We start from the raw sequence: 57,671 nt of genomic DNA on the forward strand, positions 1-57,671 counted from the left end.
GGAATGAACCGGCGGGGCGCATCCCCCGGCGGGGACGCCTGTGCCTCTACTGCGGCGGGCTTGTCATCCTCCCCGAAGGCCTGGAAGCAGAAAATCATCAACCCGAAAACCAATAAGGGGTAGATGATATAAATCAGTATCCTGATAATTTTAACCATACTTATTCTGTTTTTATGGTTCGAGTATTTAATCAGCCAATCAGCTAATCAAAGCAGCCAATTAACTAATTTCAATATCAGCAGTAGCTTTATTTTATACATACCTGCTAACACGGTTAATAACTGCCGGGCAAATGCAGGCTTCCGGAGATAGAGTATATGAGATCATGAATCACAAATAAGAAGCCTGCCAGCCCAAACTAAATGAACAAGTAATAATAACGTTTTATGTGTAGACAGTTAATTGTCATATACTCCACCATTACCGGAATTCCATTCTGCAAATCCTCCTCTTTACATACCCGTTTATATTCATTCCTGACACGTACCAAGTGAGGGCATCTGTTTACTCAACGCATATAAACCCATACAAAATTAGGCGTTAATATTCTATAAACCGTTACCCGTTTTTGCCCACTTATTAGCCATTTTGTACCATCACATCGGTTTTAGTGGCTGGAAACGCGCAAAGCATAGGGGTGTCGTTACATCTTCGTGCGGGGTTGCAGCCAGCTACCTGCATGAACCGGCCTTTTTTTCTTTTCTATAGGGTAGCGTTGCGTGTCTGTTGCACAACTAATTTTAGATAATTATTAAAACCATACTATTTATGAAACAAGCATTAAAAAAAACCGGAAATTATTATTCAAGCGGAAAAAATTATAAAAAAGATACTCATATTCATCAAGAAAGGCACGAGTGCGTTTATAACACAGATTTTTCAGCCACATACGAGCCTCCTTAAAGCCGGGGGAGAAGATGTACGACAATAATTTCTTGATATTATAAGCCATTGAAGCTAATAAGACATGTTTATTGGCAAGCTTTATACCTTTTGTATATACTTTTTTCATTCCCCGGTAATGAAGCAGAGTCCCTAAAACAGGCTCAACGGTAGATGAACGCAGTTTTATCATTCGCTTGCCTATAGGAGTATGAATACGTTGATACATTCGATCATAGTAAGCTTTGTCTATGGTATCTTCTAAATGTTTGAAGTTTTTTTTACCAAGACACGCTGCTTTAAGCGAACAGTCTTTACAATCTTTGCCGGAAGATTCATAGATTCTGGTCCGGGTATTATCCCGGTGATCGGTGCGTATATACTTAAAGGGGAGCTTTACGCCTTTATAGCATTGGTAATAATTTTCTTTCGGATGAAAAGTGAAATTCGTCCTTTTAGGAAGATAGTTTCCCATGCAGGGTATATACCCTTGAATGTTGAGATCTTCTAAATGTCTGAGAGAACGTCCACTGCTATAGTTTGTATCCGCCAATACCTGGGAAATGGTTATACCCATTGGATATAAATTAGTTCTTGCCTGAGCTAAGATATCAGGTAAACAAAGTGAATCCCGTTTGTCTGCAAGGCTTGCCAAAGCACCGCAAATAACATGGGAACTCGTATCTACACTTATTTGTGCAAGATAGTTGAGATTTAGCGCTTTGTGTGGCTTCCTGGATAACCGTGCTTGCGGATCTGTTGAACTGCATCGCTTTTTATTTTGGCCATGCCTGGGATTTGATGGCTTGATAGAGGAATTATTGAACTGAGGCCCTGATTTATGCTCTTGTTCATTAGCACATAGATCCTGATAATACATAGAGCTTGTGACCTTTAATTGAACTTCTTTATCGACAAGACTTTCCATAGAGGCATTCGCTTTAACAAAAGCACTATCAATTGCTTGAGAACGACCCTCAACCATTCCTGCTTCAAAGCAGAGGTAGAGTATATGAGCGAAAACATCAAGAAATAAGTCTTCACCATAGAGTTGACGTGTACGGCTTAGTGTACTATGCCAAGGCAAAGGTTCATCGACATTGTAGTTTAAGAAGTAAAGCATATCCATACGCATACTGGCATGTTCGATGATTTTTCTGTCAGAGCTTAGGTTTTCTATATAGTAATAGTTCGGGTAACCGCGTCTTGCAAAGCCGTACGCGAGTTCTTACCTTTGAGGAAAAAACCTATGGAAACGAACGATTATGTGCGAGGAGTGGCGTTGAGCGAAGCCGAAGGCTTTGCCTTGATAGAAAGTTTTTATACAAGTAGACGGGGAGCCGAAGCGTGGTATAGAGGCTTGGGCATGTCCAAGCACACATTCTATAAGTGGAAGCACCGCTACGACGCCATTCACGCAGAGGGAGCACCGTCGGAGCCGGCAGCAGAACCGGAGCCCTGCCGCCTGGTCCCTGTCAGGATAGTAGATACGCCCTCCGGCGAAGTTGTCCGGGGTATAGAGGTGCGCTACCCGAACGGGGTGGTACTGGCCCTTCCGGCTGAGCCGGGCATCGGAATGGGCCAGCTGGCCGAACTGCTAAAACTCAAAGTCTGATGTTCAGCCTGGGAGAAACGGATAAGTATTACTTATATTCGAGTGCCTGCGACATGCGCAAAGGCTTTGACACGCTGTCGGGAATCGTCGCCTCTGTTATGCGGCATGACCCGGCCAGCGGCGAAGTTTTTATCTTTCTTAGTCGCAGCCGGCGAACGCTGAAATTGCTACATTGGGAAAGCGGGGGTTACGTTATCTATCACAAGAGGCTGGAGAAAGGACAGTTCAGCCGCCCTCATTATGATGAAAAGACAGGTTGTTACCGCTTAAAGTGGGTTGAACTGGTGATGATGACCGACGGTATCAGCCTGGAAAAAGTAGTGTACAAAAAAAGATACGAAAAACCCGTCGAAACCTTATAAATAAAAGGATTAACGCTTGTATATCCGGTAAAAAATGTGTATCTTTCATACATGGAAAAGATACGGGAACTGGAAGAATTATTAGCCGAATCCAAGCTTGTTATACAGGAGTTGGAGTCGAGGAACATTTCCCTGGAATCCAAACTAAGCAAACTTACCGACGAACTCCTTTATCTTCGCCGGGCCATGTTCGGACGTTCGTCTGAACGCTATGTAAAGGAAGATCCCAACCAGCTGAGCCTGGCCTTCGAGGGTGTTGACAGCCTGCCGGAAGAAGAAAAGGCGCTGGTTGAAGAGTTGCGTCAAACCATTACTTACGAACGTGAGGCCAGAAAGGAAAATTCCTCTAAACCGGTACGCCAGGAACTGCCAGCCGGATTGGAACGTAAAGAAGAAATCATAGAACCCGATCCGATACCCGCAGGAAGTACCTGCATCGGTCAGGAAGTGACAGAGATACTGGAATATACACCGGGAACATTGTATGTGCGCAGGATTATCCGCAAGAAATATGCCTTGGCCGGCCATCAGGGCGTGGTTATAGCGGAACTTCCGTCCCTGCCGCTGCCAAAGAGTAACGCAGGAGCGTCGCTGCTGGCACACCTGCAGGTAAGCAAATACCAGGATCACCTTCCCTATTACCGTCAGATCGACATCTTCAGCCGGCAAGGCATAAAACTGGCCGCTTCTACCGTTAACGGCTGGAATGCCGGTTCAGCCTGCCTGCTGGAACTCTTATACCTCGAACTCAGGAAACAGGTGCTGGCATCGGATTACATCCAGATGGATGAAACCTTCATACCGGTAGTGGACAGGGACAAGCCCGGTGCAACCCGTAAAGGCTACCACTGGATCGTCAAGGCGCCGGAAGAGCGGAAGCTTTTCTTCCATTACGACCACGGCTCGAGAGGGCAGAAAGTGGTGATAGAACTGCTGAAAAACTTTAAGGGAGCCGTCCAAAGCGACGCATACGCCGCCTACGGGATATATGAGAACAAGAAGGATGTCTTGTTGCTGGGCTGCTGGGACCATGCCCGCAGACGATTTGAGCAAGCCCTCAAAAATGACCCCGCCCGGTCATCCTTTGCCATGGATCAAATACAGTTGCTTTACCGGTTGGAGAGGCAGTTCAGGGAAACCTGTCATGTTCCCGATCAAATTGCTGTGGAGCGTAAGGCCAAAGCCTATCCCATCCTCAAGGCTTTCGAGCGCTGGCTGCTGGATGAGTATCCGAAGGTATTGCCGCAGTCCCTCATTGGAAAGGCAATCGCTTATACCTACAATATTTATCCCCGCCTGGTGCGCTATGTCATCGACGGAAGATATCAGATATCCAATATCGGTGCCGAGAATGGCCTTAGAGGCCTGGCCGTAGGCAGGAAAAACTATATGTTCTGCGGCAGCCATCAGGCTGCTTACCATGCCGCTATCATTTACTCCCTGCTGGGTACATGCAGGCTGCATGGCGTGAATCCCGAAGCCTGGCTTACGGATGTCCTGAACCGGTTACCTGATACCAAAACGGAAGACCTGCATCTGTTGCTGCCCGGAGCCTGGCTGCCGACGGGCCAACATTAATATAAATCCCTCAAGGGCGGCGATGTTCGCCGTCTGCCACACGAATAAAGTAGAGCCGGACGGTCATGTGACCGGACGGCTCTGTCTATTTTGTATGGATAAGCCCGAGGCTGCTGGCACCTGGATCTATGGACGCAATTCCCCGAACTATTACTCTATATAGCCAATAAGCATGAGTTTAAAGAAGACTTCCGGATCAATACTGGCTTGTCCTTCCCGCCCATAATAAGGCAGAGCCTTTTTACGGAGAAAGGATAAATCAAGCGTATTCTTTAAACGGCGATAAAAATTATTATCTGGTACCCGATCTGACAATCTGAAGACTAGAAAGAGTTTTTCTTCGTAGTGTTTTTTACCTAGCATAATGATTGAATTTATTCATGTAATATACTAATAATTAACCGTATAATCAATTTTTATTAATACTTATTTCTTTCTTTTTTAGTTGTGCAACAGACACGTTGCGCTACCCTATAGGGTGGTGGTGCCCCGCTGGCGCGGATTAAGGTGCTATATGCTCCATTTTATTGTTATCAGGTACCGTTTACGGATTCCTGACGGTAATCGTCACACCCGTCAGGCATTTTTTACCCGCCGCGCTCCCATTAGTTAAGTAAAAGCCAAAATTGTAGCCGGAGTTCCATGCGTTGTCGACTGGTGTTGTACCCATGTAAATTGCATCGGTCGCCCCCCCGTTGATCCAGTAGCTAAGGTACGTGTTCGGTGTCATGTAATAATCTCGGGAGCTCGCCGGTAAAGAACTTGATGTCATCACCGTCGCACAACTGGCAAGCGAGGTCACGTTACCAGAGCTCGTGGTAAACGCGGCATTATACTTTGGGCACCAAATACTGATAGACATGTCTCCGGTAGGGGTAAATTTGGCCGTTGTAAGGCAAGGACCTTTTGCAGGCACATCTACTTCCTCACCACGCTTTACAGTCAGTGTAGGATAATTGCTATTAAAATCCGCCGCGGTGTAGCCAGTTGATCCCGTCGTCTGTGTAAAAGTAATCGTATACGGCGATAACCATCTTGCCTCATAAGTGTTAGTGGCGTTTTCGTCAATTGTAACTTCCGGTTCACGTGGGTCACCCGTTACCTTTTGGCCGGTTTGAACGTTGTACCAGCCGTCCCAGAGGTACTTTTCGCTATCGGTGGTGGCGGGCAGGGTGATTACATCTCCATCGTCATAGTAGCCGCTTTTGTCCGGTATAAAAGAGCCGCCGGGCTCCGGATTGCGCGTCAGAGTTAATTTTGGTTTACCGTCACGACATGCGTCAGGTTACCGGCCGTAATTTTGATTTTACCGGTGCGCACTGCTCCGGTATTAGCAGTAACCTGAATCCCTAACGTGGTTTTTGTGTTAGCGGTCACCGGCCCCCCTGTGACAGAAAGCCAGCCGCCGGTAGCAGGCGTTACACCGTCTGCTTCGAAACATGCATATGTCGCCCCGTCGGTATAATCCGTGAAAACTTCAAGGGTACTGTTGCCGGCGCTTCCGGAAAGATTAAATTCTCCGGTGGAGACGCCCAGCATATAGTTATTATTAAAAACAATGTCCGTGATTGCCGATTCATCGTATTCTATAATCTTTACCGTATTGACGGGCGCCGAGTTGAAGGCTGCCTCTGCTGTCGCCTCCCCTGAACCGAGCATGTCTGTTATCTGTACGGTGTACTTGTGGTTGCGCAACAGGTCGAGGTAAGTGGTCGCCCCGGCTGCCGTATTGGCGAAATCGACACGGTAGAAGGTTTCCGTTCCATCCGACCCGTATATACCGCCTATGACCAGGCAGGTATTGGCCGCCGCACCGGTAGCGCTTCCTTTCGCCGCTTCAAAGGTATAGATTTCGTTGATGCAGGAGATATCCGTTGTTGTTATGGAAGTTCCGTTATAGACCAGAGGCCCCGTTTGTTTCTGCGCGGATGCCGGAACCGTAGGTGCGGTCGCAACACCGTTGCCCCAGTTTACTGCGTCCGGAGCGACATATCCCTGATTGTTATAATTATAGAGCCGCACGCTTTTCAATGCGAATTTGGTCTGGGCTGTTGTACCCAGGGTCACATCTATCTTGGAGACCATGCGTATAAGGTTTACCGTTTGGTTGGCTGTCGGCGAGCCGACTGTCAGGGTCGCGATCTCGCCCCACATCGGTATCTTTGTAAAACTGCCCGAAGTGTCCCATTTGCCTGTATTGGTCAACTTTAATTGTTGCATAACCGTTGCCTTGGTATCCCCTTGGTTGATGCTACCCAACGCGGCGCTGACAATCTGGCTACTGTTGGCCAGGATGACCATGTCATAGGTGCCTACCGGAATTTTGGCCGTAAAGGTTTTTTGCGCGCTGTTAGCGCCGTCCGTTATATTATTGATATAGATAGGCTGGTAGGTATAATAGCCCGAACTATTAAACAGCAGCAGGACGATATTATCCACCGCGTTCTCGTCAACTTCGGTCAAAGCCTTGGTCTTGGGCGCGGAAGCTCCCGGCACCCGGATGGAAAAGCTGACCAGTTGCTCATCGCCCTGAACCGCCGTATTCCCTTCCCGCTCATCGATGCAACCGGTTACCTCGAACAGTTGAACGACAAGCAATAATATGTATAATACCTTTATTTTCATATATTGTTATTTTATCTAATATGCTGTTACTGTTTAAAATACTTTATGTCAGACCTTTTTTTGTTTTCTATAGGGCAGCATAGCGCTACCCTGTGTTGTTGTTCCCACACCCTGCCGTTACAGCCCCCCCCGCTGGCGCGGACATCTTGTCCGTGTCTTGTTCAAAGAGCAATTGCATTATGCTGCGCAACGCACAGGCCTGGTGGCCGTTTTTTAGTCTGGTCATATATAACAGGAGTCTTCCCATCAGCCCCATCATCTGGCGACGACTGCTATACTCTTAGCGCACAACCGTAGGGCGTTACCATTGCTTGCAGAGCCCGCTTGCCACCCCCCTCCGGGTATTCCTAATGGGTTCCATACACCCGCCGTTGAGCCCGACCAAGTCCACCAATATGCGTAAAATCGATTGGTCCCCCCCCCAGACCAGAAAGTCGTGTTTCCGTATGGCCAATAAACATCTATACTATTCGTCCCCACTAATCCACTGGCCATGGTACCAGCGGTCTTGCAATCATTGAGGTTTCTTGCGGTGTCATCGATAGTAGTTATAACAACGACACTCTTAGGGCAGTAAATTTTATATGTCGCGTCAGCGGTCGCTGTATAGGTTTGTTCTGCCCCCAGGCATAGACCGTCTGTTGTTATTGTATAGGTGGCCCCACGTCTCAGAACAGAATTCCCAGCTATTCCATTCACCAAACCATTACCGCTACCTGTGCCAGTCCTCTCTATGGTTATGGTCACCGGTGCGTACCATTTAGCCGTGTAGTTGTTTTCACCTTCAGCACCCACGATCACAGTCGGCGTTTTGCTGCCGCCTTCCAGTCGGGTACTACCGTTTTTGTACCAGCCGTCCCATGCATAGAGTCCGTTGTCCGTGGGTTCCGGCAGAGAGACAGGTGACCCATAATCATAGAGATCAGTCAGGTCTGTGAAATCGCCATCGGTGGTTTCCGGATTTTTTGTCAGTGTAAAGCCGTACTGCGCAACGGCCTGAGTAACCGTCACGACATGCGTCAGGTTCCCGGCCGTAATTTTGATCTTACGGGTGCGCACTGCTCCGGTATTAGCAGTAACCTGAATCCCTAACGTGGTTTTTGTGTTAGCGGTCACCGGCCCCCCTGTGACAGAAAGCCAGCCGCCGGTAGCAGGCGTTACACCGTCTGCTTCGAAACATGCATATGTCGCCCCGTCGGTATAATCCGTGAAAACTTCAAGGGTACTGTTGCCGGCGCTTCCGGAAAAATTAAATTCTCCGGAGGAGACAGTCAAACGATATTGTCCGCCGGCGTCGAATTCATCGAGCCCGCCATCGTTCCATGCGGTAATAGTCGCGGTTATATCGGCCGGCCGGGAGTTAAAAGCATTTTCAGGTGTTGACAGTCCGCTATCTTTCACATCAGCGATTGTCACGGTATAGTGATGGTTGCGCAACAGGTCGAGGTAAGTGGTCGCCCCTTCTACCGTATTGGCGAAGTCGACACGGTAGAAGGTTTCCACTCCATCCGACCCGTATATACCGCCTATGACCAGGCAGGTATTGGCCGCCGCACCGGTAGCGCTTCCTTTCGCCGCTTCAAAGGTATAGATTTCATTGATGCAGGATATATCCGTTGTTGTTATGGAAATTCCGTCATAGAGCAGCGGGTTGTCTACCGCAGGCGACGGTTTTTGCGCTGATGCCGGAACCGTAGGCGCGGTCACAATATTGCTTACGCTGCTCCAGTTGTTATCAGTATCCGGGGCGACATAGCCCTGATTGTTATAATTATAGAGCCGCACGCTTTTCAACGCGAATTTGGTTTGGGCTGTTGCACTCAGGGTCACATCTATCTTGGAGACCATGCGTACAAGGGTTACCGATTGGCCGGGAGTAGACTCGCCGACTGTCAGGTTCGCGATTTCGCCCCACATCGGTATCTTCTTATAACCTGCGTCCGCAGGATCACTGTTCCATTTGTCGGCATTGGTCAACTTTAATTGTTGCATAACCGTTGCCTTGGTATCCCCCTGGTTGATGCTACCCAACGCAGCGCTGACAATCTGGCTGCTGTTGGCCAGGACGACCATGTTGTAGGTTCCTACCGGAACTTTGGCTGTAAAGGTTTTTATCGCGCTGTTACCGGGGGTGGTCGTTACATTATTGATATAGATGGGCTGGTAGGTATAATAGCCCGAACTATTAAACAGCAGCAGGACGATATTAGCCACCTCGTTCTCGTCGTCCCCGGTCAAAGCCTTGGTTTTGGGTGCGGCAGCTCCCGGCACCCGGATGGAAAAGCTGACCAGTTGTTCATCGCCCTGACCCGCCGTATTCCCTTCCCGCTCGTCAATGCAACCGGTTAACGCGAACAGGTAAATGACCAGCAAGAGTATATATAAACACTTTGTTTTCATATATTGTTATTTTATATGGTCTTTTCTTATCTTAAAATTCCGGGCTTACGGGTTTGCTGTCCCATCCCGGCAGGGTAACTTCTACCGATACGGACTTAAATTCTATCTGTATCGGGATAAACAGGCCGTCCGTACCCGTTACGGTTATATTGTTATCCGCGATAAAATCTTTCAAGCTGACCGTCGCGACAGTACTGCCGTCGGATTGTTTCTTTATATATAATAGTATGGGTGTATTTTCATTAAAAAGGGGAGTATAAAACTCCGAATAGGCCATATTCTGGCTTTCGATAACGGTATTTGCCGCTGTTTTTTTGTATGAGATACCTGTGCCGTATGTTTGCATGTTAAAGTTATAGTGAGCCGGTATATCCGTCAGCACGATGGTTGGGGGCAAAGCCGCTCCCTGGGCGGATGTATCCGTAAATCCTTTTACATAAACGCCTATGGTGATGTGTGCGCTGCGAAAAGGGATAACGGCTGTTTGCGAACCGCTTTCAGGCACGGTTACATAAAATGGCTGTGGCTGCGAATCCTGTGACGGCGCGGGCGCGTAATACAGCGGGTCGCTGTCGCTTGCCGTGTTTGTTGCCTTGTCGAGGCTTGAATTACTCAGGAAGGCGTCACTGAACAGGTTATTGCCCGGGCTTGCTCCTTCATAAAGGGTGTTAGCTGTCGCATTGGCCCAGCATACAATGCGGTAAGTACCGGGTTCCAGCCTCAGTTCGGTACCCGCAAAAAGGGATAAGGCGTTTTCATCGAGGGTTATCCTTTTTACAAGGCGATCCCCGCTGTCGAAGATAAAAACATCCGTATACCTGACTTTATCAGTAAAAATATCTAAGCCGTTTTCATCTGTATAGCGGAATTCCAGACGTAAATTGCTGTTATCATCTATCTCCGGACAATATTCCGAATCTTCACCGATGCAACTGTTTAATAATGCAAAGGCTAAAAGTATGAACAGGCTTATATAGGGTTTCATAATAGTTATAATCCTTTATTAGTAAAAAGTATTCGAAAAAGCTATAGCATCCCTGCTTAGTGGATATCCGGGGGATAAAGATGCCGTTGCCGGACTCCTATCCACTAAGCGGGGAAAGTTATATGTTATTAAAATTCAGGGGCTAGAGGAACTGCTTCCCAAGCAACTACATTTACAGTTACCGTTACATTTATGGCGTCAACATTCGGAACAGGAGCCAAGTCTTCCGGTTCAATTGCATTTACTGTCAGAGAGACTTTATACACCTTGCCGGCACTGATTTCAGTTAGAAGAGCACCGCCCCCAGCAGGCCTAAATCCTTTGATTGTAATATATTGAGGATCCGCAAAAACGGCGCCGGGAGTAGAATTTAAGGTTGTTGTTATATTCTTTAAACGGATAACGATTATCGGAACGGCTGAACCTCCGTCGAGGGTAGATGCCGCGAACAGGTTATATCCCCAAACGTTGGAGCCAGCCGGCTTGGCAACCTTCGATACAGCATTATAACCAGTGCCTCCATTGTCGTCAAATGTAACTCCACGGTCGGAGATAGGATATATCGCTCCTCCTACAGCAAATTTTGCCGGATCTGTACCATTTTCAATTTTAGAGTAGGTTCCTGTTGTTCCGCCAATCGAACCTACTTTATCGAAATTATCAATGAAGATACCGTCTACGGTGAACCCTGTGATGTCGCCTGTAACAGTAATATCGCTTAATTCAATACGGGCGATGGTCGGGTTAAGTTCTACATCACACGTATAATCAGGAGCCACCGGAGCAGGAACTAAGTTTGCTGTTCCATATAAATTACATGAGGCTGTAGTGACTTGCGATGCTATACCGATAGTCAGAGCTTTCACTGTATTTATAGATCCGCTTGTCGGCATGGTAAGCGTCGCGCCATTTTGATCGACAGCAGGAACATTTCCAAATACATGCGCGGCGGTTACGCTTCCCGGAATACCTGAGATTGTCACTCCGGGAGCTGATGCTTCTGCTATACTGATTTTACCATTCGGTAAGTCCGAAGAAGCATCAGTAGTCAATTGATATCTTTCAATAATAGTTCCACCACTGTTGACGAAGTATAAATAACCGCTGCTCAATGTAGCCTTTGTTCCGTCTGCTACCGCAACGCCTTCCGATTTGGCAATAGCTTCCTTGTCCAGTTTGAAGAATAAACTTTTCTTCTCTCCGTTATCGGTGTTATCTTTCGCATCGTCATTCGAGCAACTGCTGAATCCTAATAAAAGGGCGACAGTTAATGCGCTTAAAAATTTAAATTTTGTTTTCATTTTTTACTTGTTTTTAAAATTAAGAATACTAATAAAGAATATAATTACTATCTGTTTTTATACCGTTCCATTTTCTTGTTATCGGCCCGTTTGGCCGCCACTTCCTCCAGATTGCGGACCGCTTCCTTGCTGCCGGCTGTTTTTGCCCGGTTAAACAGGGCTTCGGCCTGATCGAGTTCCCCGGTCAGCAGGCGTATTACGCCCAGGTTGTTCAGTACGGCCGGATTGTTGCCACCGGGGGCTGAGCCGGCTGCCTTGTCCAACAGGCGCCCGGCGGTATTCAACTCCCCGTTTTCAATCAGGAGCGCCGCCGCATTGACGTTTGCCGTCACATCATCGGGATAGTATTTGGGGATCACTCCGGTCATGATATCCGTATAGTCTTTCGTGCCTTTGCCGTAACTTTGAGCCAGGTTGTAAAGCTCCAGTTGTGACAGGTCTTCCGGTTTCCGGCTAAACAGCGATTTGCTTTCTTCGGCAGTGTAATCCCTGACCGTAAAGTCGATCCGGTATTCCACCCTGCGCAGTTCGGGGAACATCTCCCGGAGCATCCGGCGGTAGGGTGCACCGTTCGCCAGGCGCATCAAAGCCTTTTCGCGTTCGTCCATTACTTCCGTGGTGGCAATAATTTCCAATATCTTGTCCTTGTATTCCATATTGGAGGCCTGTACCTGTACGGCAAGGCTGTCCCAATCTTCGGCTACATGGCTTACCTTGAAAAGACCCTCGTCGAATCCAAATTTAGTTTTCAGGTAATCCTTTAGCGCCAGCGACCGTTCTTTCGATAAACGCTCGTTGGTGGTGTACAATCCGTCGGGGGAAGCATAGCCTTCGATAAACAGGCCGGTGATGCCCGCATCGGGATTGTCCTTTACATCCGAGACGGCTTCGTTGATCTTGGCCAGCTCCGCAGGATTCCGGCGGAAACCGGGGTTAATGACCGACCTGCCTGCCTGGAAGTCCAGGAAAGCTTTGCCCTGACGCTTGCGCGTCTTGACTTCCCTGCCCGGGGTGAGTAAGGATACTCCGGGGCTGACCTGATAGGGCACACGTGCTTCCAATTCCACCTTATCGCTCAAAATCAGCGCATACAGCCGTGATTCCTGCCTGTTGTATCCCGTAACCTGCTGGTAGAGAACCAGGCGGGCGGAATCCATCCAGGCTTCATAAGGGATTTTCAGCTTATATAGAAGTGTCGTATCGGTGAACTGGCGGATATTTACCTGCATCAAAGGACGATGATAGGCGGACCGCTTATCTGCTCTCGCAAGAGCGAAAGAGCGTTCGTCCAGTTTCCGTCGTTCATCCCCGTCGACCCGGATATAGGGAAAGGTTACTTTTTTGCTGTCCGGATCGCTACCGGTACTCAGTTCGGGAATCAGCAGCATCGATTGACCGCCGGAGACGGCCTGGCCCTGTATGTGTACAGAAAGACTTAATAGCAGGCTGTCGCCTTCCTGTTTCAGCCCGGCGCTTTCAACCGACAGCCGGCCTTTATAGAAATCCTTATTCTGTGCCGGCAGGCTGAGCGCCGCCAACAGGAAAAATACAGCCGGTATATGGGAAATATGGAATCGTTTCATTGTTTTATTTGATTATATAGATTAAGGATATACCTGCCTTGGTAGGCCCGAAATAATGCCTGCTACCGCTCTCGAGCAGCTTACCGCAGGTTTTACACTCATACCTGTCATAATCCGTATATGCATACCCCAGGCCGATGGTAGCTTCAATGTTCCAGCGGGGAGAGAGCATCCATTGGTAACCGTAGGAGATGCCCATCCCGAAAATGTCGCCCCGGTAACGGCCTGTTTCAAGGCCCGGGTATAGGTTCAGCGGCAGCTTGATGGCCCCCACATTGTAATTGGCATAAAGCGCATGTACACCGATGAAATGACTGAAGAACGGTTCGCAGAACCAGTAACGGAGTTCCGGCTGCACCAGTATATGTTTCAGCTTCTTGTTCCCACTATAGGTGAAAGGGTTGTAATTAACCGGTATATCCAGCGTATAACGGTTCTTCAGCCTGACTTCCAGCCCCAGGTTGAAGGTGGTGGTAGCATCGTACAACAAATTTGTTTTGACTGCCAGGCGAGGTGACGACAAAGGCGTATTACCTGCCTCGTCCTGTGCCCATGCGGGGAGCAGGACTAATGTCAGCAGAAAAATAAATATGGATTGTTTCATAAAATAGTCTGTATTATTAATTTGACTTCATCGTTGATTATAGCCTGATGTCTGCCGGTTATTGCCACCCTTTCCATCCACTCATTGTAGTTCAGGAAATACGATAAGGATAGTGGATGGCTATCCTCCCCTTATCTTCAACACCTTTTTATGATTTTTAATATATCTAAATCGGTAGCAAAATTAGGTGTTAATATTCTACAAATCTTTACCCATTTTTACCCATTTATTGACCATTTTGTTTTTATATGCATTTTAACATCATTTTCCATCTGCATATGACAGGACAATGTGCCACAAAAACATCTCCTGATAATGAATAGAAATTGAAAGAGTTTCGCAAGTCCTTACCCGATCAGTCTGAAGTATAAAAACAAAAGGTCTCATAAAGAGACCTTTCCGCCAGTTGTCACTGATTTGAGCCATTCTTATCTACCGGTAGCCCAGCCCTCCGTGCTCAACCATCAATACCTGAAACCGGTAAAATGAACGATAACGAATTCCCTCTCGTCATACTTATCGAGGAACTCCAGGAAGTCGTTACAGGCCAACCCTTCATTGCCGGCTACCGTTTCCACAGCTACGGGTTTCCCTTCGACCAGTATCTTTTGCGATGCCTTGTCGTAGCGGGCACGCTGTGTATGCAGCGTCTTACAGTTGGCGATCGGGTAATAGACCTTGCCTGTCGGCCGGTCTTCCAGATATACGATGCGCAGGCTATAGTTTCCCGTAGCCAGCTTCCGGCAGGCGTCTTCCCAAAAGATAACCCCGCTCTTGAGGGCATGGATCTTCATCGGTGGGAGGATACCCTTGATCTTACTGGCAAAATGTGTGTCTTCCCCATACCTGCTATGCCAGGTAGGAAAAGTATCGGGTACGGAAAGAAGGATCTGCTTTTCCATGCCCAGCAGCCTTCTCAGCTTGTTAAGTAGCATTTTGTGCTTCGTTTTTTGTTTATATTATTTGCTTTTTTCTCTCTTTTTTCGCTGTTTGCTAATGAAAGAATCCTGCGGAAAGCTCCCCGCAGGATAAAACCCTTTTTTGCAATAGGGTCGCTAACATCTAAAAACTACAGTAAGAGCGCATTAACTCCTACCTAAGCCTCCACACAGTCTGAAACTCCCGGGTTTGCTGTCTTTCGTTGCCCGTATATATGATTATAAACGGCATATTTACAGGCTGTTATCACCAAGGCCAGTTTTCGAGGGTGGTGGCAACTCTACAGGGGTAGGAGGCTGCTACCCCTTAAGGTGGACGGCGCGTCTGCTTATTATGGGTTATTGTGTATCTTTCGAACGTTTTGTTTTATCTTATTAGTAAGGTGCTACGCGCCAACCAGCTGATATTGTTGTGGTCGTCGTGGCGTGTATAATCATATGCGCAGAGCCAGCGGTACTGTTCGTACCGCTGAAGGTTACAGGTCCGGTGTAGAGGAACATGCCAGTTATCCCCGTTCTCCCGGTGCTAGAAACGCTATAAGTGCTTACCACTCCTGTCCCAGACACTATCGCGGTGATAGTGCCGCTTAAAGCACTCGTGTTGCTGATTATAGCGCTGGACCCTGCCGCAACTATCTGTCCGGTTATGTCTGAAGACTTAGGCGTCTGCCACGTCGGCGCCGCTCCAGCCCCGGTCGAAGTGAGCACCTGCCCGGCCGTGCTACCCGTACCGATCAATTTTCCTTGCGTAATTGTAGTATTAGCTATGTCTGCGTTTACTATCGAAGCGTCAACTATTTTTGATGAGTTCACACTGTTCGCCGCAAGGTCAGCCAGGGCGACCGTCCCGTCCTGTATTTTAGCACTGTTAACTGCGTTGTTGGCCAGGTCAGCATTAGCGACAGCCCCGTCCACAATCTTAACAGAGGTTACAGAATTGTCAGCCAGCTTTGCAGTGGTCACGGCGTTGTTCGCCAGGTCAACTGTAGCCACAGCCCCGTCAGCTATCTTAGCGCTGGTGACAGCATTGTTGGCAATGGTGGTTGCGTTGCTGTTAGCCGGAGCGGTGACGTCCCCGGTGAGGGCGGCACGCTGAACCTGTGTTCCATTGATGGTGTTCGTTGTCGAGTTCGTCAGGTTCTGTGCATCTGCTGCTGGCGCCCATGCGGTGCCGTTAAACTTAAGCACCTGCCCGTTTGTCGCACCCATGGCGTTCAGGTCGGCTGCCACTATAGATGCATTAACGATTTTCGCGCTATTTACGCTGTTATCAGCCAGATCAGCCAGTGCGACCGTTCCATCCTGTATTTTAGCGCTGTTAACGGCATTGTTGGCCAGGTCAGCGTTAGCGACAGCCCCGTCCACAATCTTAACAGAGGTAACAGAATTGTCAGCCAGCTTTGCTGTGGTCACGGCATTGTTCGCCAGGTCAACTGTAGCTACAGCCGCGTCAGCTATCTTAGCACTATTGACAGCGCCGTCCGCCAGCTTGACAGTTGTTACCCCTGCATCGTTCAGGCTGATCGCGTTAGCTGCCGATACAGCGATGGGAGCGGTTCCGGTATAGGTGGTGTTGGTATCGGTTGCCAATACCCAGGCCGTGCCGTTCCATTTAAGCACCTGCCCGTTGGCTGTCCCGGTTATCAGGCCTATATTGTTGCCGGTTACCGTTACAGGGCTGCTGCCTACATACGCAGTACCACCCGCCCCGGCAAAGGTGACCCATTGGGTGCCGTCCCAGTTGTAAGGGCCGGCGGAGAAGCCGCCTGTAGAGGTCAGGTTATAGACAGTCAATCCGGTAAGCAGTGTCTTGACATCGTCGGATTGGTCGGTTCCGCCGAAAAACAGTGCGACTGAGTTCTCAGCCTCCAGTTGGACACGCGGCAGCACCAGCCCGCCGGTGGTGCTGGTTACATTATTGACGTCGGCAGCCTGGCTCTTTAAATCGAGGATGGCTCCTTTTACAGGCTCCGCATTCGAGCCGATGGTCACTTGTGCGTTGCTGCCGGCTGCCACCAGCAGCCAAATCAGCAATAGGTAAAATTTACGTTTCATATCATATATTTATTAATTATTGTATTATTTCGTTTTCTTTGTTTGTTCCCGGTTAAATAATCACCGGGTTTGTGCCATAAGTTGTTGCAAAGGATTATTGTCCGGCTCCGTCCGCAAGCTGGCTGACACGCAGCCACGTTTCACCGCTCCACACATAGACCCCGGCCGGCAGAGTTTTTTTGCCCTGTCCATCGCTGCTGCCTGTATGATAGACCAGCAGGCCCACCAGCGATTCCTTCTTTTTGGCGAAGTCCGTGTCGGTTTCTTCCGCATAGGGACTCAGGCTTTTGGCGCCGGACAGCTCCAGCTTCGGCAGGATAAGCCCGCCCATGGCATTCAGCGGCAGGGACGCCGTCCGCACTTTTTTTATGCTGTCGCTTTTTTCCCTTGCAGGCTCCTGTGCCTGCGGAAGCCGTTCGCCTTTGACGTCCAACAGGCAGGCGCACCGTGCAGGTGCTATACTGAACAGGCAGGCCAGCAGGGCCAGGATGATTGTAGATAGTCTCTTTATATGCCTCATGATTTTCTGTTGTTTGTTGTTTTAATCCTGTATTATTGCGTTAATGGTATTTGTATGGTTAATAATAAAAGGGGTCGGAGACTATTCCCGCAAGCCGCCAACCCCAGAAGTCCGGGGACAGATTGATAAAACCATCCCGGACTCCTGTAGTGTCGCAAAGCTTGTGTAAAATAGTATCACATTGAAAATATGTAGTTTTGCCCGGTCCGTGCCGGGTGGTTGGGAGTCTTATCCATAGAGGGATATGTAACAGGTTTTGTCCTGTGGTAAGACCTGTAAAAGCAGTCTTGATATAACAATAGGATTGCCGGACTTTTCCCAAGCCTATGACAATCCTATCGAAGACAAAACGCTTATCTGCCTTCACAAACTTAACACTAATTAAATAAAACGCTTCCGGCGCCGGTTGGCCGGCAAACTTTGTGCTGAATCCTAATCTGTATTTCGTAAACATTTCATTGCCTTGTTTGTATTTTTGTAAACCCTGTTGACTGTATAGCCCTTATTACCGGTGGATTATGCCTGCTCCACTATCTTCATCAGCTTTTGTCACATCTGCTCCCGCTTTCATGTATAATAATATATAGTGCCGTTTTTTTACCTGATAATTTTACTGTTGCCTGATGAAAAAGCAGCCGGTGACAACGGTAAGACAAAAGACAATAAGACCTTAAAGCGTCTTTCGCAAGGGACCGTAAGGAGATTGAAGACAAATTTGTGATAAAGACAAATCGTTGCCACCTGCTGCGCCCCTCGTTCAGGGAGAATCTAAACAACCCGCCAGTAGCGGTATCCTATAAAACACTATATGTATTTTCATTCCTGTTTATGTTGACAGCGCCTCTCCCGCCACTGTTCACTAATGTCCGTCCCGCCGTCCGTTCCCCTACGGGTTGGTTTTGAATCTCTTGCCGCATCCCTGTTAGAGGATGCAGGGTCAGACGGCCTGGCGGGCATCGGAAAAGAATTAATGCATGTCCTGTTGTTAATGTTCAAGTATAGAAAGTCTGTTTGCCTCAATATATAAATCTGACACTTAGCAAGTGTCGGTACGATATATATTTTACGCTGGTTACGAATACAAAAGTAGGCGGTTATTTTCTAATATTCGTTACCCGTTTTTGCCCGTTTATGTTCCATTTTATACCCTGGTATTTTTTCACATTAACTAATTGTTTATTCACGGTCTAACCATGCCACGCAGAAGCAATTGAATGTGCATTCTGATGCAAAACCGAATCCGGCGCTTAATTCCGGCAGTCAATGTGTCCGTTAAGGTGTAATAATTCCATATTCGGTTGGTTTTGAGCTTGTTTAATCTATGTTTAATTAAGTTATTTGCCTGTAAGCCTGATTTATGATACGGAGCAACATTGTTTATCAATAAATTAAATGATGTCCGGCCTCCTGTTTTTCTCCTGCCTGGAGATTTGCATGTTTAACAATTTGTGTCAGGAATTATCTTTTATATTTATTTATTGCCTGTTAATTCATTTATATACAATACATTAATATCTTATCCATATATTATCCGACACTTGCTAAGTGTCAGATTTATATATTGAGGCAAACAGACTTTCTATACTTGAACATTAACAACAGGACATGCATTAATTCTTTTCCGATGCCCGCCAGGCCGTCTGACCCTGCATCCTCTAACAGGGATGCGGCAAGAGATTCAAAACCAACCCGTAGGGGAACGGACGGCGGGACGGACATTAGTGAACAGTGGCGGGAGAGGCGCTGTCAACATAAACAGGAATGAAAATACATATAGTGTTTTATAGGATACCGCTACTGGCGGGTTGTTTAGATTCTCCCTGAACGAGGGGCGCAGCAGGTGGCAACGATTTGTCTTTATCACAAATTTGTCTTCAATCTCCTTACGGTCCCTTGCGAAAGACGCTTTAAGGTCTTATTGTCTTTTGTCTTACCGTTGTCACCGGCTGCTTTTTCATCAGGCAACAGTAAAATTATCAGGTAAAAAAACGGCACTATATATTATTATACATGAAAGCGGGAGCAGATGTGACAAAAGCTGATGAAGATAGTGGAGCAGGCATAATCCACCGGTAATAAGGGCTATACAGTCAACAGGGTTTACAAAAATACAAACAAGGCAATGAAATGTTTACGAAATACAGATTAGGATTCAGCACAAAGTTTGCCGGCCAACCGGCGCCGGAAGCGTTTTATTTAATTAGTGTTAAGTTTGTGAAGGCAGATAAGCGTTTTGTCTTCGATAGGATTGTCATAGGCTTGGGAAAAGTCCGGCAATCCTATTGTTATATCAAGACTGCTTTTACAGGTCTTACCACAGGACAAAACCTGTTACATATCCCTCTATGGATAAGACTCCCAACCACCCGGCACGGACCGGGCAAAACTACATATTTTCAATGTGATACTATTTTACACAAGCTTTGCGACACTACAGGAGTCCGGGATGGTTTTATCAATCTGTCCCCGGACTTCTGGGGTTGGCGGCTTGCGGGAATAGTCTCCGACCCCTTTTATTATTAACCATACAAATACCATTAACGCAATAATACAGGATTAAAACAACAAACAACAGAAAATCATGAGGCATATAAAGAGACTATCTACAATCATCCTGGCCCTGCTGGCCTGCCTGTTCAGTATAGCACCTGCACGGTGCGCCTGCCTGTTGGACGTCAAAGGCGAACGGCTTCCGCAGGCACAGGAGCCTGCAAGGGAAAAAAGCGACAGCATAAAAAAAGTGCGGACGGCGTCCCTGCCGCTGAATGCCATGGGCGGGCTTATCCTGCCGAAGCTGGAGCTGTCCGGCGCCAAAAGCCTGAGTCCCTATGCGGAAGAAACCGACACGGACTTCGCCAAAAAGAAGGAATCGCTGGTGGGCCTGCTGGTCTATCATACAGGCAGCAGCGATGGACAGGGCAAAAAAACTCTGCCGGCCGGGGTCTATGTGTGGAGCGGTGAAACGTGGCTGCGTGTCAGCCAGCTTGCGGACGGAGCCGGACAATAATCCTTTGCAACAACTTATGGCACAAACCCGGTGATTATTTAACCGGGAACAAACAAAGAAAACGAAATAATACAATAATTAATAAATATATGATATGAAACGTAAATTTTACCTATTGCTGATTTGGCTGCTGGTGGCAGCCGGCAGCAACGCACAAGTGACCATCGGCTCGAATGCGGAGCCTGTAAAAGGAGCCATCCTCGATTTAAAGAGCCAGGCTGCCGACGTCAATAATGTAACCAGCACCACCGGCGGGCTGGTGCTGCCGCGTGTCCAACTGGAGGCTGAGAACTCAGTCGCACTGTTTTTCGGCGGAACCGACCAATCCGACGATGTCAAGACACTGCTTACCGGATTGACTGTCTATAACCTGACCTCTACAGGCGGCTTCTCCGCCGGCCCTTACAACTGGGACGGCACCCAATGGGTCACCTTTGCCGGGGCGGGTGGTACTGCGTATGTAGGCAGCAGCCCTGTAACGGTAACCGGCAACAATATAGGCCTGATAACCGGGACAGCCAACGGGCAGGTGCTTAAATGGAACGGCACGGCCTGGGTATTGGCAACCGATACCAACACCACCTATACCGGAACCGCTCCCATCGCTGTATCGGCAGCTAACGCGATCAGCCTGAACGATGCAGGGGTAACAACTGTCAAGCTGGCGGACGGCGCTGTCAATAGTGCTAAGATAGCTGACGCGGCTGTAGCTACAGTTGACCTGGCGAACAATGCCGTGACCACAGCAAAGCTGGCTGACAATTCTGTTACCTCTGTTAAGATTGTGGACGGGGCTGTCGCTAACGCTGACCTGGCCAACAATGCCGTTAACAGCGCTAAAATACAGGATGGAACGGTCGCACTGGCTGATCTGGCTGATAACAGCGTAAATAGCGCGAAAATCGTTAATGCATCTATAGTGGCAGCCGACCTGAACGCCATGGGTGCGACAAACGGGCAGGTGCTTAAGTTTAACGGCACCGCATGGGCGCCAGCAGCAGATGCACAGAACCTGACGAACTCGACAACGAACACCATCAATGGAACACAGGTTCAGCGTGCCGCCCTCACCGGGGACGTCACCGCTCCGGCTAACAGCAACGCAACCACCATTGCCAACAATGCTGTCACCAGCGCTAAGATAGCTGACGGGGCTGTGGCTACAGTTGACCTGGCGAACAACGCCGTGACCACTGCAAAGCTGGCTGACAATTCTGTAACCTCTGTTAAGATTGTGGACGGGGCTGTCGCTAATGCTGACCTGGCCAACAACGCAGTTAACAGTGCTAAAATACAGGACGGGACGGTCGCCCTGGCTGACCTTGCGGCGAACAGTGTGAACTCATCAAAAATAGTTGACGCTTCGATAGTAAACGCAGACATAGCTAATACTACAATTACGCAAGGAAAATTGATCGGTACGGGTAGCACGGCCGGGCAGGTGCTCACTTCGACCGGGGCTGGAGCGGCGCCGACGTGGCAGACGCCTAAGTCTTCAGACATAACCGGACAGATAGTTGCGGCAGGGTCCAGCGCTATAATCAGCAACACGAGTGCTTTAAGCGGCACTATCACCGCGATAGTGTCTGGGACAGGAGTGGTAAGCACTTATAGCGTTTCTAGCACCGGGAGAACGGGGATAACTGGCATGTTCCTCTACACCGGACCTGTAACCTTCAGCGGTACGAACAGTACCGCTGGCTCTGCGCATATGATTATACACGCCACGACGACCACAACAATATCAGCTGGTTGGCGCGTAGCACCTTACTAATAAGATAAAACAAAACGTTCGAAAGATACACAATAACCCATAATAAGCAGACGCGCCGTCCACCTTAAGGGGTAGCAGCCTCCTACCCCTGTAGAGTTGCCACCACCCTCGAAAACTGGCCTTGGTGATAACAGCCTGTAAATATGCCGTTTATAATCATATATACGGGCAACGAAAGACAGCAAACCCGGGAGTTTCAGACTGTGTGGAGGCTTAGGTAGGAGTTAATGCGCTCTTACTGTAGTTTTTAGATGTTAGCGACCCTATTGCAAAAAAGGGTTTTATCCTGCGGGGAGCTTTCCGCAGGATTCTTTCATTAGCAAACAGCGAAAAAAGAGAGAAAAAAGCAAATAATATAAACAAAAAACGAAGCACAAAATGCTACTTAACAAGCTGAGAAGGCTGCTGGGCATGGAAAAGCAGATCCTTCTTTCCGTACCCGATACTTTTCCTACCTGGCATAGCAGGTATGGGGAAGACACACATTTTGCCAGTAAGATCAAGGGTATCCTCCCACCGATGAAGATCCATGCCCTCAAGAGCGGGGTTATCTTTTGGGAAGACGCCTGCCGGAAGCTGGCTACGGGAAACTATAGCCTGCGCATCGTATATCTGGAAGACCGGCCGACAGGCAAGGTCTATTACCCGATCGCCAACTGTAAGACGCTGCATACACAGCGTGCCCGCTACGACAAGGCATCGCAAAAGATACTGGTCGAAGGGAAACCCGTAGCTGTGGAAACGGTAGCCGGCAATGAAGGGTTGGCCTGTAACGACTTCCTGGAGTTCCTCGATAAGTATGACGAGAGGGAATTCGTTATCGTTCATTTTACCGGTTTCAGGTATTGATGGTTGGCCCCGGACGGTGTATGAGTTACCGGAGCAAAGCCATAGGAAACGGGTAAAACCAACGCCGGAACACGGGTGTCAACTGCTTACTGTCCTACCAGTCCCGTACCGGACAGCTTTATTGGAGTGATAACGTCGCCGCCCTTTAGGGATTTATATTTATTAAGGTTAGCCCGTCGGTTGCCTGGCTCCGGGAAGCAAGAGGTGCAGATCCCCGGTTTTGGTATCGGGTAAACGGTTCAGGACATCCGTAAGCCATGCTTCGGGATTCACGCCATGCAGCCTGCATGTTCCCAGCAGGGAGTAAATGATAGCGGCATGGTAAGCAGCCTGATGGCTGCCGCAGAACATATAGTTTTTCCTGCCTACGGCCAGGCCTCTAAGGCCATTCTCGGCACCGATATTGGATATCTGATATCTTCCGTCGATGACATAGCGCACCAGGCGGGGATAAATATTGTAGGTATAAGCGATTGCCTTTCCAATGAGGGACTGCGGCAATACCTTCGGATACTCATCCAGCAGCCAGCGCTCGAAAGCCTTGAGGATGGGATAGGCTTTGGCCTTACGCTCCACAGCAATTTGATCGGGAACATGACAGGTTTCCCTGAACTGCCTCTCCAACCGGTAAAGCAACTGTATTTGATCCATGGCAAAGGATGACCGGGCGGGGTCATTTTTGAGGGCTTGCTCAAATCGTCTGCGGGCATGGTCCCAGCAGCCCAGCAACAAGACATCCTTCTTGTTCTCATATATCCCGTAGGCGGCGTATGCGTCGCTTTGGACGGCTCCCTTAAAGTTTTTCAGCAGTTCTATCACCACTTTCTGCCCTCTCGAGCCGTGGTCGTAATGGAAGAAAAGCTTCCGCTCTTCCGGCGCCTTGACGATCCAGTGGTAGCCTTTACGGGTTGCACCGGGCTTGTCCCTGTCCACTACCGGTATGAAGGTTTCATCCATCTGGATGTAATCCGATGCCAGCACCTGTTTCCTGAGTTCGAGGTATAAGAGTTCCAGCAGGCAGGCTGAACCGGCATTCCAGCCGTTAACGGTAGAAGCGGCCAGTTTTATGCCTTGCCGGCTGAAGATGTCGATCTGACGGTAATAGGGAAGGTGATCCTGGTATTTGCTTACCTGCAGGTGTGCCAGCAGCGACGCTCCTGCGTTACTCTTTGGCAGCGGCAGGGACGGAAGTTCCGCTATAACCACGCCCTGATGGCCGGCCAAGGCATATTTCTTGCGGATAATCCTGCGCACATACAATGTTCCCGGTGTATATTCCAGTATCTCTGTCACTTCCTGACCGATGCAGGTACTTCCTGCGGGTATCGGATCGGGTTCTATGATTTCTTCTTTACGTTCCAATCCGGCTGGCAGTTCCTGGCGTACCGGTTTAGAGGAATTTTCCTTTCTGGCCTCACGTTCGTAAGTAATGGTTTGACGCAACTCTTCAACCAGCGCCTTTTCTTCTTCCGGCAGGCTGTCAACACCCTCGAAGGCCAGGCTCAGCTGGTTGGGATCTTCCTTTACATAGCGTTCAGACGAACGTCCGAACATGGCCCGGCGAAGATAAAGGAGTTCGTCGGTAAGTTTGCTTAGTTTGGATTCCAGGGAAATGTTCCTCGACTCCAACTCCTGTATAACAAGCTTGGATTCGGCTAATAATTCTTCCAGTTCCCGTATCTTTTCCATGTATGAAAGATACACATTTTTTACCGGATATACAAGCGTTAATCCTTTTATTTATAAGGTTTCGACGGGTTTTTCGTATCTTTTTTTGTACACTACTTTTTCCAGGCTGATACCGTCGGTCATCATCACCAGTTCAACCCACTTTAAGCGGTAACAACCTGTCTTTTCATCATAATGGGGGCGGCTGAACTGTCCTTTCTCCAGCCGCTTGTGATAGATAACGTAACCCCCGCTTTCCCAATGTAGCAATTTCAGCGTTCGCCGGCTGCGGCTAAGAAAGATAAAAACTTCGCCGCTGGCCGGGTCATGCCGCATAACAGAGGCGACGATTCCCGGCAGCGTGTCAAAGCCTTTGCGCATGTCGCAGGCACTCGAATATAAGTAATACTTATCCGTTTCTCCCAGGCTGAACATCAGACTTTAAGTTTTAGCAGTTCGGCCAGCTGGCCCATTCCGATGCCCGGCTCAGCCGGAAGGGCCAGTACCACCCCGTTCGGGTAGCGCACCTCTATACCCCGGACAACTTCGCCGGAGGGCGTATCTACTATCCTGACAGGTACCAGACGGCAGGGCTCCGGTTCTGCTGCCGGCTCCGCCGGTGCTCCCTCTGCATGCAAGGCGTCGTAGCGGTGCTTCCACTTATAGAATGTATGCTTGGACATGCCCAAGCCTCTGTACCACGCTTCTGCTCCACGTCTACTTGTATAAAAACTTTCTATCATGGCAAAGCCTTCGGCTTCGCTCAACATCACACCTCGCTCATATTCGTTCGCTTCCATAGGTTTTTTCCTCAAAGGTAAGGACTCGCGTACGGCTTTGCAAGACGCGGTTACCCGAACTATTACTCTGAGTATAAGTTTTACCTTCTTTTTTCATCATAGAGATAAGGGCTGTTGCACGCCTGTTATTTTGATTATGAAGCGCCTTATCCTGATTGGTTTTAACACTTCGTCTAATGGCTTTGTCATGGTTGTTTAATAGATTCTCAGGTTTACCCAGCTTTGTTCCACTATCTTTCTTGGCTTTTAATGATTGTCTTGTACGCTCGGATATTAATTTTGCTTCATACTCCGCAATGGAGCTGATGATGTGTAGAATCAAACGATTTGCTTGGGGAAAATCGCAAAAGACAATCTCTACATCACTTTCCAATAGCCGACTGGTAAAAGCCACATTCCTTGATAAACGATCAAGTTTAGCGCAAATTAGGATGGAATTACTTTGACGACATAATACAAGTGCAGCCATGAGCTTGGGACGGTCACTACGTTTTCCTGTCTCGGTTTCTATATATTCCTCAAGAATAGAGGCACCTTTTAAGTAGGTCTCTATTATCTCTCGTTGTGCTGCTATACCAAGCCCACTTACTTCTTGTTTCTTTGTACTCTGTCTGAGATATGCAATATAAGTTTTAGTCTCTTCTTCTGCCATTTTACATAAACTAAACGGTCGTCTAACTTGCGTTATAGACTTCCGTAAAATATAACAGGTCAAAGATAAAGACCTTCAAATGAGGTTACAAGATGTAGAAAACCGAATGCTTACGGTGCTGTTTCCGATAATTTTGATGAACGGATCGGGCAAAAGATATTCCATGCGGAAATTGTTATTGATAATGCTGCGGTGGTTGCCGAAACAAAAGCATATCAAAAAATTCCTGTCCTGACCGATTTTATGAATGAAGAAGGTATCGATACGATGGAACAGGAGATCCGGGCCAATTACGATCGTGTCAGGGAAGAGGCTAAGCTGATTGTGGAAAGGGAAATAAAACGGATAAAAGAGGATGATAATTTAAAACATCTGATCAAGGATTAATTTGAATAATATGGATTATACGTTATATACAATAAAAGGACATGGGGTTATTGGATAAACGTGAATAAATCTTATCCCAGCGATAAATATCCGGGCTGAAATAACCGGAGTCCGCTTGCCTGTCTTACCTTTGTGCTTAGACGATCATGAATTAACACCGGCAGGCCCGCCGGCCGGATTTCCGGACTGTGCGCCGGTCTTCAGGGACAAATTACAGAGAGGTTCACAAATAATATATGATACCAATAACGCATTAAATTATGGCCACATTAAAGTTTATCCTGCGCAAGTCCGTCAGCGGAGCGCGCTGCAAGGGCAGCCTGTGCCTTCGCCTGATCCACAGCCGCAAGGTCAAAGTCATCACCAGCCCTTTCCGGCTTTACCCCCACGAATGGGACGAGGTCAGGCAAAGGGTACATCTTCCTGAAGAAGACTCCCCGCGCTACCCTTACCTGTGCAAGGTAACCGAAAGCCTTTGCGCTTACGGCGAACAATTCGAAGAAGCGGCCGGGCGGCTGGAGAAATCGGGGCGTTATACCGTTGATGACATCCTTTGCAGCTACCATAGAGAGTATAACCCGGTCAACCTTTCCGGCTTTGCCGAACTGCAGGCCAGGAACCTGCTGCGTGCCGGCCAGGAACGTACCGCCCGTGCTTACCGCACCGTCAGCCGCGGGCTTATCACCTTCAATAAGGGGCGTGATATCCCCCTGAGCCAGATCAACGCCTGTATGATGAAAGAGTTCGAGTCCTACCTCAAGGAGCGGGGCAAGGCCATGAATACGATCTCTTACTATATGCGCATGCTGCGTGCCATCTACTGGAAGGCGGTCAAGGAAAAACTGATCGATGCCCGGCGTGAGAATCCTTTTGACCATGTTTTCACGGGCTTCCAGAAAACCCGTAAGCGGGCATTGGATCTGGAAAGCCTTCGCGCGCTGAACAGCCTGGACTTTTCGGCTATACTGGAACAGCAGACCCTCCGGAAGGCGGATACCTGTGAGCCTGCGGAAGGATCGTCACCGTTAGATAGCGGCCTTTATACTTCGTGGCGCTACTTTTTCTTTTGCTTCCATGCCCGGGGGATGAGCTTTGTGGATATGGCCTACCTGCGCAAGGAGAATATCCGCCAGGGGGTGATCAGCTACTACCGCAAGAAGACGGGCCAGAAGATCGAGGTGACGGTCACCGCCCCGTTACAGCGCATCATCGACAGCTTCAGCGGCGAGGTACGCTACAGCCCCTACCTTTTCCCAGTCATCCGGGATACGGATAAATCCCCGCGCCTGCAATACGAGAACGGCCTGCGCCTCCAGAATAAACGCCTGAAAAGACTATCGGCTTTAGCCGGCATCGAAGGAAAATTATCGACCCATGTCTCGCGCCACAGCTGGGCGACCACCGGGAAGAAACAGAACCTGCCGCTGTGGGTTATCAGCGAGGGCCTGGGGCATTCCTCCGAGAAGATGACCTATACCTACCTGGCCTCCTTCGACCGCTCGACCCTTGACCGGGCCAACGAGCAGATCGCCCTGGCTTTGGCTGCACCGCCGTCCGTTTGAAACAGGTTTATGTGCCTTTACAAACAAAACTATACTGCATTACACCGGCAATTTATCCGTTATGATATATAACGGAGCATATTTTTATTATTTCTACCGGAATAGAAAAGATTAATTTTTATTTGTAAGCCTGTTTTTAAGGAAAGGAAGAAAATAGCAGCTAATTTTGAACCGGACAACACAAATTCTCTCATTTTGCGTTAATTTAGCCTGTTCATATCAATACCTAATACATACCAAGTGTCGGAACACGTTTATTTAACGCATATAAACAATTACAAAGTTGGGTGTTATTTCTTCTGATTTGCCTCAAATACGATTATCCATTTTTACGCTTTCTTTACCTGTTTCGTACCCCTGCCTGTTATGTTGCCGTATCTCACCCGGCGTCCGGCCCAGGCGCTGCTTGCAGAAGCGGTTGAATGTGGATTCGGATGCAAAACCGAATTCGGAGCTTAATTCTTTCAGGTTATGGTCGCCGGAGCAAAGGGCATGGTATATTTTTTTAGCCCTGTGCTCATTCATCCACTTGTACCCGGATATATTAAATACCTTCCTGAAGCGTTTCTCTATGCCCGAGAGGGACATATTCATGGCAGCAGCCAGTTCGGTAAGGGAGTGGTAATTGTGGTAATTGTCCATGATGTATTGGGAAAAGTCAGAGTCGCTGCTCAGGGCTTCGTAGAAGAACAACCCTAGTTCCTCTTTTGTGTAAGACTCTCCGAGAAGGTACAGCAATTCCTTTATTTTCAGCTCATTGTAATAACCACAACAGAGTCCTTTGCGTATACAGTAGACCAGCATATCCGTATAACCCCTTAGGGTTTCCTTCATTTCCAGCAGATAAGGGGACTCCTTCCGCGTATTCAGGGGAACCTGCGCTGCCGGGCTTCGGTGTACCAGGTTCTCCAGCCTGTAGCTATCGCAGAACTGCAGCTTGCAGTAAGGGCGTATAAACAGGAGCAGGGCTCCGGATTCAGCCCTGTAGCTGAAGTTGTAGCCTACAGGCAGGTAGAGCATCTGCCCGCAGCGCATCCGGCGGTTGTTGTACATCCCGAAGGAATAGGTGATCTCCCCCCTGAGCAGGAAGATAATCTTACTCTGCAGGGCCTGTTGTTCATTGTGGCTGCCGATACTTATTTCTTTGGTTTCAATGGCCGGCCTGGCTCCCTTGGCATAGTTCAGGCAAGTCTGGCAGGCAATGTGTCCGTTAAAGTGTAATGATTCCATATCCGGTTGGTTTTGAGTCTGTTTAATTAAGTTGTTTGTGTGTAAGCGTGATTTACAATTCAGAAAAGTATTGGTTATCAATATATTAAAAGCTGCGCTGCCTCCTGTTCTTATCCCGGTGGAAACTTACATTTTTTAACAATTTGTATGAAAGACCTGCCTTTATCTTTATTTTATATCTGTTAATGTATAAATACAGATAATTGTAATCCTGTTTAAATGCAACCCGTCACTTACCCGATGCCTGAAATATTCCGGTTACATATAGGTATATATCTCCACTGAGTTGTAATCATAAGCTATTTTTTTATTTCACACTGCTATCACACTGAATGTTTACTTTTTACAAAAAAAGTTCAATTTTAGCAGATAACTCATTGATTATGTATACAATATTCACTATCAAAGTTGCTAATTTTGTAAATTATTCGATATGCGTATTTCGTATCAGCTTATCTGATATTTATGGATAATTATATCGCAAATAGAATAGATATATGATTTACAAAGTAGTTTTCATAAAATAGAATCCATTATATTTGCGTTTTAAGAATATATACTTTTGATTATTTGCTTATATCGAATATATAGTTCAGGTTTGGGCAACCGGTATTATTTTAATATCGGTTGCCAAATATCTGATTGTTAACTTATTTGATTGTATAATGGAAGGAGTGACTATGCTCCGTTTCTTTTAAGCAGTGTAGTCGGAAAGGTAGCGTGAAAAATTTACTATTCTTCGCTTAAAGCATCGACGATTTCCCTTTGTTGTTTAAAATATTTTGCCCGGAATATTTCTCCGCTTTGTGTAATCAGTATTGAATATTTCTTAAGGGTGCTTATCCAGAAACTATGCATCCGGTAAATTGATGAATCATGGGTATACAAAAAGTCCAGGTCATATAAACGGACCCGGCTGTATTCGAAAAAGTCCGACTTAAAAAGAGAGTAGCAAAAATTAAAATCAATTTCCGAAATATAAATCTTAATCCGCTTGCCGGTGGGGAATATGCCTGTTGTGGCTATCGTTTCAATCTGGCTGAGCATCGAGTATAATTCGTTTTTCAAATCACGCAATTCCTCACTTGTAATAAGTCCGATATGGACGAAATATTTGATATCATCGACAAACGACTGGAATATATGCCTGTCTAAAATGTACTCGTTATTATCAACCGAATGTAACATATATAATCGTCTCATCATAAGTGAATGTGTCTCCTCTGGCAGTATCAGCTTCGACAGGGAATCAAAGGAAAAATTCGCATCTGCCTGATACATCCATTTAAATATGACGAATTTCGCCAGCGTGTTGTATTTCAGATAAAAAGAAGCGGGGACAATGTTATATGCCAGCTTCATAGATGCGTTCAGGAATGTATCCTCATGCTTAAAGTGGGCTATGGACGTTTCCAGTTGTTTATGGTAAGTATTGATAAAGTTGTCCGAGTATTCCTTATAATTAAGCGAAAATACGACATTATTTTCACTTTCCGGATGGACTATTTTATCCAGGGATATCCCTGTTTTCTGGGCAATTTGCATTGCTTCGTTAAATGTGAAGGGCACTTCTCCCCGGATTCGCCTGTAGACTGCATCCCGGGAATAACCGAGAATCTCCGCAATCTTATCTGACAATTTGTTTTGAGGAATGCGTTCTAATAATTCATTTATTAAACAACTGTTTATAGTCGTATGGTCTATGTGCTTTTTTACCATGGTTAAAAATTATGTATATCCGGTTTTTGACAGTAACTGTATCATTGGTATATAAAAATAAAAACATATAAATAGAATAACATTTAATGACAAAGGGTTGTTTTATTTAACAACGAAAATTCAGTAAACCTCCGAAACACAGGTGGCGATAATCACCTCTGTTTTTTTATCATCTTTATATGTGTAAAGGTAAACTAATAATATTTCATTATTAATTGCAGGAAAGTTTAAAATTAAATCTTATTAAGGTTATTTCGCCTTTTAAATGTAGATAAAATTTTATACCGCAAATATATATCATATTGTTGATTTTTAATACCCATATATATCTTTTTGTTTTTAATATATGCGAATTGCGCAACTTTTGATCCGGATATTTCTTCAGCCCTAATCTGTTTTTGTCTTATTTCTCATCCGGCGACGCAGGGAAATCATCGACACATGTCTCGCGCCACAGCTGGCAACCACCGGCAAGAAACAGAACCAGCCGCTGTGGGTTATCAGCGAGGGCCTGGGCCATTCCTCCGGGAAGCAACTTACCCGCCATTTTATATGGCAGGGCATATTTTATATATTGTAAGCCTATTTTTACTGAAAGGAAGAAAATAGCAGCTAATTTTGCACCGGATAACACGAAACCTCCCGTTGTGCCTTAGTTTTGTCTGTTCATCTTGATATCTGACACTTGGTGAGTGTCGGAACCTGCCTATTTAAGGCATAAAAATAATTACAAAATTAAGCGTTAGTACCCTATAAATCATTACCCGTTTTAACCTGTCTATATCCCATATTTGCCCGTACAGTATTTTAACTATCTACTTTTTATGAAATCTTGAGCGGTTGAATGCGGATTCGGATGTTTAACCGAATCCTGAGCTTAATTCCTGCAAAGCCATGTGTCCGTTAAGGTGTGATAAATCTATATTCAGTTGGTATTGAGCTTGTTTAATCTTTGTTTAATGATGCTATTGCTGAGTCTGGCGGGTTTTCCCCCGGAAAGGCTATTGGTCATCAATAAGTTATATGGACTGTTGCCCTCCTTTTTTCAGGCCGGCGGGCGCCCGCCTGTTTAACGATTCGTGTCAGAAATTATCCCTCGTATTTATTTTTAGTTTCTAATTTGTTAATATACAGACAATTGCAATCCGATCAATATATCATCCGACACTCACCAAGTGTCAGAATAAAGTAACAAGAATAAAATTTTAAAAATCCCGGTTAAATCCTTTGCGCAAAACAAACAGAATAAAATGCACATATCATTGATTCACAGGGTACAGGAACGGCTCAGGCAGTGGCTGGCATTCGTCTTTCGTCACAGGATATTATTGTCCCTGCGGCGTTTTACACACCTGTTATCAGATACATTAATAAACAGCCGGGATGATCTTATCCTGCGGGGAGGCGTTTGCGTTGCAAATTGCTTTATTCATTGCCTTGTAATTGTATCCGCCGTGCTGCCGCTTGTGAAAGCCGCGGCGCGTCGTCTCCCTTGTTTTTACAACAATCCTTTATCTATAAAAAGTATAGGACAAAGAGTAAATAAAGAAAGTCTGATAATATAAAATTTTAAAGAAAAATGAAACAGATTAACATGAAAACCTTAACTACGCTCCTGGCTATCCAGTTCTGCGTCATCCTGCATGCCGGTGACGGTAAGGGAGCCGGTAACAAATCCATCCCCGCGGGGAGCCGGCCTGTAGCTGCCCCGATAAAGCCTACCGTACCTGACAAGCCCATGGTGAGCTCCTTTCCGGGAGGCATCATCCTCTCGCGTGTACAGCTAAAAAGCAGCGACGACCTGTCGCCTTACGCCGATAAACAGTCGGGAGATTACAGTGAACGGAGCCAAAGCCTTGCCGGCCTTTTGGTCTTCCATACCGGGGGTGGGGACAGTTCCCTTCCCAAAGGCCTGTATGTATGGGACGGTGACAAATGGCAGAAAGTAAGCTATGAACTTTAATAATGGACTTTAATAACGATACATATATAATTAATTATCAAATGAAAAAGAAACAGAACATAAGGAATTTACCTGTTTTGCGGATGGCCCTGCTGATACTGCTGTCCGCCTGCGCATTTTGCGCGCGCTCCCAGGTGACCGTCGGCGACGGTACGCCTCCGCGGGATTTTTCGGTACTGGAAGTCTCCACCGTCGATACAAAAGGGGGCCTGCGCCTGCCACAACTGTACACCGCCGAGCGTGACGCCTGGCGCGACTACTTTTTAGGGACAGCCACAGACAACCCGGTTATCACCGGGGGGCCGGGTGTTACCCCCGAAGAAGCGGCGGCCGCTGAGGGTCTTGCCATCTTCAACCTGGATACCAAATGCTATGAATACTGGAACGCCACGCGCTGGGTGAGCCTCTGCGAAGGCAACTCGCAGCTCACCATCTACCCTGATCCCTGTCCGGACGTATTGGCCGACGGTACGGGCTGTGACGATGAATTCCAGGTGACTGACCCCGATTGCGTCAACGGGCCGTTCAACTTCGCGATCATCATCGGCGGGGATTACGCCGCCCTGACCGACGTGGATGAATCAGACGGGCGTTTCCGTATCACCTTCCGGGAGAACAATACCACCCGTCAGCGCACGGTTGTCGTACGGGTGACCAGCAGTTGTACGGGTCTGTCCAAAGACTTCCTGTTCATACAGCAGGGGCAGGCCTGTAACGATACCCTGGGGGAAGCCCCGGCCATTACCGCTACCCCTGCCGGCACCGCGCTTTCCTATTGTGCGGGCGGCGCCGTTTACCTGTCGGTTCCGGCTGATACGCCTAACCTGGACGTCCTGATCTGGACGCTCAACGGCATAGAGATAGCCCGTGGGGTGAACTTCCTGGAAGTGACCCGCGAAGGACGCTACGATATACATATGGGTGCGGTAGGCTGTAACCAGCGGGACGATAATGCAGTGACCGTAACCAGGGACGGTACGGGCGCGCCCCTGGCGCCCAGCCTGGTAGTCCTGGGCAATAACGGCCAGGTCTGCGGGCCGGGAGGTACGACCCAACTGGTAGCCATGAACCCGAACAGCGGGGGAACCGTGCTTTGGTTCAAAGACGGGGTGTTGCAGGACGGCAGCAACGGAACGGACAATATAACCGGTACACAGGTGACCGTAGGCGTGGGCGACTGGTTCGCCGTGGTACAGGATGGTGACTGCCTGTCCCGGAAATCCCCGACAGAGAGCGTCACGGTAGATTCCAGTACGGGAACTTCCCTGACCACGCCTGTGGTCGACAAGGGAGGCGCTTTCTGCGCCGGCAGCACGATACTGCTAAGCGTGACGGCCGGAACCTTCGATGCTTCATACACCTATATATGGTATGAGAACAATACGCAGATCGGCACGGGCCGTTCGCTGTTGTACAATGTACCCGGGGGAGTACCATCGGTAGTCATCCGCTGCCGGGCCACCCTTGCGGGCAGTTGCGCGCAGGAGGCCTTATCCGTGGAGACAATCAGCACGGGGACAATACCGTCAACGCCTAAAATAGAAGGCAATACCGTCCTTTGTTCGGGTACGGCCATACTGAATGTACTGCCCGTCAATCCGGGGACTTACACCTATGCCTGGTATAAGGATAACACACTGATCGGGAACACCCAGACGATTACGGTGACCGAAGGAGGCGATTATTATGCCACGGTGACCGAAGGCTGTACCAGCCCGATGGCGCATGTCAATATACCGGCGGTCAGCTCCGCCAGCCCTGTGGTCACCCTGAACTCATCGTCGACTACACCGGGGCAGGCTAACCTGGGTGATGAGATCACCTATAACGCTGCCATCAACTTCGGCCCGGCTACGGGCTATGAATGGGACATACCGGCTGATATAGCGGAACTGCTGCAGGGAGGAACCGGATATTCCTATGCCCTTGTCCGTTACAAAGCGCAGGGGTCGAATACCCTGACAGCCCGGGTAACAAACGCCTGCGGGATCGGAGTCGGCACTCTCAACGTTACCGTAGGAAACGACTGTGCCGTTGTGACCGCAGTGACGCCTTCGGGCCCGACAGCCAGGACAACGGTTACAGGTGTAGCGGTAACCCTGGGGAATGTATCGGCTTCGTTCAGCGAGGGGTCTCCTGTAGCAAATTACAAATGGTACAGCAACGGGTCAGCCTCCAACACGGGGGGAACGGCTATCGACCCCGTGGCGACACTGACTAATTATACCTTCACCCCTTCAGCCGCGGGAACATACTATTTCTACTGTGAGGCAGACAACAGCGAATGCCCCGGCAGTCCGGTGCCAAGCGGCGTGTATACCGTTACTGTTTTAGATGCCCCAGTGATTACCGGGACAACGCCGGGATCGCGATGCGGCGCCGGCACCGTGAACTTGAGCGCTACCTCGAGCAGTTCCGTTCGCTGGTACGAAACTGCATCTTCGACAACCATCTTAAGCACTAATAACACGTTTACTACTCCGTCATTGAGCGCTAATAAAACATATTATGTTTCCGCGGTCAATGCAGGAGGTGAATCTGCCCGTTCTGCAGTGACGGCAACCGTGATACTAAACGCGATTAACTCTACAACGGGTGGTAGCCGAACCAGTCCGGGAACGGTCAAATTAGGCGCAACAGTATCGGCTGGAAGCACCATTTACTGGCAAACATCACCCACCGGCACTTCGACTTCAAACGCCGGAACCAGCTTTACCACGCCTACGCTCTCCGTGACCACCACATACTACGCTCGCCCATATAATGCAACCTGTAGTTGGGGTACTGCAGTATCAGCAACCGCTAGCATAAACATCTCTGCCACAACTGGCTGGGGGCAATACGCTATGGGATACTGGCAGCAGTACCAAGTGTCTATCCAAGCTGGTAATTACGTGGGCTTCGGGGTTGCACTAACCAATGGGGCCGCGCTCTCAGGTGTTGTATTCACAGCAATTTCATCGGTCGGCTCCCAAACCGTCCCACATTCTGTGGTCACGAGAACTCATGCAGGTAGAACCATACAAATGGCATACGTTTTATTAACACCTGCCGTGATAAACCAATATTACGGAGGTGCGCACACTGGTAACATACGAGTGAATTTTAGCGGTGGGGTGCAGAATGTATGGATTTTTACTCGAGATACTTTTTGATTTAGAAGCCTTTGTGACATAGATATATGCTTAGATTAATGAAGGGTGGATGAATTAAATAACAGTTTTATATAAAACTATAAACAAAATCCTCAACCCTATAGGGCAGCAGATTTCTACCCCTGTGGAGCAGCCGTAGGTACACGAAACCGAATAGGGTGTTTGAAAGACACCCTATTAAAACAAAAAAGGAGTTGAAAAGCGGGAATAAATATAAAATACTGATTAAATGCTAGTTACATGCAATTTCCGTGAACCGGAGCTTTTACAAAACAGGGAAATCTGTTGCCAAAGCAACGGAAAACAGGATTAACAGCTTGTAATAAAATATTTTACCTGCTTAACACCCTGGCAGATCAATCATTATTCTGTAGGGGATTTGTTTTCCCTACAGGATTCTTTCATTAGCAAACAGCGAAAGGAGAGAGAAAAAAAGTAAGAAAATAGAAAGTAATATAACCAAAAAACGAAGCACAAAATGCTACTTAACAAGCTGAGGAGGCTGCTGGGCATGGAAAAGCAGATCCTTCTTTCCGTACTCGATACCTTTCCGACCTGGCATAGCAGGTACGGGGAAGACACACATTTTGCCAGTAAGATCAAGGGTATCCTCCCACCGGGGAAGATCCATGCCCTCAAGAGCGGGGTTATCTTTTGGGAAGACGCCTGCCGGAAGCTGGCTACGGGCGGTTACTGTGCACGCATCGTATATCTGGAAGACAGGCCGACAGGTAAGGTCTATTATCCGATTACAAAATGTAAGACGCTGCATACACAGCGTGCCCGGTACGCCAAGGCATCGCAAAAGATACTGGTCGAAGGGAAACCCGTAGCTGTGGAAACGGTAGCCGGCAATGAAGGGCTGGCCTGTAACGACTTCCTGGAGTTCCTCGACAAGTATGACGAGAGGGAATTCGTTATCGTTCATTTTACCGGTTTCAGGTATTGATGGTTGGCCCCGGACGGTGTATGAGTTACCGGAGCAAAGCCATAGGAAAACAAACAAAACCAATAATAAGGACAAGATGTATGCACTACGATTAAAAAAGGATATAGCGGACGAAGCGTCCGGTCTCGGCCTGGATGCGATACTTGCCCGTGAAGCCGGAAACACAGGCATGGTTTACCTGTACCGCCTGGGCGGCGTTTTGATGTGCTTCCTTTCCCTGCAAACAGCATGCGATACTTAGATTGGGTCTTGGTTAAATCCTATACCATATATCGCCAATGCTCCATTTGCAAACGTAAGAACAATATAAAAATAATATTTCTGTAGATAGCGCATATAAAAAATATCCGCTATTGAAGTTCATATATATATATCACAAACAATCTTTTTACAGCCATTATATCGAACATACAGTTTCGTCGCAATATATTCAGTGAAATATTCAGAATAAAAACTTTGAGCAGATATACTTTCATCAAGTTCATATAAATGTAAGTCTGTGCCAGTAATTCTCTCATTTAAAAAGACTTTCTTATCTTCTTCATAAAAATCCTTACTTGACCTATGATAGTTATATCATATTGAAGTAAATTTTTCCCTTCATCCAAAAACCTGGTTTCCCAAACTGCTTTCTGCTTGCCTATAATCTGACGGAATCCCCGCATTTTCAATACTCCTATCGTTTGTACTTACTTTTCTCTTTCATCAACCACTTCTTCAATTCAGAGTCATTCACAATCCGTTCTAATTTCCTTTGTCTATGTCATAGGATGACATATGACGACGTATATACGCCACTGCTTTGACAACCAGCCTTATACATAAAATTAACGCCTATTTTTGAGACGTTTTTTTATTATCCACCATTTAATGGGGAATGAGCTTTGTGGATATGGCCTACCTGCGCAAGGAGAATATCCGCCAGGGGGTGATCAGCTACTACCGCAAGAAGACGGGCCAGAAGATCGAGGTGACGGTCACCCCCCCGTTACAGCGCATCATCGACAGCTTCAGCGGGGAATCCGGTAACAGCCCCTACCTCTTCCCCGTCATCCGGGATACGGATAAATCCCCGCGCCTGCAATACGAGAACGGCCTGCGCCTCCAGAATAAACGCCTGAAAAGGCTATCGGCTTTAGCCGGCATCGGGGGTAAATTATCGACCCATGTCTCGCGCCACAGCTGGGCGACCACCGGCAAGAAACAGAACCTGCCGCTGTGGGTTATCAGCGAGGGCCTGGGGCATTCCTCCGAGAAGATGACCTATACCTACCTGGCCTCCTTCGACCGTTCGACCCTTGACCGGGCCAACGAGCAGATCGCCCTGGCTTTGGCTGCACCGCCGTCCGTTTGAAACAGGTTTATATGCCTTTACAAACAAAACTATACTGCATTACACCGGCAATTTATCCGTTATGATATATAGCGGAATATATTTTTATTATTTCTACCGGAATAGAAAAGATTAATTTTTATTTGTAAGCCTGTTTTTACTGAAAGGAGGAAAATAGCAGCTAATTTTGAAACGGGCAATACAAAACCTCCCGTTTTACCTTAGTTTTATCTGTTCATCTTGACATCTGACACTTGCCAGGTGCCGGATGGCATATAGGCTGGATTTCAATTACCTGTATATTAATAAATTATGAATAGTAAATAAATGCAAGGGATAATTGCTGACACAAATCGTTAAACAGGAGGACTCCCCGCCAGCCGGAAAACGGAAGGGCGACAGGCTATTAATTAATTGATATGCACTATATTCCCTGAATGAAAACCGGCCTGGCACAGCGACAGCCTCATTAAACATAGATTAAACAAGCTCAATACCAACCGGATATGAAATTATCCTACCTTAACGGACACATGGACTGCCGGACTTGAGTGAACTATGCCGGAATTCGGATCTGTACCCGCATCTACATTCTACAGAACATGCCGGCAGCTCAATTAAGATATACATAAAGGCGTCGCGGGAAAAGAAATGGACAGAAACAAAATGGGATATAAACAGGTAAAAACGGGTAATGCTTTATAGGATATTAACGTCTAATTTTGTATTTGTTTATATGCATTAAACAAACAAGTTCCGGCACCTGGCAAGTGTCAGATGTCAAGATGAACAGATAAAACTAAGGTAAAACGGGAGGTTTTGTATTGCCCGTTTCAAAATTAGCTGCTATTTTCCTCCTTTCAGTAAAAACAGGCTTACAAATAAAAATTAATCTTTTCTATTCCGGTAGAAATAATAAAAATATGTTCCGTTATATATCATAACGGATAAATTGCCGGCATATGCAGTATAGTTTTTGTTTGTAAAGGCACATAAACCTGTTTCAAACGGACGGCGGTGCAGCCAAAGCCAGGGCGATCTGCTCGTTGGCCCGGTCAAGGGTCGAGCGGTCGAAGGAGGCCAGGTAGGTATAGGTCATCTTCTCGGAGGAATGCCCCAGGCCCTCGCTGATAACCCACAGCGGCAGGTTCTGTTTCTTCCCGGTGGTCGCCCAGCTGTGGCGCGAGACATGGGTCGATAATTTACCCCCGATGCCGGCTAAAGCCGATAGCCTTTTCAGGCGTTTATTCTGGAGGCGCAGGCCGTTCTCGTATTGCAGGCGCGGGGATTTATCCGTATCCCGGATGACTGGGAAAAGGTAGGGGCTGTAGCGTACCTCGCCGCTGAAGCTGTCGATGATGCGCTGTAACGGGGCGGTGACCGTCACCTCGATCTTCTGGCCCGTCTTCTTGCGGTAGTAGCTGATCACCCCCTGGCGGATATTCTCCTTGCGCAGGTAGGCCATATCCACAAAGCTCATCCCCCGGGCATGGAAGCAAAAGAAAAAGTAGCGCCACGAAGTATAAAGGGCCCTGTCTGTAGTTTTATCCTCCCGCGGGGCTTCTTTAAGCTGCTTATGCGCATTTACAGGCGGCTGGGTTTGCCGTTCCAGTAAAGCCGAAAAATCCAGGCTGTTCAGCGCGCGGAGGCTTTCCAGATCCAATGCCCGCTTACGGGTTTTCTGGAAGCCCGTGAAAACATGGTCAAAAGGATTCTCACGCCGGGCATCGATCAGTTTCTCCTTGACGGCCTTCCAATAGATGGCACGCAGCATACGCATATAATAAGAGATCGTATTCATGGCCTTGCCCCGCTCCTTGAGGTAGGCCTCGAACTCTTTCATCATACAGGCATTGATCTGGCTCAGGGGGATATCACGCCCCTTATTGAATGTGATGAGTCCGCGGCTGACGGTGCGGTAAGCACGGGCGGTACGTTCCTGGCCGGCACGCAGCAGGTTCCGGGCCTGCAGTTCGGCAAAGCCGGAAAGGTTGGCCGGGTTATGCTCCCTATGGTAACTGCAAAGGATGTCATCAACGGTATAACGCCCCGATTTCTCCAGCCGCCCGGCCGCTTCTTCGAATTGTTCGCCGTAAGCGCAAAGGCTTTCGGTTACCTTGCACAGGTAAGGGTAGCGCGGGGAGCCCTCTTCAGGAAGATGTACCCTTTGCCTGACCTCGTCCCATTCGTGGGGGTAAAGCCGGAAAGGGCTGGTGATGACTTTGACCTTGCGGCTGTGGATCAGGCGAAGGCACAGGCTGCCCTTGCAGCGCGCTCCGCTGACGGACCTGCGCAGTATAAATTTTAATGTGGCCATAATTTAATTCGTAATCGGTGTCATTATATTATTTGTGGCTTGCCTCCCTGTATTTGCCTCTACAGACCGGCGCACAGTCCGGGAATCAGGCCGGTGGGCCTGCCGGTGTTAATTCATGATCGTCTGATTACAAAGGTAAGACAGGCAAGCGGACTCCGGTTATTTTATTCCGGATATTTATCGCTGGGTTAAGATTTTATTCCCTTTACGATAGCTCCTGTTTGTATATTCAGTGTGTTTTAGTTTAAATTGCCATAATTCATAACAGTCCTGATTTAACCCGGAACATAAAAACAAACGAAATGAACCCGTAATGCATTTATGCTCTACGGGTAATATTTATATTGCAATGTTGGGTAGTAAATATCTTTGTATTCATTAAGTCGCTCTTTGAGTATTGCAGGATAGTTAAGCGAATCCAGGCGCTTCGCTCGTTTCTAAACTCAGCACCCAAAAAGCAAGAACGGAAAAACGGCGTAAATATCTGAATCATAGGTTATAACTTCATCATTCTACTCTCCACTGCAAGCAGTAAAAAAGCAAGATATTGTGTATTTAGGAAGACGTTCCGTTACGAATGTATTACCTGTTTTAAACTGTGTCAACCCATTCAAACAACGAATTTTCCTCTAACAGTAAATGATTTAGAACGTTTTTGACAAACAAGGCTATGTTATGTAGGCTTTGTGCTCTGAATCAGTTTTCTATTCGCTAATTCACAATATTTTGCGTATCGTTGATTAGCTCTGTAAAAGTTAATTTTGTAATCTGTAAAAGAGTTAATTATGCAAGAAGTAAAAGTGAGTTTCTACCTCAAACGAAATGAGGAGAAAGCAGACGGAACAGTTCCCATTCCGGGACGTATCCGCATCGAAAAATCCATGGTACAGTTCAGTGCCAAAGTTAGTGTGCCCGTATATACCAACCCTCTTCGTCAGAGTCTATATTATAGCAAGAAAAGCTACCTCTTTCACATTCTTTGTCATAACTGTAGGCGAGTAGATAGTACTTTCCATCGTATCCCTGAAAAATATACAGATCAGGGTTGCCGTTGACACTTTCCCAAGCTCCCAGCCATTCAGTAGGGAAACCTTGGTTGTTTTGATACTCTTCCATGACTTACAATTCTTTTCCTTTGTGAATAGCTTGCTTACGTTTTTCTTCCACCAAGGGGGAGAGCCTTTTCCACATCTTCGGGCTTGTAGTAGGTCTTGTGGCTGGTTTGACTGTATGCCAGCGTTCCATTATCCCGAAGCGTTTGCAGGGTTCTGGGCGAAATATTCAACAGCAGGCACACATCCTGATTATCCATCCATTCACGATCTTTGTCGCCATACAGGCGGCAAAGAGATTCCATACGGGTAGCGAAATTTTCAAATTTTGAAAGCATCGCTTCAAATGTTTTTGCTTCAATGTTTACGATCTCCATTCCATTCTATTTTTAAAGTTTTTATTCGTCTTTGCTTCAAAAGTAAGCCTTCCGCTTATCCCATTGTAGAGAATGGTTTCCTCTGCATTTGTGTATCCTGTTTTGCTTACAGGAAAGCCATTCCAATAGCGATAGCTTCATTGTTTTGCTGCGAAATAAAAAAGAAAAATCTTGCCGTCAATGGATTTACAATCAGGTGGCAGCCAGTGGCGTCGATTTGGAAGCTTGTGGCGTTAACTTAGTATTTTTTACACAATTATTCTTATTTTATTCAACTTTCCATTCAAAAACAACTATATTTGTTCCATAATTGAAATGGCTATATGGAAGAATTAGAGCAATTAGGAATTATACCGGTGGACTACGCAGTCCTGCGTTCGCTGTTTTCTGACTATCGTTCCCCTCGAAACAAGATTGCAAATCTGGAACAGGCTGAAAAGATAATCCGGCTGAAAAGAGGAGTATATGTTGTATCACCGAAGGTAAGTAAGCAACTGTTATCTGTAGAACTGGTCGCGAATCATATTTATGGTCCGTCTTATGTCTCCATGGAGAGCGCTTTGCATTATTACGGTTTAATTCCCGAACAAGTATATACGATTCGCTCCATAACGCCTAATCGCTCCAAATATTTTGAAAATCAGATTGGTAGATTTGAATATATAACGGTGAATGAGAATTACTATTCAATTGGAATTAAGCAACAGACAGTTGAAAATAAATATACGTTCCTGATAGCTACCCCGGAAAAAGCATTGTGCGATATGATTAGCGTAACGCCACGACTACGCATTCAATCAGAAAAAGCGTTCGTGGCTTATCTTGAAGAAGATTTACGATTAGAAATGTCTGCTTTAGAGAATATGAACATGCGTATTGTCAAGGAATGTATAAATACAGGGAAGAAAAAAGGAGTGTTAGAATTATTATTGAAGCTATTACAATGAATATATTTGAACAAATGCTTTCAAGGTACGAGATAAAGACCAACGAGCAAAAGAGAAACGTAACACATGAAGTAATGCAGGAAGTAACCCTTGCCGGATTATACCGTGGGGGATTCTTTGATAAGGCTGCTTTTTATGGTGGCACTTGCTTGAGAATCTTCCACGAACTGCCTCGATTCAGTGAAGATATGGATTTCTCTCTTATCGGGAAAGATGAAACGTTTGATTTGGAAAGTTATTTTCCCTCCATCATTGAGGAGTTCAAAGCAGCCGGGCGTGATGTTGTTATTACCCGAAAGGAAAAAAAGAAAGAGACAAAAGTAGAATCCGCATTCTTGAAAGACGATACGGCAATATATGATGTTAAGTTCAAGACTGAGAAAAGTTTGAAAATTAAGATAGAGGTTGATATTGATCCGCCTCTTGGATTTGCAACAGAACAAAAATTATCCTTGATGCCCTTTTCTTTTATGACCCGCTGCTTTACGTTATCCGATTTGTATGCCGGGAAGATGCATGCATTACTATTCCGTAATTGGAAAACCCGGGTGAAAGGTCGGGATTGGTATGATTTCGAATGGTATGTTCGGCATAATGTCCCGTTGAATTTTGCTCATTTGCAAATCAGAACTAAAGAGTTTAACGGCATGGATATGGATAAGGAATCATTTACCACGATGCTAAAAGAAAGGCTTTCTTCTACCGACATTAATATGGTTAAGCATGATGTGCTTCCATTTGTTCAGAATCCCAAGGAGTTGGATATCTGGTCGAATGATTATTTTCTTCAGTTAGCCAGCAGGCTTAAGTTTTTGTAAGAAATCCTCCCTCATATGTCTGAATCTGATTTATTAAAGCAAATAGCCGAACTGCAAACTCAAAACACTGAATTGCTTGCAGAAAATGAAAAGCTTCGGAATATGCTTGGGCTTCCAAAGAAAGAAACTGTTCTTCAGGAGGAAGTCCAGAAATCGGATATACCCAAACAGGAAGACATAGAAAAGAACACAACTTCTTCAATTAACAAGTACAGTACTCCTGATGAGAAAATAGAATTGTTTCTATCTCTATTCAGAGGAAGAACGGATGTCTATGCCAAACGTTGTTATAGCAAGAAACATGATAGCAGTTATTATATACCGGCTTGTAAAAACGAATGGATAAGAGGTCTTTGTGATAGAACACGAGTTAAATGCAAAGACTGTTCCAATCGGGATTTATTACCTTTGACAAAAGAGGTTATTAATGGTCATTTGCGGAATAAAGATGAGCATGGAGCAGGCATTACCGGCATTTACCCTCTACTTCCGGATGAAACTTGTTTATTCCTTGCTGTTGATTTTGATGAAGAAAAATGGGAAGAGGATATAAATACATTCCGTTCGGTATGTCATACTCATAATATCCCAACTGCCATAGAACGTTCCCGCTCAGGGAATGGAGCACACGCTTGGCTGTTCTTTGAAGAACCCATTCCGGCAATAATTGCAAGAAGACTTGGAAATGTTCTTCTTACAAAAGCAATGTCAATCAGGCATAAAATCCGTTTTTCTTCGTATGACCGGATGTTTCCCAATCAGGATTTTATGCCGAAAGGCGGGTTTGGCAATCTGATTGCATTGCCGCTACAAGGTGGTGCGCGTGAAAAAAGAAATAGTGAGTTTGTTGATGAAGATTTCAAAAGCTATCCAGATCAATGGGCTTACCTAGCTTCCATTCGGAAAATAGATTTGACAGAAATAGAAGGTTTGCTTGCTATATTATGCGAAGGTAATGGTTTAGGAGAACTTGGCAGTTTAGAAAAAGAAGAAGAACCATTATTCAAGCCTTGGGAAAGGAGGAAGACGGAGAATAATCTTGAAAAGAAGGAATTCCCAGAATTTTTGACCATTGTAGAAGCAAACAGATTGTATATTCCGAAGGAGAATGCAAGCCCTCGAGCTCTTAACCGTATTAAGCGACTGGCAGCTTTCCAAAATCCGGTATTTTATAAAACACAGAAGATGCGGATGTCCACGTATGGTATTCCGAGAATTATTTGTTCTTTGGAAGAAACGGATGAATATATTGGAATCCCTCGAGGTTGCCGCCCCTCACTTATTCATTTGCTTGAAGAGTCAAATGTAGAGTATATGTTTGATGACAAGCGAAATACCGGGAAGCAGATTAATGTTAGTTTCAAAGGGACGCTCCGAGAAGAACAGAATTTAGCCGCAGAAACTTTACTCCAACATGAAAATGGGATACTATCTGTTCCGACAGCTTTCGGGAAAACAGTTATTGGTGCTTCAATCATTGCGGATAAAAAGTGTAATGCCTTAATTTTAGTTCATCTACAAACCTTATGCGATCAATGGAAGAAATCATTGGAACAATTCCTTGAAATAAATGAATCCTTGCCGGAAGCGGAGAAAAAACGAGGAAGAAAGAAAGTCCGTTCTATTATCGGACAAATCGGTTCTGGCAAAAACTCCTCCTCCGGCATTATAGACATTGCGCTTGTTCAGAGTTTAATCCATAACAATGAAGTGGATGAAATCGTAAAGAATTATGGAATGGTCATTGTGGACGAGTGTCATCATGCATCTTCACTTAGTTTTGAAGAGGTACTAAGTGAAACAAATGCCAAATATGTTTATGGTTTGACGGCAACCCCTAAACGACAAGACGGTCAGCATCCGGTTACTTTTATGCTATGTGGTCCGATACGATATAGTGTCAGTGCAAAAGAACAAGCAGGGAAGCGAGATTTTGAACATTATATTATTCCACGTTTTACAGGATTCAGTAAGCCATTAAACCAAACAGAAGCCGATTGGCATATTACAAAAATATACACAGCTCTTGCCGAAGACGAACTGCGCAATCAACAGATTGCGACAGACGTAACGGAGGCTGTAGTAAATGGTAGAACTCCTATTATCCTTACCCAACGAAAAGAGCATGTGATGCAGCTTGCCTCCATTATAGAGAATCAAACGGATGCATATATCATTACTCTTGTTGGCTCCGACTCGGTAAAGGTCAAAAATAAGACAGCCGGTTTGTTAGCTACTATCTCGCAAAGTGAAAAACTGATTATAATAGCGACAGGAAAATATATCGGCGAGGGATTTGATTATCCCCGCTTGGACACGTTGTTTCTGGCTTCTCCGATTGCGTGGAAAGGGACACTGGCACAATATGCCGGACGATTGCATCGTGAATATCCCGGCAAGCAGGATGTAATTGTTTATGATTATGTGGATATGCATATTCCTGTATTAGAATGTATGTATCACAAACGTCTTACCGGGTACTCTCAAATTGGATATAAAGCTTTAGCCTCAAGAAATGAGCCGGATAGAATCAGTATGATTTATGATAGTGTTTCTTTTGAATCAGTCATACCGAACGATTTTACTCAAGCGAAAAAAGAAATATTAATCGGAAGCCCCTATATTCGGAAGAAACAGCTCAGCACGATACTCATATGGTTAAAAACACCTTTACAAGCAGGTATATCAATTACGATTATCACTCGCTCAATAGAATCATATCGGGAACAAGAGCGAGCACGAAAATGTATTGAATTTCTCCAATCTAAATTCACAGTTATACAAGATTCAAGTATTTACCAAAAGTACATCATTATTGACAACCGGCTTGTTTGGTATGGTAGTTTTGGTCTCTTTGATTTTGGCAATTCGGATGATACCATTATGCGATTGGAATCAAGAGAGTTGGCTGCAGAGTTACAGATTGTAACCGAAAAATTGAAGTAGCTTACCATATCTTATAATTTACCTACTCTAATTTGTTTCATTCAGCAAAATACTTTTTGTTGAATTACAAGGGGATATCGAAAATAGGAACAAGCAACTGTAATACAACATATTAATATAATACCCCCCTATCAATCGGTAACGAATTAGTAACCTAACCTTGTGTTTTCAAACCCAAAACCTTTCAGACACCGAGCTCCAAACTAAGACTACTGTTTTATAAAGCATTGTATAGTAACGATTTTAATCGTTTTGCCTATTTTCGCTTTTTACTAATCTTTTTTTCCAAAAGTCAATACCCAAAAGCAACTTTGCGTAAATCGAAGCAAGCTAGCTGATTTACAGTGTTTTTAATCAAAATAAAACAGGTTGATGAAGCCGTAAAAAGCCAGGAAAATACCCATTTTGGACAGGGTACAGTTACTAAACCGTTACCTGTATTTCCCCTGTTCCGGCTTAATAAACGATACCTGAACGTTGTACATAAACATTTGACTTACATACGGTTGTTTATAATGATCCTGGCTTTATACAGGCAAAGGTAATAAAAACAATAGTAAAAAGCTATCAAAAGTTTTGTTAGCGCCCATTAGCCGTATTTTGCGTAGCGGCAAATAACTCAATGGTAAATAATTTTGAAACTTTAATTGAGTTATTGTATGCGAAGTACATTTAAAGTATTATTCTATTTGAAGAAGAGCAACCTGAACAGGGACGGCGAAGCCCCCATCATGGCGCGGATTACCATCGACGGGATGATTGCGCAGTTCAGCTGCAAGGCCTCCATCCGCCCCGGCCTGTGGGAAACGAACTACAACCGTGCAGCGGGACGGAGCGATTATGCCAGGCAAATCAACAGCCTGCTGGATGAAATCAAGGCAGGGATAGACAGGCATTACAAAAAGGTATTGGAGCGGGACTCGTATGTTACTGCCGAAAAAGTAAAGAATTCCTTTCTCGGTATAGACCTGCGTAGCGAAACTCTGTTGCAGGTATTCAGGCAGCATAACAGGGATTTTGAAGAGATGAAGAATGCCGGGCTGCGGTCAAAATCAACATACCAGAAATACAAGGATGTTTACCTGCACCTGGAAGCGTTTATTAAAAAGCGGTATAACCGTTCGGATATAGCATTGATAGAGCTGGCCCCGGCCTTTATCACCGACTTTGAGCTTTACCTTGCTACAGTCCCGAAGCTGGCGCACAATACCATCTGGCTTTATATGATGCCGCTCCGCAGGATGATAAGCATAGCCATTAATAACCGGTGGCTGACTTATGACCCGTTCAGCGGCTATGAGATTGCGGCAGAGGAAACGGATGCGGGCTATCTGGATAAGGACGAAATAAGGGCTATCATGGACGCTCCGCTCAAGAAAAGGCTCGAGCTGGTACGGGACCTGTTTTTATTCTGTGTCTTTACCGGACTATCCTTCCGGGATATGAAAAACCTGACGCGGGAGAATATGCAGGTCTTCTTCGACGGCAATCCGTGGATCATCACCCGCAGGCAAAAGACCGCCGTTTCATCCAATGTATTTTTGATGGATATCCCGCAAAAGGTCATTAAGAAATACGAAGGCCTGACTGAAGGGGATAAGCTGCTTCCGGTCCCCTGCTATACGACCCTTGAAACCGGGATAAAGGAAATCGCCCTTGCGGCCGGTATAGCCAGGGAGGTGACCTGGCACCAAAGCCGGCACACCTATGCGACGGAAATCTGCCTGACCAACGGCGTGCCCATCGAATCGCTCAGCAAGACGATGGGTCACAGGAACATAAAGACCACACAGCGGTATGCTAAAATAACGAATGAAAAGGTAAGCAGGGACATGGGAAACCTGTCGGATGTTTTACAGAAAATTGAGCAGTTCAAATACAGGTAAAGCCTTTGTCCGGTCGTCTATCCCTGTAGTGTTCCTCCATAAAACGCCCGATATCCCCCGTCCGGTAGAGTATCTTCTCGCCGATGCGGTAAAAGGGGATTTTGCCTTGCGTGCGGTAATCCTGCAAGCTGCGGCGGCTGATTTTTAGCAATTTGGAAACCTCTTTATCCGTCAGGTATTGTCCGCCTTCAAGTCCCGGCTTGAGGTTGTGGGCAATATTCTCTATTGAAGCGGACAGTTGATCTATTGTTTGGAAAAGGGAAGCCAGCCGCTTGTCGTCTTTCGTAATTATCCTGTCATTTGCCTTGTCATTCATAGCTTATCCTTTTTTTACCTGTTAAACCGGATTGGAGGACAAGGGTATCCGCATCTTCCGGCCTGTAAAATATTTTCCTGTTGATTTGAGTATAGGGCAGCGTACCATTTGTACGCAATGTTTGCAGGGTGCGCGGGCTGATGTTCAGTATCCGGCATACATCCTGGTTGTCGTACCATTTCTTTAATTTCCGTTCACTTAACCGTTCGCAAAGCGCTTTTACCTTTGAGGTGAACATTTCCAGCCGGAACAGCAGTTCGTTGAATGCTTTTTCATCGATAGTTATCGTACTCATAAATTTCCTGTTTTTTTAGGTTTGTTGCAGGCAAAGCTATACGGATTGCAGCTATAAATGCAATGGAGGGAGCGCAAGCGTCATCATACGGCATTATATGTCATACCCGCAGTACGCTATAACCAAAATCCATATTCCCGAACTTTACGGCGTGAGAACGATAAAACAATATAAATGCAAAAGCTTATGGAAACAATCACAGTTAACGCAGAGGAATGGAACGAACTGGTTCGTAAAATCGACCGGATAGCAGGGTTTATCGAACAGCTTGCGGAACGGCTTCCTGCCGACAACAACGCATGGATGGACGAGGCACAGGTTTGCGGTTATCTGAAGGTCACTGCGTAAAAAAGGTGAAATAAAATACTCCACCATTGCCAAAAAGCATCATTATAAGGCAGGCGATATAAGAGCCATGATGGAGCGGAAAGCGGTTAAAAGTAACAGGGAACGGCTGGAAGAGTTAGGGAATTCGCAAAGGAAGCGCCTTCCTGGTAGTAAATAATTAAGAGACAGGGCCACACGATGCTATCAATGCCATTCCAGCCACTACTGCTTTTAACCTCGGCAGGTACAAACAAGAATTGCCTATACCTTTTTACAAATACGGATAGCTTCATATTGGTTAAACCTACCTCTAAGGGATGTCTGAATAGCCAGGGAGAAATTCTCTTTCAGATAACATTCACTATATTTCAAACAATCTGGTCCTAGCCAACAGGCAAGCCCCTATTACCCCGGCCTTGTCTTTCAATTTAGATATCGTAACGGATGTATCTTTATTCACCAGGTTAAGGGAATATTTACGGATAGCAGACGTGATCGGCTGCATGATATAGTCTTCGGCCGCAGATAAAGTTCCGCCGATAATCACCATTTCGGGATTAAAGATATTGATTATACCGGCCAGCTGTTCACCCAGTTTCTGTCCTGTCTCTTCTACAAGATCGATGGATAAAACATCTTCTTTGCCCACGGTGGAGAATCTGATGAAGTGGGTTCTTCGTCAAATTTGATGCAATAATTTTAGGACAGAGGGCGTGTTAGTTAATTTATTCATTTTCAGCTAAATAGATGTATAAATATTGGTATATCCAAATAATAATTCGTAACTTCAAGATATTGATAATCAATATTTTGATAGTGAATAAAAAAGTAAATAAGGATAGATGTAATATCCGGATATGCAAGTTATATGAAACAGCGCAGGTAAAAATAAAAAGGTCCATTATTAAAGAAAACCTGTTGTATCTTTACGCTCATTCAACTAAGGGACACGGCACTTGTCCCTCGTGCGGGCGACATAGTAAGGCAGTACGTTCCCGTTATATCCGCAAACTGATGGATTTGCCTGCATCAGGTTATAGTATCCGGATTCTATTACAGGTCCGCAGGTTTAGTTGTAAAAATACCCGGTGTAAGAAAAAAATATTTTCGGAGCAATATCCCGGTTATGCATTACCTTACGCCAGAAGAACATTAGCGACAACCGTTTATCTTCAAAAAATACTACTTGAAATCTCAGCCCGGAAAGGAGCTTATATCACCGATGCCATTCATTTGCCGGTAAGCGCTTCGACTTGTTTGCGTATTGTCGGCCCGTTAAATATTCCCATACAAGAGGGTGTTGATGTCGTGGGAATAGATGACTGGGCCAGCCGTAAAGGCATGAGCTATGGTACTATCCTTGTCAACGCTAAAACCGGACACCCCATCGATTTGTTGGCTTCCAGAGACTATGCCGATGTCGTTAAATGGCTGTCAGGATATCCGCAAGTCAAATATGTTACCAGAGACAGGGCCAGCAGTTATGCCAAGGCTATCACTGATGCTTTGCCCGGAAGTTCCCAGATCGCAGATAAGTTCCATCTGGTAAAAAATCTGAGTGATACTATTTATGACGAAGTACTCCTGCGCTATCAGGAAATAAAGAAAACCTTTACTGAAGAACATAAAAAGGGAACGCCGGATATTCATCCGGAAAATATAAATGTGCCCTCTGATATGCCGGATACCGGTACCGATATCGATTTTATTCGGCCACCATCTCTTCATCGCCGGCAGGAACTGTTCGAACAGATCCATCGCTTAAGTAAATCCGGATTCTCTCAAAGGCAGATTGCAAAGACCCTACATATCAACCGGAACATGGTGCGGTATTATTTAGCCAGACAGGAATTACACCCCAGGTTCAGAACATTCACGAATAATTATGAGGATTATCTGGATGAAATAAAAGGAGGGTGCCGCAAAGGGTTAACTGTCAAGGATATATTCCGGTCTATTTCCCGGAAAGGTTTCCGTGGTAAGGTTGCGCCTTTTTACCAATGGTTCCGTTATTGTTTTCCTGACTATAAATCCGGCAAGTATAAAGTTAAACAACAGGCTATAAGTCCGCAAATCGAAATGAAAATTCGCTTTGGAGCCATATCGGCGCGTAAATTGGCTATATATGTATCGAATCCCGAATGGGGAGTCTGCGAAGCTACAGGCAAACGCAACCGTGAAAGCCAGTTTGCTCAGGAAATTATTACATCCAGTAGCTTACTGCAAGAATTACGGTATATTAGCCAGTCTTTCCGTAAGATTATTAATGGCGATAATGAAGATGCCCTAGATACTTGGATAACCGAAATAAAACAGTTCAATATCAAGAATATAAATTCTTTTGTCAATGGAATAATCCGGGACAGGGATGCAATTTGTAATGCTATACGTTATCCATGGACCAATGGCTTGGTGGAAGGAAATGTGAACAGACTCAAAAATAAGAAAAGGGAAATGTACGGACGGGCCGGATTTGAACTGTTAAGGCGCAAGGTGGCTATCTAAAACCGGATAAAAGACTGCATCAAATTTGACGAAGAACCGGCATACTCAAGATTATCCATGAAATATTGTATATTTTTGTCAAAAGAGTTATTTGAATTAATGAAAATAAAGCGAAACGAAGTATCTTGGTTGTTTCTAAATCGTTACCTGTTTCTCTTTTTCTCTCCGTTATCAATTGAAAATCAATTAAATTCTATTGTTCTGCATACTTAAGAATCAAAAACATGGTTCAAGGATAAGCATGAAGTAAAATATACATTCATGTTCAAAGAGAGCATTCCATTAAATATCCAGGATTTGAGGGTTGTATTATTTACATTGATTGCATCAATCAGGATTCCTAAAAATGCACCGAAAACATATAAAAAAAGCGGATTTGCACCAAACGATTCAAAAAATATACTCCATTTTTTATTATTGAGGTCAATTACCGATATCAACAGAGAAAATAAGGTTGCTCCCATTCCACATGTAGCCAGTACGAAACTCGGAGACCATATTTTCTTATTGATCGGACATACATAACTAAACAGGAATCCCGCAAAAGTAAAAATAGCCCATATATAAACAATTGGAGTATTCGCTCCCTGTTGTCTTTTATATTCATAAGTATACTACCTATCCAGAAACCAATCAAAACATGTGCTATAGAAGGTATTGTACTAATATGCCTTCGGGATCAACTCCATATTCACTATACATATGAATTGAACCAAGAATATTCTGATCAACTATTGCCAGTATACTTGCGTCATCCTGGACATATCCGTTGCCAACTAATATAACGACAGAATATCCAGCCAATAAAGAGATAAATATTGCTGGAATATATTTATGCTTTATAATAATAGCAATTAATGAAACTGCGCAGTAGGTGAGAGCCAACCGTTGCATGAGGCCTAAGATGTGAATATATTCAAAATTTGTAATCGATTACTACAGTTTATTTCCTATGCTTATACTTTCATTTGTCAGGCTGTCATATGTTCCTATAAATACCTCGACCCAAGATAAGGCCAAACCAATAAAAAAAATTACAAATATTCGTCTAAGGATTTTAAACTGAGTGCCAGATGAAAATTTGAATTCTGTTTTACGCAAAGAGAGATAAGTTGATATTCCCATGATAAACATAAAGAACGGAAAAACAAGATTCGTCGGGGTCAATCCGTTCCATTCTGCATGTTAAGAGGGGCATATACATCACCCCATGTTCCCGGATTGGTTTACAAGGAGCATACCGGCAATGGTTATTCCCCGTAAAATATCCAGCGATAATAACCTTGAAGATTGGTTTCTGGTTCATAATTGGATTTTGTTCTGTCAGATTCCTGTTTTATATCTTAAGCTTTATGTGGATACGCCCCAACAGATAGGTTATACCTATTGTGAAGAACGAAAAAAGAATACAATTTATTAATCCTGGGAATCCATTTCTAAACCATTCAGGAGATTCGACGAATCGTATTGCATATAAAACGTATGGTACCAAATAACAGGTTAGAGTTGCTTTGCCGGCCGGTTCTATGATTTTAGCCCATGTCGTTTTTCCGGTCGAATCGAGCCAATAAATAATAGAATAAGTAAAAATCGCAATCCCGGTACAATAAAATACCCATGGAGGAGTTTCTCCAAGCTTGGATATTATCCAGTATTCGTTGGTTATATATCCAGCAATTATAAATAAAAATGCTACTATAAAAGCAAATATGAGTCTTTGTGATTTTTTCACATCTCTATATCTGGCACTTATCAGGGATAAGATAATGCCGCCCATTGTGAAAGCAGAAAGAGCGCCATTGTTTATATGCAATATATTGAGCATCGCATTAAAAAAGTTATCCCCTGGTAGATTCAGAATCGATTGTCCCTCTTTCATCGGAGTCTGTAATATACAGATGATGATTAAGAGTATCCAGATGGGAATAAGATATCTCAGACGGTCTCGTGTGAAAAGATAGACGAATGCACAGATCAGATATGTCCATCCAATGATACCCAGTATTCCCCACCAGCGAGGGGATAATATGCCTCCGTTTGCATCACGGAATATTATGCCAAGGAAAAGAAGCAATAATAAGCCTGCCATCTTCAATGCCGAAAAGGTGTATTTGAGATGTTGCTTGTCTGTCTTTGGGTAAACATTCCATATCAGAAAGAATGCGGCAACCATCAATATACGGTATAAATTGAAACTCATGCCGGACTCGGGAGAAAGGCCGGATTCGGTGTTCACAATATATACACCCATAATCAGTAGCGCTAATGAGCGAGTTAGTATATGTGCAATGGTGTCAGTCGCATCTATTCCCTTAGCAAATCTGGATTCGATAGCATATGGAATAGACATCCCTACAACAAATAAGAAACATGGAAATACAACATCGGCCAATCCTAACATATCCTGCCCCCACTTAGCATGCCCCAGCCATTCAGGTAAACCACTTACAGACCAGACATCGTTGACAAATATCATTAACAACATGGTCAAAGCCCTTAATATATCAATGGATTTATTACGGACAGAAAATATGCCGGACGTATTGTTTTTCATAGTGCTATCGTTTTTAAGCTAAGATATCAATTAATTATTCAGCTCTTTGTGTAAAGCTTTCCGCAGAGTTCCATTATCGTCATCCCCATTATATTCCCAATACATTGCGCCTAACATGCCATGAGCTTTAATATACTGGCATTTTATAGCAATAGATTTTGAGTTATCGAATCCACAAATAAATTCTCCGTTTTTACCTACCAGATAGGGAACCTGAGAAACATCATCCCATCTTTCATCAAAGCCAGTCAATTTTATCAGATTATTATAGTTCGCATTCTTTATTGTATCACTTGCACGTCCATAGAAAGGTATTCCCATCACTAATTTATTTATTGGCATACCTGCTTCTACATGTGCTTTTACTGCTTCGTCAACCGAAAATCTGGTGTTTTCAGATTTGTACAATCCGGAATGGTGATAAGGTGGAGATCCCATATCGTATGACATAATATTTACGAAGTCAACATAGGGATCTATTTCTTTGAAATTGATATATTTGGCATTAGCAGAACTGGCCAGGGTTAGCAATTTTTCTTCTCCGATTATCTGACGAATATCCTTCATCAATAAGGTGAAATTATCGGTATCAGCTTCTGATGCAGAAATTCCCGCAGCACTGTCTGTCGGGTACTCCCAGTCTATATCAATGCCATCCAGATTGAATTGATCAACGACTCGTTTACAATCTTTGGCAAACAATTCCCGGAGATTATCATCTGCAGCCATCTCGCTAAAATGCCCGCTTCCCCAGCCACCTATAGATAGGAAAATTTTTAAATGAGGGTGAATTTGTTTTAAGTCGGTTATCGCTTTTAATCGCTCTTCATTGTCAACCCGTATTTCACGGAATGTTTCGCTCACATGCCCGAATGCGTAGTTGATATGTGTTAAATGTGTCGGATCAGGCATAATGTCTGACCAGGATGTGACATATGCCACTATGATCGTGTTACTACTGTTTGTTGTCCCTTTTTTACATGTTGTAAACAATATCATTATACCTACGGCATAATAAAAAATCTTATGGTTTCTCATAGTCTCTTTTAAATTAGATCTGTACAAATCTATTTTCTCAGATTAATTAAATCTTTGACCAAGTTAGGTAATAAATATATTAAGAGATTTTGAAAATAATTATATATTTAATAATTACAAAATATAAACATGAATGATTGTTTTATTATATATTTCTGTTTATTAGATTATTATAATTTATTATTTAGTTGATGTTAAATAATTACAATTGATTTTTAGCATTTAATATATAAGATATTTTTTTTCTTAATAATTTGGATTCTATCCATATTGTGAAGTCAAAAATACTTAGTAATTGTTTTTCGTATTTATCGTTATGTAATTCTTTGAATTTCTTATCTAATTTTTCCAGCATCTTTTTTCGTTCATCGGATAATACAGGCAGATTTACTTTGTTCAGATACCATAATATAAGGTGTTCGGTTTGGAATGCCTGTTCTTTTTTTAATGATATGCCTCTACGAATCGATTGGGATTGATGTCTGACAAAATCATGATCACCCAACTCATAGTATATTATCAATTTAACAAGGCGTATGGTTTTCATAATAGGCAGATATTCCATATTATGTTCAGGTATTATTGAATTAATCGTTTTTTTTGCCCTATTATATTCTTCGAGCCCTATATAGACTAAGGTGGTATATAGCAATAGTTCGCTTTTTCTGATAGGGTTTAGCCATGAGTCTTTATTAAATAAATCATCTTTGTATAATGTTATTACTTCTTTGCATTTAGCATAGTCTCCTTTATCAAAAAAAGGAAACAGTTCATACTGGAAAGCTATACAGAGAGTATTGATCTTAAATTCTAAAGAATAATTGTCTGATAATTCCTTGAGTTTTTCTGCAAAATATGGCATTTCTTCATAATTCCCCATAGTGCGTAGGCTTCGCAGAATCCCTTCCAATACAGAAATATAGTATATAGGGGGATTTGCCCAGAATTGTGTGTTGTTTTCAAACAATTCCGACAACTCTCGAAAAGAACGTAGTGCTGCCGAATAGTCTCCTATTCCCATTAAATAATTAGCTTGAAATAATTTATGCTTTTTAGTCATTTCAAAATTACTTTCCTTGTTGCCCGACGATGTTGCAATATACATCTCGCTTATCATCAGATCGTTAAGGCTTTGTTCTTGTTTTCGGGATCGCACATCTCCTTTGTATGTCAATCTATGTTTAAGTAAATTGTAAAGAGAGGCTTGTTCTGTGATTTTGCGGATATGATTAATGGATTCTGTTTGCTGATAATGTTTTTGTGACAATTCTTTCTCTGATATATTGGGGAAGTCGAGACGTAGCAGATATTCCAGCTCCAGCTTTGTTGCCATGAGAAGAATTTCATAAACCTGGTTTTCTCTGGCTTTTTCTATGACACTATTTAATATATCGAAACACTCGCGAAACATAGAGCGTTCATATAACAATTCAGCCTTGCATAACTTTTGGAATAAAGAGTAATATATATCTTTCTTTTTACGTAACAATACAAGCGAGTCAAGAATTTTTTCGTAGAGGTAATGAACTGCTATCTCAAAAGAGGCCTTTTTTTCTGTTTTTCTGAATTCCTTGACAATAGACTCTTCATTAACAGAATCTGATTTGGTTATTAAATTATATAGTGTGAGATAATCCTTAGTGCTTTCGCCTTTTGAAGAAGAAATAGCAAATTGTTTTTTTTCAGCTTTGGATAGTGTGTTTATTAAATAAGTCAATGAATCAAATTTTTTCATAAAATTTATATGTTTTTTATATTTTATTACTTTTTATATTATCTGAATTTATACAAAAATAT

At 45.2% G+C, this 57,671-nt stretch carries 49 protein-coding genes and 3 pseudogenes; 22 read left to right on the forward strand and 30 right to left on the reverse strand.

Going from position 1 to position 57,671, the window contains the following annotated elements; genetic code table 11:
* Positions 1-766 precede the first annotated feature (766 nt).
* Positions 767-2,062 carry a transposase gene (locus tag ACYQ3L_RS00005; RefSeq protein ID WP_459952346.1) on the reverse strand — a complete coding sequence of 432 codons (1,296 nt, stop codon included), beginning with the start codon at positions 2,060-2,062 and terminating at the stop codon, positions 767-769.
* A gap of 69 nt (positions 2,063-2,131) precedes the next feature.
* Between ACYQ3L_RS00005 and tnpA (ACYQ3L_RS00010) the strand changes: the two genes are divergently transcribed.
* The 3 genes from tnpA (ACYQ3L_RS00010) to tnpC (ACYQ3L_RS00020) are packed head-to-tail and all read left to right on the forward strand — an operon-like array spanning position 2,132 to position 4,437.
* Positions 2,132-2,497, forward strand: coding sequence for an IS66 family insertion sequence element accessory protein TnpA (gene tnpA, locus ACYQ3L_RS00010; RefSeq protein ID WP_459952230.1), 366 nt, complete (start codon positions 2,132-2,134; stop codon positions 2,495-2,497).
* Entirely contained in the window at positions 2,497-2,859 is a 363-nt protein-coding gene (gene tnpB, locus ACYQ3L_RS00015; protein ID WP_459952231.1) for an IS66 family insertion sequence element accessory protein TnpB, read from the forward strand. The genes tnpA (ACYQ3L_RS00010) and tnpB (ACYQ3L_RS00015) overlap by 1 nt, the downstream gene beginning before the upstream one ends.
* Before the next feature lie 51 nt (positions 2,860-2,910).
* Positions 2,911-4,437, forward strand: a complete 1,527-nt coding sequence (tnpC, locus tag ACYQ3L_RS00020; RefSeq protein WP_459952232.1) for an IS66 family transposase — start codon at positions 2,911-2,913, stop codon at positions 4,435-4,437.
* A 150-nt stretch (positions 4,438-4,587) separates the two neighbouring features.
* Here tnpC (ACYQ3L_RS00020) and ACYQ3L_RS00025 read toward each other — a convergent pair whose 3' ends face one another.
* Both ACYQ3L_RS00025 and ACYQ3L_RS00030 read right to left on the reverse strand, forming a co-directional pair.
* The gene (locus ACYQ3L_RS00025) at positions 4,588-4,800 is read right to left on the reverse strand and encodes a transposase (RefSeq protein WP_459952233.1); all 213 of its coding nucleotides are present in this window, start codon (positions 4,798-4,800) and stop codon (positions 4,588-4,590) included.
* A gap of 181 nt (positions 4,801-4,981) precedes the next feature.
* Positions 4,982-5,167 carry a hypothetical protein gene (locus ACYQ3L_RS00030; protein ID WP_379999180.1) on the reverse strand — a complete coding sequence of 62 codons (186 nt, stop codon included), beginning with the start codon at positions 5,165-5,167 and terminating at the stop codon, positions 4,982-4,984.
* Positions 5,168-5,551: 384 nt separating this feature from the next.
* Between ACYQ3L_RS00030 and ACYQ3L_RS00035 the strand changes: the two genes are divergently transcribed.
* The gene (locus ACYQ3L_RS00035) at positions 5,552-5,692 is read left to right on the forward strand and encodes a hypothetical protein (protein WP_379999178.1); all 141 of its coding nucleotides are present in this window, start codon (positions 5,552-5,554) and stop codon (positions 5,690-5,692) included.
* Here ACYQ3L_RS00035 and ACYQ3L_RS00040 read toward each other — a convergent pair.
* The 10 genes from ACYQ3L_RS00040 to ACYQ3L_RS00085 form a co-directional block, all read right to left on the reverse strand.
* A complete protein-coding gene (locus ACYQ3L_RS00040) occupies positions 5,689-7,062 on the reverse strand; it encodes a FimB/Mfa2 family fimbrial subunit (protein ID WP_379999176.1) in 1,374 nt (457 codons plus the stop codon). The two genes, ACYQ3L_RS00035 and ACYQ3L_RS00040, sit on opposite strands and share 4 nt — an antisense overlap.
* A gap of 255 nt (positions 7,063-7,317) precedes the next feature.
* A complete protein-coding gene (locus ACYQ3L_RS00045; protein WP_379999174.1) occupies positions 7,318-9,462 on the reverse strand; it encodes a FimB/Mfa2 family fimbrial subunit in 2,145 nt (714 codons plus the stop codon).
* A gap of 31 nt (positions 9,463-9,493) precedes the next feature.
* The gene (locus ACYQ3L_RS00050; RefSeq protein WP_379999172.1) at positions 9,494-10,447 is read right to left on the reverse strand and encodes a FimB/Mfa2 family fimbrial subunit; all 954 of its coding nucleotides are present in this window, start codon (positions 10,445-10,447) and stop codon (positions 9,494-9,496) included.
* Between the two features lie 128 nt (positions 10,448-10,575).
* Positions 10,576-11,748: a hypothetical protein gene (locus ACYQ3L_RS00055; RefSeq protein WP_379999170.1), complete on the reverse strand. Its 1,173-nt coding sequence runs from the start codon at positions 11,746-11,748 to the stop codon at positions 10,576-10,578.
* Positions 11,749-11,795: 47 nt separating this feature from the next.
* Positions 11,796-13,331 carry a DUF3868 domain-containing protein gene (locus ACYQ3L_RS00060; protein WP_379999168.1) on the reverse strand — a complete coding sequence of 512 codons (1,536 nt, stop codon included), beginning with the start codon at positions 13,329-13,331 and terminating at the stop codon, positions 11,796-11,798.
* Between the two features lie 4 nt (positions 13,332-13,335).
* On the reverse strand, positions 13,336-13,935 hold the full coding sequence (locus ACYQ3L_RS00065) for a DUF3575 domain-containing protein (protein WP_379999166.1): 600 nt from the start codon (positions 13,933-13,935) through the stop codon (positions 13,336-13,338).
* A 464-nt stretch (positions 13,936-14,399) separates the two neighbouring features.
* Positions 14,400-14,870, reverse strand: coding sequence for a hypothetical protein (locus ACYQ3L_RS00070; protein WP_459952234.1), 471 nt, complete (start codon positions 14,868-14,870; stop codon positions 14,400-14,402).
* A 378-nt stretch (positions 14,871-15,248) separates the two neighbouring features.
* On the reverse strand, positions 15,249-16,928 hold the full coding sequence (locus ACYQ3L_RS00075; protein ID WP_380002183.1) for a beta strand repeat-containing protein: 1,680 nt from the start codon (positions 16,926-16,928) through the stop codon (positions 15,249-15,251).
* Positions 16,929-17,022: 94 nt separating this feature from the next.
* Positions 17,023-17,448 carry a hypothetical protein gene (locus ACYQ3L_RS00080; protein ID WP_380002185.1) on the reverse strand — a complete coding sequence of 142 codons (426 nt, stop codon included), beginning with the start codon at positions 17,446-17,448 and terminating at the stop codon, positions 17,023-17,025.
* 58 nt (positions 17,449-17,506) lie between these two features.
* Positions 17,507-17,902, reverse strand: a complete 396-nt coding sequence (locus ACYQ3L_RS00085) for a hypothetical protein (RefSeq protein ID WP_380002186.1) — start codon at positions 17,900-17,902, stop codon at positions 17,507-17,509.
* A 1,673-nt stretch (positions 17,903-19,575) separates the two neighbouring features.
* Here ACYQ3L_RS00085 and ACYQ3L_RS00090 point away from each other — a divergent pair.
* The 4 genes from ACYQ3L_RS00090 to ACYQ3L_RS00105 all read left to right on the forward strand — a co-directional run bounded on the left by ACYQ3L_RS00090 (position 19,576) and on the right by ACYQ3L_RS00105 (position 23,078).
* Positions 19,576-19,971 (forward strand): hypothetical protein, encoded by a 396-nt coding sequence (locus ACYQ3L_RS00090; protein ID WP_380002186.1) that lies wholly within the window; start codon positions 19,576-19,578, stop codon positions 19,969-19,971.
* Between the two features lie 58 nt (positions 19,972-20,029).
* Positions 20,030-20,455 (forward strand): hypothetical protein, encoded by a 426-nt coding sequence (locus ACYQ3L_RS00095; RefSeq protein WP_380002185.1) that lies wholly within the window; start codon positions 20,030-20,032, stop codon positions 20,453-20,455.
* Between the two features lie 94 nt (positions 20,456-20,549).
* Positions 20,550-22,229, forward strand: a complete 1,680-nt coding sequence (locus ACYQ3L_RS00100) for a beta strand repeat-containing protein (protein ID WP_380002183.1) — start codon at positions 20,550-20,552, stop codon at positions 22,227-22,229.
* Between the two features lie 378 nt (positions 22,230-22,607).
* On the forward strand, positions 22,608-23,078 hold the full coding sequence (locus ACYQ3L_RS00105) for a hypothetical protein (protein ID WP_459952234.1): 471 nt from the start codon (positions 22,608-22,610) through the stop codon (positions 23,076-23,078).
* A gap of 168 nt (positions 23,079-23,246) precedes the next feature.
* Here the strand turns inward: ACYQ3L_RS00105 and tnpC (ACYQ3L_RS00110) are convergent, their stop codons facing one another.
* From tnpC (ACYQ3L_RS00110) to ACYQ3L_RS00125, 4 genes are read right to left on the reverse strand one after another with little or no spacing between them, the layout of a single operon-like run.
* Complete coding sequence (gene tnpC, locus ACYQ3L_RS00110) at positions 23,247-24,767, reverse strand: IS66 family transposase (protein WP_459952235.1); 1,521 nt, start codon at positions 24,765-24,767, stop codon at positions 23,247-23,249.
* Positions 24,768-24,818: 51 nt separating this feature from the next.
* Positions 24,819-25,181 (reverse strand): IS66 family insertion sequence element accessory protein TnpB, encoded by a 363-nt coding sequence (tnpB, locus tag ACYQ3L_RS00115; RefSeq protein WP_459952236.1) that lies wholly within the window; start codon positions 25,179-25,181, stop codon positions 24,819-24,821.
* Positions 25,181-25,546, reverse strand: coding sequence for an IS66 family insertion sequence element accessory protein TnpA (gene tnpA, locus ACYQ3L_RS00120; RefSeq protein ID WP_379993731.1), 366 nt, complete (start codon positions 25,544-25,546; stop codon positions 25,181-25,183). Before tnpA (ACYQ3L_RS00120) ends, tnpB (ACYQ3L_RS00115) begins: the two co-directional genes overlap by 1 nt.
* Positions 25,527-26,198: a recombinase family protein gene (locus ACYQ3L_RS00125; RefSeq protein WP_379993729.1), complete on the reverse strand. Its 672-nt coding sequence runs from the start codon at positions 26,196-26,198 to the stop codon at positions 25,527-25,529. The genes tnpA (ACYQ3L_RS00120) and ACYQ3L_RS00125 overlap by 20 nt, the downstream gene beginning before the upstream one ends.
* A 192-nt stretch (positions 26,199-26,390) precedes the next feature.
* On the opposite strand from ACYQ3L_RS00125, the gene ACYQ3L_RS00130 reads away from it, so the two are divergent.
* Positions 26,391-26,585, forward strand: coding sequence for a hypothetical protein (locus ACYQ3L_RS00130; RefSeq protein ID WP_379993728.1), 195 nt, complete (start codon positions 26,391-26,393; stop codon positions 26,583-26,585).
* A 260-nt stretch (positions 26,586-26,845) separates the two neighbouring features.
* Positions 26,846-28,147, forward strand: a complete 1,302-nt coding sequence (locus ACYQ3L_RS00135) for a phage integrase SAM-like domain-containing protein (protein ID WP_459952237.1) — start codon at positions 26,846-26,848, stop codon at positions 28,145-28,147.
* 309 nt (positions 28,148-28,456) lie between these two features.
* Here ACYQ3L_RS00135 and ACYQ3L_RS00140 read toward each other — a convergent pair whose 3' ends face one another.
* The 3 genes from ACYQ3L_RS00140 to ACYQ3L_RS00150 all read right to left on the reverse strand — a co-directional run bounded on the left by ACYQ3L_RS00140 (position 28,457) and on the right by ACYQ3L_RS00150 (position 31,730).
* Positions 28,457-29,377, reverse strand: coding sequence for a helix-turn-helix domain-containing protein (locus ACYQ3L_RS00140; protein WP_380000814.1), 921 nt, complete (start codon positions 29,375-29,377; stop codon positions 28,457-28,459).
* 732 nt (positions 29,378-30,109) lie between these two features.
* A complete protein-coding gene (locus ACYQ3L_RS00145; RefSeq protein ID WP_380000811.1) occupies positions 30,110-31,096 on the reverse strand; it encodes a helix-turn-helix domain-containing protein in 987 nt (328 codons plus the stop codon).
* Between the two features lie 403 nt (positions 31,097-31,499).
* The gene (locus ACYQ3L_RS00150) at positions 31,500-31,730 is read right to left on the reverse strand and encodes a hypothetical protein (RefSeq protein WP_380000809.1); all 231 of its coding nucleotides are present in this window, start codon (positions 31,728-31,730) and stop codon (positions 31,500-31,502) included.
* 616 nt (positions 31,731-32,346) lie between these two features.
* Between ACYQ3L_RS00150 and ACYQ3L_RS00155 the strand changes: the two genes are divergently transcribed.
* The 6 genes from ACYQ3L_RS00155 (at position 32,347) to ACYQ3L_RS00180 (ending at position 38,517) form a co-directional block, all read left to right on the forward strand.
* Positions 32,347-32,661, forward strand: a complete 315-nt coding sequence (locus ACYQ3L_RS00155; protein WP_380000807.1) for a hypothetical protein — start codon at positions 32,347-32,349, stop codon at positions 32,659-32,661.
* Between the two features lie 14 nt (positions 32,662-32,675).
* Positions 32,676-33,059, forward strand: a complete 384-nt coding sequence (locus ACYQ3L_RS00160; protein WP_380000805.1) for a hypothetical protein — start codon at positions 32,676-32,678, stop codon at positions 33,057-33,059.
* 2 nt (positions 33,060-33,061) lie between these two features.
* A complete protein-coding gene (locus ACYQ3L_RS00165; RefSeq protein ID WP_459952238.1) occupies positions 33,062-36,214 on the forward strand; it encodes an immunoglobulin domain-containing protein in 3,153 nt (1,050 codons plus the stop codon).
* Between the two features lie 478 nt (positions 36,215-36,692).
* Complete coding sequence (locus ACYQ3L_RS00170) at positions 36,693-37,163, forward strand: hypothetical protein (protein ID WP_380000801.1); 471 nt, start codon at positions 36,693-36,695, stop codon at positions 37,161-37,163.
* A gap of 76 nt (positions 37,164-37,239) precedes the next feature.
* Positions 37,240-37,404: a hypothetical protein gene (locus ACYQ3L_RS00175; RefSeq protein WP_380000799.1), complete on the forward strand. Its 165-nt coding sequence runs from the start codon at positions 37,240-37,242 to the stop codon at positions 37,402-37,404.
* A 651-nt stretch (positions 37,405-38,055) separates the two neighbouring features.
* Positions 38,056-38,517: a tyrosine-type recombinase/integrase gene (locus ACYQ3L_RS00180; RefSeq protein WP_459952239.1), complete on the forward strand. Its 462-nt coding sequence runs from the start codon at positions 38,056-38,058 to the stop codon at positions 38,515-38,517.
* Positions 38,518-39,499: 982 nt separating this feature from the next.
* Here the strand turns inward: ACYQ3L_RS00180 and ACYQ3L_RS00185 are convergent.
* From ACYQ3L_RS00185 to ACYQ3L_RS00195, 3 genes and pseudogenes are all read right to left on the reverse strand, one after another.
* A complete protein-coding gene (locus ACYQ3L_RS00185; RefSeq protein WP_459952240.1) occupies positions 39,500-40,813 on the reverse strand; it encodes a phage integrase SAM-like domain-containing protein in 1,314 nt (437 codons plus the stop codon).
* A gap of 903 nt (positions 40,814-41,716) precedes the next feature.
* Entirely contained in the window at positions 41,717-41,929 is a 213-nt protein-coding gene (locus ACYQ3L_RS00190; RefSeq protein WP_379994157.1) for a hypothetical protein, read from the reverse strand.
* A gap of 3 nt (positions 41,930-41,932) precedes the next feature.
* Positions 41,933-42,242: pseudogene (locus ACYQ3L_RS00195) on the reverse strand (helix-turn-helix domain-containing protein).
* Positions 42,243-42,565: 323 nt separating this feature from the next.
* Between ACYQ3L_RS00195 and ACYQ3L_RS00200 the strand changes: the two are divergent.
* From ACYQ3L_RS00200 to ACYQ3L_RS00215, 4 genes are all read left to right on the forward strand, one after another.
* The gene (locus ACYQ3L_RS00200; RefSeq protein WP_379994156.1) at positions 42,566-43,189 is read left to right on the forward strand and encodes a type IV toxin-antitoxin system AbiEi family antitoxin domain-containing protein; all 624 of its coding nucleotides are present in this window, start codon (positions 42,566-42,568) and stop codon (positions 43,187-43,189) included.
* The gene (locus ACYQ3L_RS00205; protein WP_379994155.1) at positions 43,186-44,007 is read left to right on the forward strand and encodes a nucleotidyl transferase AbiEii/AbiGii toxin family protein; all 822 of its coding nucleotides are present in this window, start codon (positions 43,186-43,188) and stop codon (positions 44,005-44,007) included. The genes ACYQ3L_RS00200 and ACYQ3L_RS00205 overlap by 4 nt, the downstream gene beginning before the upstream one ends.
* A 15-nt stretch (positions 44,008-44,022) precedes the next feature.
* Positions 44,023-46,953: a TOTE conflict system archaeo-eukaryotic primase domain-containing protein gene (locus ACYQ3L_RS00210; RefSeq protein ID WP_379994154.1), complete on the forward strand. Its 2,931-nt coding sequence runs from the start codon at positions 44,023-44,025 to the stop codon at positions 46,951-46,953.
* 659 nt (positions 46,954-47,612) lie between these two features.
* Positions 47,613-48,839 (forward strand): site-specific integrase, encoded by a 1,227-nt coding sequence (locus ACYQ3L_RS00215; RefSeq protein ID WP_379994153.1) that lies wholly within the window; start codon positions 47,613-47,615, stop codon positions 48,837-48,839.
* Here the strand turns inward: ACYQ3L_RS00215 and ACYQ3L_RS00220 are convergent.
* Both ACYQ3L_RS00220 and ACYQ3L_RS00225 read right to left on the reverse strand, forming a co-directional pair.
* Entirely contained in the window at positions 48,826-49,155 is a 330-nt protein-coding gene (locus ACYQ3L_RS00220) for a helix-turn-helix domain-containing protein (RefSeq protein WP_379994151.1), read from the reverse strand. The genes ACYQ3L_RS00215 and ACYQ3L_RS00220 overlap by 14 nt on opposite strands.
* On the reverse strand, positions 49,148-49,393 hold the full coding sequence (locus ACYQ3L_RS00225; protein WP_379994159.1) for a helix-turn-helix domain-containing protein: 246 nt from the start codon (positions 49,391-49,393) through the stop codon (positions 49,148-49,150). Before ACYQ3L_RS00225 ends, ACYQ3L_RS00220 begins: the two co-directional genes overlap by 8 nt.
* Positions 49,394-49,636: 243 nt before the next feature.
* Here ACYQ3L_RS00225 and ACYQ3L_RS00230 point away from each other — a divergent pair, with 243 nt between their 5' ends.
* Complete coding sequence (locus ACYQ3L_RS00230; RefSeq protein WP_379994150.1) at positions 49,637-49,798, forward strand: hypothetical protein; 162 nt, start codon at positions 49,637-49,639, stop codon at positions 49,796-49,798.
* Positions 49,799-50,138: 340 nt separating this feature from the next.
* Here the strand turns inward: ACYQ3L_RS00230 and ACYQ3L_RS00235 are convergent.
* A pseudogene (locus ACYQ3L_RS00235) lies at positions 50,139-50,432 on the reverse strand (ROK family protein); the annotation flags it as partial.
* A gap of 161 nt (positions 50,433-50,593) precedes the next feature.
* On the opposite strand from ACYQ3L_RS00235, the gene ACYQ3L_RS00240 reads away from it, so the two are divergent.
* Entirely contained in the window at positions 50,594-52,282 is a 1,689-nt protein-coding gene (locus ACYQ3L_RS00240; RefSeq protein ID WP_459952241.1) for an ISL3 family transposase, read from the forward strand.
* Between the two features lie 209 nt (positions 52,283-52,491).
* On the opposite strand, the pseudogene ACYQ3L_RS00245 reads toward ACYQ3L_RS00240, so the two are convergent.
* The 4 genes and pseudogenes from ACYQ3L_RS00245 to ACYQ3L_RS00260 form a co-directional block, all read right to left on the reverse strand.
* Positions 52,492-53,554: pseudogene (locus tag ACYQ3L_RS00245) on the reverse strand (acyltransferase family protein).
* Between the two features lie 64 nt (positions 53,555-53,618).
* The gene (locus ACYQ3L_RS00250) at positions 53,619-54,836 is read right to left on the reverse strand and encodes a DUF5009 domain-containing protein (RefSeq protein WP_380000942.1); all 1,218 of its coding nucleotides are present in this window, start codon (positions 54,834-54,836) and stop codon (positions 53,619-53,621) included.
* A gap of 30 nt (positions 54,837-54,866) precedes the next feature.
* Entirely contained in the window at positions 54,867-55,874 is a 1,008-nt protein-coding gene (locus ACYQ3L_RS00255) for a glycoside hydrolase family 18 protein (RefSeq protein ID WP_380000940.1), read from the reverse strand.
* Positions 55,875-56,076: 202 nt separating this feature from the next.
* On the reverse strand, positions 56,077-57,609 hold the full coding sequence (locus tag ACYQ3L_RS00260) for a BT2802 family ribose utilization protein (protein ID WP_380000938.1): 1,533 nt from the start codon (positions 57,607-57,609) through the stop codon (positions 56,077-56,079).
* Between the last annotated feature and the right edge of the window lie 62 nt (positions 57,610-57,671).

The sequence above is a fragment of the Dysgonomonas termitidis genome, from assembly GCF_054657735.1.

Bases quoted from the DNA above. Each gene is read 5' to 3' on its own strand.
- ACYQ3L_RS00180 (WP_459952239.1), top strand. From the start codon at position 38,056: ATGGCCTACCTGCGCAAGGAGAATATCCGCCAGGGGGTGATCAGCTAC.
- ACYQ3L_RS00255 (WP_380000940.1), bottom strand. From the start codon at position 55,874: ATGAGAAACCATAAGATTTTTTATTATGCCGTAGGTATAATGATATTG.
- ACYQ3L_RS00260 (WP_380000938.1), bottom strand. From the start codon at position 57,609: ATGAAAAAATTTGATTCATTGACTTATTTAATAAACACACTATCCAAA.
- ACYQ3L_RS00175 (WP_380000799.1), top strand. From the start codon at position 37,240: ATGTATGCACTACGATTAAAAAAGGATATAGCGGACGAAGCGTCCGGT.
- ACYQ3L_RS00090 (WP_380002186.1), top strand. From the start codon at position 19,576: ATGTTTACGAAATACAGATTAGGATTCAGCACAAAGTTTGCCGGCCAA.
- ACYQ3L_RS00025 (WP_459952233.1), bottom strand. From the start codon at position 4,800: ATGCTAGGTAAAAAACACTACGAAGAAAAACTCTTTCTAGTCTTCAGA.
- tnpB (WP_459952236.1), bottom strand. From the start codon at position 25,181: ATGTTCAGCCTGGGAGAAACGGATAAGTATTACTTATATTCGAGTGCC.
- ACYQ3L_RS00200 (WP_379994156.1), top strand. From the start codon at position 42,566: ATGGAAGAATTAGAGCAATTAGGAATTATACCGGTGGACTACGCAGTC.
- ACYQ3L_RS00100 (WP_380002183.1), top strand. From the start codon at position 20,550: ATGAAACGTAAATTTTACCTATTGCTGATTTGGCTGCTGGTGGCAGCC.
- ACYQ3L_RS00140 (WP_380000814.1), bottom strand. From the start codon at position 29,377: ATGGAATCATTACACTTTAACGGACACATTGCCTGCCAGACTTGCCTG.
- ACYQ3L_RS00225 (WP_379994159.1), bottom strand. From the start codon at position 49,393: ATGTTCACCTCAAAGGTAAAAGCGCTTTGCGAACGGTTAAGTGAACGG.
- ACYQ3L_RS00065 (WP_379999166.1), bottom strand. From the start codon at position 13,935: ATGAAACAATCCATATTTATTTTTCTGCTGACATTAGTCCTGCTCCCC.
- ACYQ3L_RS00135 (WP_459952237.1), top strand. From the start codon at position 26,846: ATGGCCACATTAAAGTTTATCCTGCGCAAGTCCGTCAGCGGAGCGCGC.
- ACYQ3L_RS00070 (WP_459952234.1), bottom strand. From the start codon at position 14,870: ATGCTACTTAACAAGCTGAGAAGGCTGCTGGGCATGGAAAAGCAGATC.
- ACYQ3L_RS00125 (WP_379993729.1), bottom strand. From the start codon at position 26,198: ATGGCAGAAGAAGAGACTAAAACTTATATTGCATATCTCAGACAGAGT.
- ACYQ3L_RS00170 (WP_380000801.1), top strand. From the start codon at position 36,693: ATGCTACTTAACAAGCTGAGGAGGCTGCTGGGCATGGAAAAGCAGATC.
- ACYQ3L_RS00085 (WP_380002186.1), bottom strand. From the start codon at position 17,902: ATGTTTACGAAATACAGATTAGGATTCAGCACAAAGTTTGCCGGCCAA.
- ACYQ3L_RS00080 (WP_380002185.1), bottom strand. From the start codon at position 17,448: ATGAGGCATATAAAGAGACTATCTACAATCATCCTGGCCCTGCTGGCC.
- ACYQ3L_RS00215 (WP_379994153.1), top strand. From the start codon at position 47,613: ATGCGAAGTACATTTAAAGTATTATTCTATTTGAAGAAGAGCAACCTG.
- ACYQ3L_RS00050 (WP_379999172.1), bottom strand. From the start codon at position 10,447: ATGAAACCCTATATAAGCCTGTTCATACTTTTAGCCTTTGCATTATTA.
- ACYQ3L_RS00040 (WP_379999176.1), bottom strand. From the start codon at position 7,062: ATGAAAATAAAGGTATTATACATATTATTGCTTGTCGTTCAACTGTTC.
- ACYQ3L_RS00095 (WP_380002185.1), top strand. From the start codon at position 20,030: ATGAGGCATATAAAGAGACTATCTACAATCATCCTGGCCCTGCTGGCC.
- ACYQ3L_RS00145 (WP_380000811.1), bottom strand. From the start codon at position 31,096: ATGGTAAAAAAGCACATAGACCATACGACTATAAACAGTTGTTTAATA.
- ACYQ3L_RS00165 (WP_459952238.1), top strand. From the start codon at position 33,062: ATGGACTTTAATAACGATACATATATAATTAATTATCAAATGAAAAAG.
- tnpC (WP_459952232.1), top strand. From the start codon at position 2,911: ATGGAAAAGATACGGGAACTGGAAGAATTATTAGCCGAATCCAAGCTT.
- ACYQ3L_RS00045 (WP_379999174.1), bottom strand. From the start codon at position 9,462: ATGAAAACAAAGTGTTTATATATACTCTTGCTGGTCATTTACCTGTTC.
- ACYQ3L_RS00105 (WP_459952234.1), top strand. From the start codon at position 22,608: ATGCTACTTAACAAGCTGAGAAGGCTGCTGGGCATGGAAAAGCAGATC.
- ACYQ3L_RS00030 (WP_379999180.1), bottom strand. From the start codon at position 5,167: ATGACACCGAACACGTACCTTAGCTACTGGATCAACGGGGGGGCGACC.
- ACYQ3L_RS00075 (WP_380002183.1), bottom strand. From the start codon at position 16,928: ATGAAACGTAAATTTTACCTATTGCTGATTTGGCTGCTGGTGGCAGCC.
- tnpA (WP_459952230.1), top strand. From the start codon at position 2,132: ATGGAAACGAACGATTATGTGCGAGGAGTGGCGTTGAGCGAAGCCGAA.
- tnpA (WP_379993731.1), bottom strand. From the start codon at position 25,546: ATGGAAGCGAACGAATATGAGCGAGGTGTGATGTTGAGCGAAGCCGAA.
- ACYQ3L_RS00210 (WP_379994154.1), top strand. From the start codon at position 44,023: ATGTCTGAATCTGATTTATTAAAGCAAATAGCCGAACTGCAAACTCAA.
- ACYQ3L_RS00155 (WP_380000807.1), top strand. From the start codon at position 32,347: ATGCACATATCATTGATTCACAGGGTACAGGAACGGCTCAGGCAGTGG.
- ACYQ3L_RS00190 (WP_379994157.1), bottom strand. From the start codon at position 41,929: ATGGAAGAGTATCAAAACAACCAAGGTTTCCCTACTGAATGGCTGGGA.
- tnpC (WP_459952235.1), bottom strand. From the start codon at position 24,767: ATGGAAAAGATACGGGAACTGGAAGAATTATTAGCCGAATCCAAGCTT.
- ACYQ3L_RS00250 (WP_380000942.1), bottom strand. From the start codon at position 54,836: ATGAAAAACAATACGTCCGGCATATTTTCTGTCCGTAATAAATCCATT.
- ACYQ3L_RS00055 (WP_379999170.1), bottom strand. From the start codon at position 11,748: ATGAAAACAAAATTTAAATTTTTAAGCGCATTAACTGTCGCCCTTTTA.
- ACYQ3L_RS00205 (WP_379994155.1), top strand. From the start codon at position 43,186: ATGAATATATTTGAACAAATGCTTTCAAGGTACGAGATAAAGACCAAC.
- ACYQ3L_RS00220 (WP_379994151.1), bottom strand. From the start codon at position 49,155: ATGAATGACAAGGCAAATGACAGGATAATTACGAAAGACGACAAGCGG.
- ACYQ3L_RS00230 (WP_379994150.1), top strand. From the start codon at position 49,637: ATGGAAACAATCACAGTTAACGCAGAGGAATGGAACGAACTGGTTCGT.
- tnpB (WP_459952231.1), top strand. From the start codon at position 2,497: ATGTTCAGCCTGGGAGAAACGGATAAGTATTACTTATATTCGAGTGCC.
- ACYQ3L_RS00160 (WP_380000805.1), top strand. From the start codon at position 32,676: ATGAAACAGATTAACATGAAAACCTTAACTACGCTCCTGGCTATCCAG.
- ACYQ3L_RS00185 (WP_459952240.1), bottom strand. From the start codon at position 40,813: ATGGCCACATTAAAATTTATACTGCGCAGGTCCGTCAGCGGAGCGCGC.
- ACYQ3L_RS00060 (WP_379999168.1), bottom strand. From the start codon at position 13,331: ATGAAACGATTCCATATTTCCCATATACCGGCTGTATTTTTCCTGTTG.